The organism is Methylocystis sp., assembly GCF_051061225.1.
Lineage (GTDB): Bacteria > Pseudomonadota > Alphaproteobacteria > Rhizobiales > Beijerinckiaceae > Methylocystis.
On sequence record NZ_JBPFEB010000129.1, the window covers coordinates 1 to 57514 of the forward strand.

At 65.8% G+C, this 57514-nt stretch carries 47 protein-coding genes and 1 pseudogene (1 of these 48 cut by a window edge); 18 read left to right on the forward strand and 30 right to left on the reverse strand.

Annotated features, from left to right (window positions below; translation table 11 throughout):
* Positions 1-92 precede the first annotated feature (92 nt).
* From ACR652_RS22025 to ACR652_RS22105, 17 genes and pseudogenes are all read right to left on the reverse strand, one after another.
* Positions 93-1604 carry an NADH-quinone oxidoreductase subunit M gene (locus ACR652_RS22025; RefSeq protein ID WP_434508619.1) on the reverse strand — a complete coding sequence of 504 codons (1512 nt, stop codon included), beginning with the start codon at positions 1602-1604 and terminating at the stop codon, positions 93-95.
* Positions 1604-3676, reverse strand: a complete 2073-nt coding sequence (nuoL, locus tag ACR652_RS22030; protein WP_434508620.1) for an NADH-quinone oxidoreductase subunit L — start codon at positions 3674-3676, stop codon at positions 1604-1606. The genes ACR652_RS22025 and nuoL overlap by 1 nt, the downstream gene beginning before the upstream one ends.
* A gap of 8 nt (positions 3677-3684) precedes the next feature.
* Positions 3685-3993 carry an NADH-quinone oxidoreductase subunit NuoK gene (nuoK, locus tag ACR652_RS22035; RefSeq protein ID WP_434508866.1) on the reverse strand — a complete coding sequence of 103 codons (309 nt, stop codon included), beginning with the start codon at positions 3991-3993 and terminating at the stop codon, positions 3685-3687.
* A gap of 15 nt (positions 3994-4008) precedes the next feature.
* Positions 4009-4611, reverse strand: a complete 603-nt coding sequence (locus tag ACR652_RS22040) for an NADH-quinone oxidoreductase subunit J (protein WP_434508621.1) — start codon at positions 4609-4611, stop codon at positions 4009-4011.
* 55 nt (positions 4612-4666) lie between these two features.
* The gene (gene nuoI, locus ACR652_RS22045; RefSeq protein ID WP_281801774.1) at positions 4667-5155 is read right to left on the reverse strand and encodes an NADH-quinone oxidoreductase subunit NuoI; all 489 of its coding nucleotides are present in this window, start codon (positions 5153-5155) and stop codon (positions 4667-4669) included.
* Between the two features lie 9 nt (positions 5156-5164).
* The gene (gene nuoH, locus ACR652_RS22050) at positions 5165-6190 is read right to left on the reverse strand and encodes an NADH-quinone oxidoreductase subunit NuoH (protein WP_434508867.1); all 1026 of its coding nucleotides are present in this window, start codon (positions 6188-6190) and stop codon (positions 5165-5167) included.
* A gap of 31 nt (positions 6191-6221) precedes the next feature.
* Positions 6222-8282 carry an NADH-quinone oxidoreductase subunit NuoG gene (gene nuoG, locus ACR652_RS22055; protein WP_434508622.1) on the reverse strand — a complete coding sequence of 687 codons (2061 nt, stop codon included), beginning with the start codon at positions 8280-8282 and terminating at the stop codon, positions 6222-6224.
* Between the two features lie 37 nt (positions 8283-8319).
* Positions 8320-9624, reverse strand: a pseudogene (nuoF, locus tag ACR652_RS22060) (NADH-quinone oxidoreductase subunit NuoF).
* A gap of 9 nt (positions 9625-9633) precedes the next feature.
* Positions 9634-9888: a hypothetical protein gene (locus ACR652_RS22065; protein ID WP_434508623.1), complete on the reverse strand. Its 255-nt coding sequence runs from the start codon at positions 9886-9888 to the stop codon at positions 9634-9636.
* Positions 9889-9899: 11 nt separating this feature from the next.
* Positions 9900-10508, reverse strand: coding sequence for an NADH-quinone oxidoreductase subunit NuoE (nuoE, locus tag ACR652_RS22070; protein ID WP_434508624.1), 609 nt, complete (start codon positions 10506-10508; stop codon positions 9900-9902).
* A 4-nt stretch (positions 10509-10512) separates the two neighbouring features.
* Positions 10513-10935 carry an endonuclease domain-containing protein gene (locus ACR652_RS22075; RefSeq protein ID WP_434508625.1) on the reverse strand — a complete coding sequence of 141 codons (423 nt, stop codon included), beginning with the start codon at positions 10933-10935 and terminating at the stop codon, positions 10513-10515.
* 134 nt (positions 10936-11069) lie between these two features.
* Complete coding sequence (locus tag ACR652_RS22080) at positions 11070-12287, reverse strand: NADH-quinone oxidoreductase subunit D (RefSeq protein ID WP_434508626.1); 1218 nt, start codon at positions 12285-12287, stop codon at positions 11070-11072.
* A gap of 11 nt (positions 12288-12298) precedes the next feature.
* Positions 12299-12901 (reverse strand): NADH-quinone oxidoreductase subunit C, encoded by a 603-nt coding sequence (locus ACR652_RS22085; RefSeq protein ID WP_434508627.1) that lies wholly within the window; start codon positions 12899-12901, stop codon positions 12299-12301.
* Between the two features lie 69 nt (positions 12902-12970).
* Positions 12971-13555, reverse strand: coding sequence for a NuoB/complex I 20 kDa subunit family protein (locus ACR652_RS22090; RefSeq protein WP_434508628.1), 585 nt, complete (start codon positions 13553-13555; stop codon positions 12971-12973).
* Entirely contained in the window at positions 13546-13911 is a 366-nt protein-coding gene (locus ACR652_RS22095) for an NADH-quinone oxidoreductase subunit A (RefSeq protein WP_434508629.1), read from the reverse strand. The genes ACR652_RS22090 and ACR652_RS22095 overlap by 10 nt, the downstream gene beginning before the upstream one ends.
* A gap of 157 nt (positions 13912-14068) precedes the next feature.
* Entirely contained in the window at positions 14069-14935 is an 867-nt protein-coding gene (locus ACR652_RS22100) for an ATP12 family chaperone protein (protein ID WP_434508630.1), read from the reverse strand.
* 159 nt (positions 14936-15094) lie between these two features.
* Entirely contained in the window at positions 15095-16153 is a 1059-nt protein-coding gene (locus tag ACR652_RS22105; RefSeq protein WP_434508631.1) for a pseudouridine synthase, read from the reverse strand.
* Between the two features lie 172 nt (positions 16154-16325).
* Here ACR652_RS22105 and ACR652_RS22110 point away from each other — a divergent pair, with 172 nt between their 5' ends.
* Complete coding sequence (locus tag ACR652_RS22110; RefSeq protein ID WP_434508632.1) at positions 16326-18101, forward strand: sodium:solute symporter; 1776 nt, start codon at positions 16326-16328, stop codon at positions 18099-18101.
* 10 nt (positions 18102-18111) lie between these two features.
* On the opposite strand, the gene ACR652_RS22115 is transcribed toward ACR652_RS22110, so the two are convergent.
* On the reverse strand, positions 18112-18924 hold the full coding sequence (locus ACR652_RS22115; protein ID WP_434508633.1) for a sterol desaturase family protein: 813 nt from the start codon (positions 18922-18924) through the stop codon (positions 18112-18114).
* Positions 18925-19145: 221 nt separating this feature from the next.
* On the opposite strand from ACR652_RS22115, the gene ACR652_RS22120 reads away from it, so the two are divergent.
* The 6 genes from ACR652_RS22120 (at position 19146) to ACR652_RS22145 (ending at position 24778) form a co-directional block, all read left to right on the forward strand.
* The gene (locus ACR652_RS22120) at positions 19146-19652 is read left to right on the forward strand and encodes an SRPBCC family protein (RefSeq protein WP_434508634.1); all 507 of its coding nucleotides are present in this window, start codon (positions 19146-19148) and stop codon (positions 19650-19652) included.
* Positions 19653-19678: 26 nt separating this feature from the next.
* Complete coding sequence (locus tag ACR652_RS22125) at positions 19679-20131, forward strand: PAS domain-containing protein (RefSeq protein WP_434508635.1); 453 nt, start codon at positions 19679-19681, stop codon at positions 20129-20131.
* Between the two features lie 229 nt (positions 20132-20360).
* Positions 20361-20630 carry a 30S ribosomal protein S15 gene (gene rpsO, locus ACR652_RS22130; protein WP_434508636.1) on the forward strand — a complete coding sequence of 90 codons (270 nt, stop codon included), beginning with the start codon at positions 20361-20363 and terminating at the stop codon, positions 20628-20630.
* Between the two features lie 192 nt (positions 20631-20822).
* On the forward strand, positions 20823-22979 hold the full coding sequence (gene pnp, locus ACR652_RS22135; protein ID WP_434508637.1) for a polyribonucleotide nucleotidyltransferase: 2157 nt from the start codon (positions 20823-20825) through the stop codon (positions 22977-22979).
* Positions 22980-23057: 78 nt separating this feature from the next.
* Positions 23058-23618 (forward strand): hypothetical protein, encoded by a 561-nt coding sequence (locus ACR652_RS22140; protein ID WP_434508638.1) that lies wholly within the window; start codon positions 23058-23060, stop codon positions 23616-23618.
* Positions 23619-23710: 92 nt separating this feature from the next.
* Entirely contained in the window at positions 23711-24778 is a 1068-nt protein-coding gene (locus ACR652_RS22145) for an AI-2E family transporter (protein ID WP_434508639.1), read from the forward strand.
* Here the strand turns inward: ACR652_RS22145 and addA are convergent.
* The 8 genes from addA to ACR652_RS22185 all read right to left on the reverse strand — a co-directional run bounded on the left by addA (position 24771) and on the right by ACR652_RS22185 (position 41809).
* On the reverse strand, positions 24771-28208 hold the full coding sequence (gene addA, locus ACR652_RS22150) for a double-strand break repair helicase AddA (protein WP_434508640.1): 3438 nt from the start codon (positions 28206-28208) through the stop codon (positions 24771-24773). The genes ACR652_RS22145 and addA overlap by 8 nt on opposite strands.
* Positions 28205-31318, reverse strand: coding sequence for a double-strand break repair protein AddB (addB, locus tag ACR652_RS22155; RefSeq protein ID WP_434508641.1), 3114 nt, complete (start codon positions 31316-31318; stop codon positions 28205-28207). The genes addA and addB overlap by 4 nt, the downstream gene beginning before the upstream one ends.
* Positions 31315-32007: a nucleotidyltransferase family protein gene (locus ACR652_RS22160; RefSeq protein ID WP_434508868.1), complete on the reverse strand. Its 693-nt coding sequence runs from the start codon at positions 32005-32007 to the stop codon at positions 31315-31317. The genes addB and ACR652_RS22160 overlap by 4 nt, the downstream gene beginning before the upstream one ends.
* A 28-nt stretch (positions 32008-32035) precedes the next feature.
* Complete coding sequence (tsaE, locus tag ACR652_RS22165; protein WP_434508642.1) at positions 32036-33571, reverse strand: tRNA (adenosine(37)-N6)-threonylcarbamoyltransferase complex ATPase subunit type 1 TsaE; 1536 nt, start codon at positions 33569-33571, stop codon at positions 32036-32038.
* Positions 33568-36015: an ATP-binding protein gene (locus ACR652_RS22170; protein ID WP_434508643.1), complete on the reverse strand. Its 2448-nt coding sequence runs from the start codon at positions 36013-36015 to the stop codon at positions 33568-33570. The genes tsaE and ACR652_RS22170 overlap by 4 nt, the downstream gene beginning before the upstream one ends.
* A gap of 432 nt (positions 36016-36447) precedes the next feature.
* Positions 36448-37854, reverse strand: coding sequence for an adenosylhomocysteinase (gene ahcY / locus ACR652_RS22175; protein WP_434508644.1), 1407 nt, complete (start codon positions 37852-37854; stop codon positions 36448-36450).
* A gap of 151 nt (positions 37855-38005) precedes the next feature.
* The gene (locus ACR652_RS22180; protein ID WP_434508645.1) at positions 38006-39910 is read right to left on the reverse strand and encodes a methyl-accepting chemotaxis protein; all 1905 of its coding nucleotides are present in this window, start codon (positions 39908-39910) and stop codon (positions 38006-38008) included.
* 252 nt (positions 39911-40162) lie between these two features.
* On the reverse strand, positions 40163-41809 hold the full coding sequence (locus tag ACR652_RS22185) for a SulP family inorganic anion transporter (RefSeq protein WP_434508646.1): 1647 nt from the start codon (positions 41807-41809) through the stop codon (positions 40163-40165).
* Between the two features lie 236 nt (positions 41810-42045).
* Here ACR652_RS22185 and ACR652_RS22190 point away from each other — a divergent pair, with 236 nt between their 5' ends.
* Both ACR652_RS22190 and ACR652_RS22195 read left to right on the forward strand, forming a co-directional pair.
* On the forward strand, positions 42046-42540 hold the full coding sequence (locus ACR652_RS22190; protein WP_434508647.1) for a TerB family tellurite resistance protein: 495 nt from the start codon (positions 42046-42048) through the stop codon (positions 42538-42540).
* A gap of 11 nt (positions 42541-42551) precedes the next feature.
* Positions 42552-43355 (forward strand): SDR family NAD(P)-dependent oxidoreductase, encoded by an 804-nt coding sequence (locus ACR652_RS22195; RefSeq protein ID WP_434508648.1) that lies wholly within the window; start codon positions 42552-42554, stop codon positions 43353-43355.
* Between the two features lie 106 nt (positions 43356-43461).
* Here ACR652_RS22195 and rpmF read toward each other — a convergent pair whose 3' ends face one another.
* The 3 genes from rpmF to mgtE all read right to left on the reverse strand — a co-directional run bounded on the left by rpmF (position 43462) and on the right by mgtE (position 46248).
* Positions 43462-43650: a large ribosomal subunit protein bL32 gene (gene rpmF, locus ACR652_RS22200; protein WP_434508649.1), complete on the reverse strand. Its 189-nt coding sequence runs from the start codon at positions 43648-43650 to the stop codon at positions 43462-43464.
* A gap of 102 nt (positions 43651-43752) precedes the next feature.
* A complete protein-coding gene (locus ACR652_RS22205) occupies positions 43753-44787 on the reverse strand; it encodes a glycoside hydrolase family 25 protein (RefSeq protein ID WP_434508650.1) in 1035 nt (344 codons plus the stop codon).
* A gap of 51 nt (positions 44788-44838) precedes the next feature.
* Complete coding sequence (gene mgtE / locus ACR652_RS22210; protein WP_434508651.1) at positions 44839-46248, reverse strand: magnesium transporter; 1410 nt, start codon at positions 46246-46248, stop codon at positions 44839-44841.
* Positions 46249-46318: 70 nt separating this feature from the next.
* Here mgtE and ACR652_RS22215 point away from each other — a divergent pair, with 70 nt between their 5' ends.
* Entirely contained in the window at positions 46319-47212 is an 894-nt protein-coding gene (locus ACR652_RS22215) for a polysaccharide deacetylase family protein (protein WP_434508652.1), read from the forward strand.
* A 66-nt stretch (positions 47213-47278) separates the two neighbouring features.
* Here the strand turns inward: ACR652_RS22215 and ACR652_RS22220 are convergent, their stop codons facing one another.
* Positions 47279-48163: a hypothetical protein gene (locus tag ACR652_RS22220; protein WP_434508653.1), complete on the reverse strand. Its 885-nt coding sequence runs from the start codon at positions 48161-48163 to the stop codon at positions 47279-47281.
* Between the two features lie 749 nt (positions 48164-48912).
* On the opposite strand from ACR652_RS22220, the gene ACR652_RS22225 reads away from it, so the two are divergent.
* From ACR652_RS22225 to coxB, 8 genes are all read left to right on the forward strand, one after another.
* On the forward strand, positions 48913-49566 hold the full coding sequence (locus tag ACR652_RS22225; protein ID WP_434508654.1) for a cytochrome c3 family protein: 654 nt from the start codon (positions 48913-48915) through the stop codon (positions 49564-49566).
* The gene (locus ACR652_RS22230; RefSeq protein ID WP_434508655.1) at positions 49554-52406 is read left to right on the forward strand and encodes a 4Fe-4S dicluster domain-containing protein; all 2853 of its coding nucleotides are present in this window, start codon (positions 49554-49556) and stop codon (positions 52404-52406) included. Before ACR652_RS22225 ends, ACR652_RS22230 begins: the two co-directional genes overlap by 13 nt.
* Positions 52403-53791 (forward strand): NrfD/PsrC family molybdoenzyme membrane anchor subunit, encoded by a 1389-nt coding sequence (nrfD, locus tag ACR652_RS22235; RefSeq protein WP_434508656.1) that lies wholly within the window; start codon positions 52403-52405, stop codon positions 53789-53791. The genes ACR652_RS22230 and nrfD overlap by 4 nt, the downstream gene beginning before the upstream one ends.
* Positions 53781-54341 (forward strand): DUF3341 domain-containing protein, encoded by a 561-nt coding sequence (locus ACR652_RS22240; protein ID WP_434508657.1) that lies wholly within the window; start codon positions 53781-53783, stop codon positions 54339-54341. Before nrfD ends, ACR652_RS22240 begins: the two co-directional genes overlap by 11 nt.
* On the forward strand, positions 54292-54765 hold the full coding sequence (locus ACR652_RS22245) for a c-type cytochrome (protein WP_434508658.1): 474 nt from the start codon (positions 54292-54294) through the stop codon (positions 54763-54765). The genes ACR652_RS22240 and ACR652_RS22245 overlap by 50 nt, the downstream gene beginning before the upstream one ends.
* Positions 54762-55811 carry a hypothetical protein gene (locus ACR652_RS22250; RefSeq protein WP_434508659.1) on the forward strand — a complete coding sequence of 350 codons (1050 nt, stop codon included), beginning with the start codon at positions 54762-54764 and terminating at the stop codon, positions 55809-55811. The genes ACR652_RS22245 and ACR652_RS22250 overlap by 4 nt, the downstream gene beginning before the upstream one ends.
* A 402-nt stretch (positions 55812-56213) precedes the next feature.
* Entirely contained in the window at positions 56214-56993 is a 780-nt protein-coding gene (locus ACR652_RS22255; RefSeq protein WP_434508660.1) for an SCO family protein, read from the forward strand.
* Positions 56990-57514, forward strand: partial view of a cytochrome c oxidase subunit II gene (gene coxB / locus ACR652_RS22260; protein WP_434508661.1) — the 5' portion only. 432 nt of this gene lie beyond the right edge of the window; the window shows 525 of its 957 coding nt (coding positions 1-525); the start codon lies at positions 56990-56992; its stop codon lies beyond the right edge, outside the window. Before ACR652_RS22255 ends, coxB begins: the two co-directional genes overlap by 4 nt.

Below are 57514 nucleotides of genomic sequence, written 5' to 3' on the forward strand. Positions count from 1 at the left end.
TGAGGATCAGCGCCAGAACGCCGAGGACGAGGATGGTTTCCGGCAGGAAGTGATGCGCGAGGGCGGTTGAGAACGACATCGTCAGCGACCGATCATTGAACGGCCTGGGCGACGACTTTCGCCGCACTGGCCAGGGCCGTGTGAGATTGCAGGAGATTGGCGACGGAAGCCGCGGACGCCTCGATGATCGGCCCCGGCCGCACGCCGTAATAGATGGTGAGCGCGATGAGCGGCGCGAAGATCAGCAGCTCGCGCGGCGAGAGATCGGTGATCGTCTGCAGCGCCGGCTTGTCGAGCGGTCCGAAGACGACGCGCCGATAGAGATAGAGCGCATAGGCCGCCGACAGGACGACGCCCGAGGTCGCGAACAGCGCCACCCAGCTATTGGCGACGAAGGCGCCGGCGAGCGTCAGGAACTCGCCGACGAAGCCGGAAGTTCCCGGCAGGCCGACATTCGCCATGGTGAAGATCATGAAGGTGACCGCGTAGAGCGGCATGCGATTGACGAGGCCGCCATAGGCCGCGATCTCGCGCGTATGCATGCGATCGTAGATCACGCCGACGCAGAGGAAGAGCGCGCCGGAGACAAAGCCGTGCGAGATCATCAGGAACATCGCGCCCTGCACGCCCTGCGGCGTCAGCGTGAACAGGCCCATGGTGACAAAGCCCATATGCGCGACCGAGGAATAGGCGATGAGCTTCTTTATGTCCTCCTGCACCAGCGCGACGAGCGAGGTGTAGATGACGGCGATGACGGAGAGCGCATAGATGAGCGGCGCGAAATAGGTCGAGGCGTCCGGGAACATGGGCAGCGAGAAACGGATGAATCCGTAGCCGCCCATCTTCAGCAGGATCGCGGCCAGGATCACCGAACCCGCCGTCGGCGCCTCGACGTGAGCGTCCGGCAGCCAGGTGTGGACCGGCCACATGGGCATCTTCACCGCGAAGGAGGCGAAGAAGGCGAGCCACAGCCAGGTCTGCATCGACGACGGGAACTGCGTCTCGAGCAGAGTGACGATGTCCGTCGTGCCGGTCTTGCCATAGATCGCGAGAATGGCGATCAGCATCAACAACGAGCCGGCGAGCGTGTAGAGGAAGAATTTGAAGCTCGCATAGACGCGCCGCTTGCCGCCCCAAATGCCGATGATGAGGAACATCGGAATGAGGCCGCCCTCGAAGAAGAGATAGAAGAGCACGAGATCGAGCGCGCAGAACACGCCGATCATCAAGGTCTCGAGCACGAGGAAGGCGACGAGATATTCCTTCAAGCGGAACTTCACCGACTCCCATGAAGCGAGAATGGCGAAGGGCATGAGGAACGTCGTCAGCAACACGAAGGGCATGGAGAAGCCGTCCACGCCCATTTTATAGGTGAGGCCGGAGCCGAACCAGCTCTTCTGCTCGACGAGCTGAAAGGCGGCGCTGGCCGTATCGAAACGTCCCCAGACGACGAGCGACAGCACGAAGACAATGATCGTCGTCAGCAGCGCCGCCCATTTGGCGTTGCGCAGTGTCGCCTCGCTCTCGCCTTTCAGCGTCAAGATGAAGGCCGCGCCGACGAGCGGCAGAAAGGTCAGGCCCGTGAGAATGCCGAAACCGAACATCAGCGCAGACCTCCCGCGACGAACCAGGTGACGAACGCCGCGACGCCGATCAGCATGGCGAAGGCGTAGTTGTAGACGTAGCCCGTCTGCAGCCGCACGGCGATGCGGGCGCCGTCGGCGACGCGCGCGGCCACCCCGTCGGGGCCGAGCCCGTCGATGATGGCGCCGTCGCCGCCCTTCCAGAACAGACGGCCGATCCGAAACGCCGGCTTCACGATGATGGCGTCATAGAGCTCGTCGAAATACCACTTGTTGAGCAGGAACCGGTAGAGGCCCGGCAGCGCCTCGGCCAGCTTCTGCGCGGTTCCCGGCTTGAGCATGTAGACGTAAAACGAGACCAGGAAGCCGAGCACCATCATCGTGGACGGCGCGAAGCCGACCCAGGCCGGAATCTCGTGGCGCGCATGCAGAATGTGGTTGTGCTCGCCGGTGAACAGCGCGCCCTTCCAGAATTCGTCATAGGCATGGCCCGCGAAATAGGGCTCGAAGACATAGCCCGCGCCAATCGCGCCAAGTGCGAGGACGGCGAGCGGGACGAGCATGACCAGCGGCGACTCATGCGGCGTGTGATCGCCGTGGCCGTGGCCGTGATCGGCGTGGCCGTGGTCGTCGTGATGATGCGCATGGTCGTCGCCGTGCGCATGCGCCAATTGGGCGGCCGTCGGCTCGTCCTCGGCGTGGCCTTCCGTGACCTCATGGCCGTGGCGGCTGCCGAAGAACGTCATGAACACGAGGCGCCAGGAGTAGAAGGAGGTGAGCCCCGCCGCGACGACCGTCGAAACGAAGCCGATCAGCGCCGCCGTCTGATGCTGGCCCGCCGCATAGGCGGCCTCGATGATGCCGTCCTTCGAGAAGAAGCCGGCGAAGCCGATTTCCGTATGCGGAATGCCGAAGCCCGTGAGCGCCAGCGTGCCGATGGTCATCATGGCGAAGGTGAAGGGAATGTCCTTCCTCAGCCCGCCCATGTTGCGCATGTCCTGCTCGTGATGCATCGCATGGATGACCGAGCCGGCGCCAAGGAACAGCAGCGCCTTGAAGAAGGCGTGCGTGAACAGGTGGAACACGCCGAGCGAATAGGCGCCGACGCCCTCCGCCACGAACATGTAGCCGAGCTGCGAACAGGTCGAATAGGCGATGACGCGCTTGATGTCGTTCTGCACGAGACCGACCGTCGCGGCGAAGAAGGCCGTCACCGCCCCGATGATCGTCACGAAGGCCGCCGCATGGGGGGCGTGTTCGAAGACCGGCGACAGGCGCGCGACCATGAAGACGCCCGCGGTCACCATGGTGGCGGCGTGAATAAGGGCGGAGACGGGCGTCGGGCCTTCCATCGCGTCCGGAAGCCAGGTGTGCAGGAAGAACTGCGCCGACTTGCCCATGGCGCCGATGAACAGCAGGAAGGCGGCGATCTCCAGCGCGTCGACGTCCATGCCGAAGACATGGATCGGCTTGCCCTCGAGGCCCGGAACGGCGGCGAAGACCTCGTTGAAGGTCAGGGACTGCGTGAGCTGAAAGACGAGGAAGATGCCGAGCGCAAAGCCGAAGTCACCGACGCGGTTGACCACGAAGGCCTTGATCGCGGCCGCGCAGGCGGAGGGCTTCTCGTACCAGAAGCCGATCAGCAGATAGGAGGCGAGACCCACGCCCTCCCAGCCGAAGAACATCTGCACCAGATTGTCGGCCGTCACCAGCATGAGCATGGCGAAGGTGAAGAGCGACAGATAGGCGAAGAAGCGCGGACGCGACGGGTCCTCGTGCATGTAGCCGATGGAGTAGAGATGCACGAGGCTCGACACCGTCGTGACCACCACCAGCATGACCGCCGTCAGCGTGTCGACGCGCAGCGCCCAGTCGACCTTCAGCGCTCCGACCGTCATCCAGTTGCCGAGCACCGGCGCGAAGCCGTGGCTATGGCCCAGCGCGACGTCGAAGAAGGTGATCCAGGACATCACGGCCGAGGCCAACAGGAGCCCGGTCGTGATCAGTTCGGAAGGCCGCGGCCCGATCTTGCGCCCGAAGGCGCCGGCGATCAGGAACCCCAGCAGCGGGAGAAAGACGATTGCTTGGATCATCGCGGGGATCAGCCCTTCAACGAATTGATGTCTTCGACCGCGATGGTGCCGCGGTTGCGATAGAAGGCGACGAGGATGGCGAGGCCGATGGCGGCCTCCGCCGCCGCCACGGTGAGCACGAAGAGCGCGAACACCTGTCCGACCAGATCGCCGAGCTCATGGGAAAAAGCGACGAAGTTCAGATTCACCGACAGCAGGATGAGCTCGACCGACATCAGAATGACGATGATGTTCTTGCGGTTGAGAATGATGCCCGCGACGCCGATCGTGAACAGGATCGCGGCGACGACGAGGTAATGGGTGAGGCCGATGGTCATCATGTGGCTTCCTCGTTAGACGCCGGTCCGGAACGGGACCTTCTTGATCTCGATCACATTGTCACGGGTGCGCGCGTTCTGCTCGTCGATCTTCTGGCGCTTGACGTTGGGCTTGTGATGCAGCGTCAGCACGATGGCGCCGATCATGGCGGTGAGCAGCACCAGCGCCGACGCCTGGAAGAAGATCACATATTTCGTGTAGAGCACCTGGCCGAGCGCCGCGGTGTTGGAAACCGTCGCCGGGATCGGCGTCTCGAGCAGGCTCTTCGAGGCTTCCGACGGCTGCCAGCCGACCGCGACCATGCCGAGTTCCGCCAGAACCACCACGCCAACCGCCGCGCCGACCGGCACATATTTGGCGAAGCCCTGCTTGAGTTCGGCAAAATCGACGTCGAGCATCATCACGACGAAGAGGAACAGCACCGCGACCGCGCCGACATAGACGACGATCAGGATCATCGCCAGGAATTCCGCGCCCGAGAGCAGGAAGAGACCCGCGCCGTTGCAGAAGGCGAGGATGAGAAACAGCACCGAATGCACCGGGTTGCGGGCGAAGATCACCACGCAGGCCGATGCGATCATGATCGTCGCGAAGATGTAGAAAAATACAGCCGCCACGGCCTCATCCTCTCATGAAGAGCGCGCGGCCTTCGCCGCCGCTCGCGTTCAGTCTTTACCGGTAGGGCGAATCCAGCGCGATGTTGCGCGCGATTTCGCGTTCCCAGCGGGCGCCGTTCTCGAGCAGGCGCTCCTTGGTGTAGTAGAGCTCCTCGCGCGTTTCCGTCGCGAATTCCTGGTTCGGCCCCTCGACGATGGCGTCCACCGGGCAGGCCTCCTGGCAGAAGCCGCAATAGATGCACTTCACCATGTCGATGTCGTAGCGCGTCGTGCGGCGCGTGCCGTCGTTGCGGCGCGGGCCGGCTTCGATGGTGATGGCCTGAGCGGGGCAGATCGCCTCGCAGAGCTTGCAGGCGATGCAGCGCTCTTCGCCATTGGGGTAGCGGCGCAGCGCATGTTCGCCACGGAAGCGCGGCGACTGCGGGTTGCGCTCATGCGGATAGTTCAGAGTCGCCTTCGGCTTGAAGAAGTAGCGCATCGACAGCAGGAAGGCGCCGACGAACTCCGACAGGAAAAGCGACTTTGCGGCTTGGTCTAGTCTCATGACGGGCCCTTAGCTCGCGACTGCTCCGCCGCCGAATTGCAGGACGGCGGCGACGATGACGACCATGACGAGCGAAATCGGCAGGAAGACTTTCCAGCCCAGCCGCATCAGCTGATCGTACCGGTAACGCGGCACGAACGCCTTCACCATGGCGAAGAAGAAGAAGAAGAAGCTGACCTTGAGGATGAACCAGATCACCCCCGGCACCCAGGTGAAGGGCGCGATCTTCGCGGGCGGCAGCCAGCCGCCGAAGAACAGGATGGTCAGCAGCGCGCACATGGTCACGATCGCCACATATTCGGCGAGCATGAACAGCACGTAGGGCGTCGCCGAATATTCGATCATGAAGCCCGCGACGAGCTCGGACTCCGCCTCGACGAGGTCGAAGGGAGGACGGTTCGTCTCGGCCAGCGCCGAAACGAAGAAGATGACGAACATCGGGAACAGGCGCAGCCAGTACCAGCCGGCCATGCCATATTGCGTATCCTGCGCGCGCACGATCTCGGTGAGGTTCAGCGAACCGGCGCAGAGCAGTACGGTGATGATCACGAAGCCGATGGAGACTTCGTAGGACACCATCTGCGCGGCGGAGCGCAGCGCCGACAGGAACGGATATTTCGAATTCGACGCCCAGCCGCCCATGATCACGCCATAGACGCCAAGCGACGACAGCGCAAAAATGTAGAGAATGCCGACATTGATGTCGCCCACGACCCAGCCGCCGTCGGACACCGGCACCACCGCCCATGCGGCGATGGAGAGCGTCGCCATGATGAAGGGCGCGAACAGGAAGACGCCCTTGTTCGCCGTGTCCGGGATCACCGGCTCCTTGAGCGCGAATTTGATGAAGTCCGCGAAGCTCTGCAGCAGGCCCCAGGGACCCACGACGTTCGGGCCGCGGCGCAGTTGCACCGCCGCCCAGATCTTGCGGTCCGCCAGAATGACATAGGCCACATAGATCAGCAGCACCACCGCGATCAGCACGCTCTTGATGAGAGCGAGCAGAACGGGGCTTTCCGCGAGATAGGCGGTAATAGCGTTCCAGCCTTCAGACACGTCGTCGCTCCTATTCCGCCGCCTGCTTCAGCCGGCCCTGCGCGAGGGCCGAACATTCCGCCATGACCGCCGAGGCGCGCGCGATCGGATTGGTGAGATAGAAATCGGAAATCGCAGGGACGAAGGCGTCCTTCATCGCGACCGCCGGATGGCTGGCGAGCTTGCCGACGTCGCTCGCGGAGCCGACCTCGATCTGGTCGATGCGGCCGAAATGCGGATGCGCGGCGACCAGCTTGCGACGCAGCTCGGCCAGCGAGTCGAAGGGCAGCGCCTGACCGACGACCGCCGACAGCGCGCGCAGGATCGCCCAGTCCTCCCGGGCCTCGCCCGGCGGGAAGACGACGCGCGAGGCGAGCTGCACGCGACCTTCCGTGTTCACGTAAAGGCCGGACTTCTCGGTATAGGCGGCCCCCGGCAGGATCACGTCCGCGCGATGCGCGCCGCGATCGCCATGCGTGCCGATATAGACGACGAAGGCGCCCGGCGCGATGTCGATTTCGTCGGCTCCGAGGTTGAAGACGAGGTCCATCGCGCCAGCCTTGGCCATCGCCTGCGCGTCCACACCGCCGGCCGCCGGCGTGAAGCCGAGGTCGAGCGCGCCGACACGGGCGGCCGCCGTGTGCAGAACGGAGAAACCGTTCCAGCCGTCGCTGACGCCGCCAAGCTTTTGCGCGGCCTGCGCGGCGAGCGCGAGGACGGCGTCGCCGTCCGGACGCGCCAGCGCGCCCTGCCCCACGATCACCAGCAGTCTGCCGACCGGCCTGCCCTCCTGGATGAAGCGCAGCAGCGACTCCGGGCCGGCTCCGAGATAGTCGTAGTCATAGGTCAGCTCGGCCTTTTCGCCGACCAGCGAAATCTTGAAGTCGCCCTTCAGCCAGCGCTTGCGGATGCGCGCGTTGAGAACGGGCGACTCCTTGCGCGGGTTGGAGCCGACGATCAGCAGCGCGTCGGCCTGCTCGACGCCGGCCACCGTCGCATTGAAGAGATAAGAGGCGCGGCCGAAGGCGGGATCGAGTTTCACGCCGTCCTGACGGCAGTCGAGATTGGGCGAGCCGAGCTGCTGCATCAGCAGCTTGAGGGCGAAGATTTCCTCCACCGCGGCGAGATCGCCGACCAGCGCGCCGGTGCGCGCGGGCGCCGTCGCCTTGCGCTTGGCGGCGATGGCCTCGAACGCCGCCTGCCATGTGGCCGGACGCAGCCGGCCGTTCTCACGGACATACGGCCGGTCGAGACGCTGCGTCTTCAGGCCGTCGACGACCTGGCGCGTCTTGTCGGAAATCCACTCCTCGTTCACGAGGTCGTTGACGCGCGGCAGGATGCGGATGACTTCGCGGCCGCGCGAGTCGACGCGAATGTTCGAGCCCAGCGCATCCGTGACGTCGACCGTGTCGGTCTTCTGATATTCCCAAGGACGCGCGCGGAAATTCTGCGGCTTGGGCAGCAGCGCGCCGACCGGACAGAGATCCGCCACGCAGCCCTGCAACTCGCTCACCATCGCGGTTTGCAGATAGGTCGTGATCTCCATGTCCTCGCCTCGGCCAATGGCGCCCATGTCGCTGGTGCCGGCGATTTCAGCCGTGAAGCGAACGCAGCGCGTGCAGTGAATGCAGCGCGTCATTTCGGTCTTCACCAGCGGGCCGATGTATTTGTTCTCGACCGCGTGCTTGTCTTCCGTATAGCGCGACTTGCCCGCGCCATAGGCCAGCGCCTGGTCCTGCAGATCGCATTCGCCGCCCTGATCGCAGATCGGGCAGTCGAGCGGATGATTGATAAGCTGGAACTCCAGCACGCCCTCGCGCGCCTTCTTCACCATGGGAGATTTGGTGAAAACCTCCGGAGGCGCGCCGTTCGGGCCCGGACGCAGGTCCTTGACCGACATCGCGCAGGAGGCCTGCGGCTTCGGCGGGCCGCCCTTCACCTCGACGAGGCACATGCGGCAATTGCCGGCGATGGACAGGCGCTCATGGTAGCAGAAGCGCGGCACTTCCGCGCCCGCCTCCTCGCACGCCTGGAGAAGCGTGAACTCTCCCGGAACGTCCACTTCGACGCCGTCGACGAGAATCTTTGTCACTTCGCTCTCTCCGAAGTCGCAATGCGCTTGTTCATGATCACTCCGCCGCCTCGCGCACGGGTTCGGGGTGCGGATTGGCCGTGTATTGATCGATGCGCTGCTCGATCACGTCACGGAAATGGGTGATGAGCCCCTGGATCGGCCAGGCCGCCGCGTCGCCCAGCGCGCAGATGGTGTGGCCCTCGATCTGCTTCGACACCTCGAAGAGCATGTCGATCTCTTTCTTCTGCGCGCGGCCTTCGACCATGCGCTGCACGACGCGATACATCCAGCCCGTGCCTTCGCGGCAGGGCGTGCACTGGCCGCAGCTCTCGTGCTTGTAGAAATACGCGAGGCGGGCGATGGCGCGAATGATGTCGGTGGACTTGTCCATCACGATCACCGCCGCCGTGCCGAGGCCCGAGCCCAGCTTGACGAGGCTGTCGAAGTCCATCGGGCAGTCGATGATCTCATGCGACGGAACGCGGCGCTCCTACGAGCCGCCCGGAATAACGGCAAGCAGATTGTCCCAGCCGCCGCGGACGCCGCCACAATGGCGGTCGATGAGCTCGCGGAACGGAATCGACATGGCCTCTTCGACATTGCACGGCCGGTTGACGTGGCCGGAGATCGAAAACAGCTTGGTGCCCGTGTTGTTGGGCTTGCCGATGCCGGCGAACCAGCCCGCGCCGCGGCGCAGGATGGTCGGAACGACGGCGATCGATTCGACGTTGTTGACCGTGGTCGGACAGCCGTAGAGGCCGACATTCGCGGGGAACGGCGGCTTCAGGCGCGGCATGCCCTTCTTGCCCTCGAGGCTCTCGATCAGCGCCGTCTCTTCACCGCAGATATAGGCGCCCGCGCCGTGGTGCACGTAGAGGTCGAAGGGATAGCCATGCACATTGTTCTTGCCGATGAGATTGGCCTCATAGGCCTCGTCCACCGCCTTCTGCAGCGCGACACGCTCCGCAATAAACTCGCCCCGCACGTAGATGTAGCACGCATGCGCGCCCATGGCGAAGCTCGCGACCATCGCGCCCTCGACCAGCGTATGCGGGTCGTTGCGCATGATCTCGCGGTCCTTGCAGGTGCCGGGCTCGGACTCGTCGGCGTTGATGACGAGGTAATGCGGCCGCTTGGGGTCGACGTCCTTCGGCATAAAGGACCATTTCAGGCCGGTCGAAAAGCCCGCGCCGCCACGTCCGCGCAGGCCGGAGGCCTTCACTTCCTCGATGATCTTGTCGCGACCCTTGGCCAGCAGCGCCTTGGTGTTGTCCCACTGACCGCGCGCACGGGCGCCGGCCAGCGAGCGGTCGCCGATGCCGTAGAGGTTTGTAAAAATGCGATCTGCGTCGGAGAGCATGATCCGTCCTTACGCGTTCGGCGTATCGATGATTTCAAGGCGTCGCTCGATGCGGGACATACGTCCTTCCATCGCGCCAGAGGCCTCGTAAAGATTGGCGAGATCCATATGAAACGCGCCCATGCGATTGTCGATCGCCGAAATGGCCGAACGCAACGCCCTGACCTCGCCACGCGCTTCACGCATGGAGTCCTCGATGTTGCCGAGACGCGCCTGCATCGCCTTCAGCACCTCGTAGATCAGTTCGTTCGTGACTTCGGCCATGGCGAACTCCGTTACTTCTGACCGTAGAGCGAGGTCAGGCTGGTCAGGCCGCCCTCGGGCTCCGACGACACGCGGCCCTTCTGCGAACCGGTCTTCACCGGCCGGCCGGCGGCGAGATCGTCGAGCAGCTTCTCGAAATTCTCGGCCGTGAGGTCTTCGTAATAATCGTCGTTGATCTGCACCATTGGCGCGTTGCAACAGGCGCCGAGGCACTCGACTTCGAGCCAGGAGAACAGGCCGTCGGCCGTCACCTTGCGCTGCGGACCGACGCGGCGCTCCAGCACCTTGATGAGATCGTCGGAGCCGCACAGCATGCAGGGCGTCGTGCCGCAGAGCTGGATGTAATGCTTACCGACCGGCTCCAGATTGAACATGGTGTAGAAGGTCGCGACCTCGAGGACGCGAATCTTCGGCATGCCCAGGGTTTCGGCAACCTTTTCGATCGCGGCCTGCGGGAGCCAGTAATCGTTCTGCTTCTGCGCCTGCCACAGGGCGGGCACCACCGCGGAGGCCTGACGGCCGTCCGGATATTTGGCGATCTGCTTTTCGAGCCACGCCTTGTTCTCGGGCGTGAACTCGAAGCTCTCGGGCTGATTTTCGGCGAGACGACGGACGGACATGATCTTATTCCACGGGCTCACGCCCTCCCCCTGCAAGGGGGAGGGTCGGGGTGGGGGTCGAAGCCGCGACAAAAGGCTGAACGGCGAGCCAGATCGTCTCTACGACGCCGTCGATATTGGTCACAACCTCGTTATTCCAGAAACGCAGAACACGCAGCCCCTTGTCTGCGAGAAAAGCGGTACGGCGCGCATCCGATGCAATTCCGGCGACGAACCCGTGCTGATCGCCGTCGAGCTCGACAGCGAGACTCGCGGGCGCGCAATAAAAGTCGACGAAATAGGGGCCGATGGGGTGCTGGCGCCGGAACGACACGCCCAATTGCGCATTCGTCAGACGAGCCCACAACATCTTCTCGACGCCGGTCATGTCCCGGCGCAGCTCGCGGGCGCGCTCGGTCTTGGCTCGGGTCCGGTCAAAACGGGCCATGTCGATCTCCCCATGCAAAGTCGACGCGGACAGAACCCCCTCCCCGACCCTCCCCCTTGCAGGGGGAGGGAGAGTCGCGGCGCCCGCCTGACTCCCTCCCCTTGAAAAGGGGAGGGTTTGAGTGGGGATCAAACTCACCGATCGACCTCCCCGAAGACGATATCGAGCGAGCCAAGAATCGCCGAGACGTCGGCGAGCATGTGGCCCTTGCACATGAAATCCATGGACGACAGATGCGCGAAGCCCGGCGCGCGGATCTTGCAGCGATACGGCTTGTCGCCGCCGTCCGACACAAGATAGACGCCGAATTCGCCCTTGGGCGCCTCGACGGCCGCATAGACCTCGCCGGCCGGCACATGGAAGCCCTCGGTGAAGAGCTTGAAGTGCTGGATCAACGCTTCCATCGAGCGCTTCATCTCGCCGCGCGAGGGCTGCGTGATCTTGTGATTGGGCGTCAGCACCGGGCCGCGGCCGTCGGCGCGCAGCAGCTTCTCGACGCACTGCTTCATGATGTAGGTCGACTGGCGCATCTCTTCCATGCGGATGACCGCGCGGTCGTAGCAGTCGCCGTGCTTGCCCACGGGGATGTCGAACTCCATCTCCTCGTAGCACTCGTAGGGCTTCGCCTTGCGCAGGTCCCAGGCCGCGCCGGAGCCGCGCACCATCACGCCGGAGAAGCCCCACTTCCAGGCGTCCTCGAGCGAAATCACGCCGATGTCGACGTTGCGCTGCTTGAAGATGCGGTTGCCGATGAACAGTTCGTCCAGGTCCTCGACGACTTTCAGGAACGGATCGCAGAAGGCGCCGATGTCCTCGACGAGCTGGTCCGGCAGGTCGCGCGCAACGCCGCCCGGACGGAAGTAATTGGCGTGCATGCGCGCGCCACAGGCGCGCTCGTAGAACACCATCAGCTTCTCGCGCTCCTCATACCCCCAAAGAGGGGGCGTGAGCGCGCCAACGTCCATCGCCTGCGAGGTGACGTTCAGCAGATGAGAGAGCAGACGGCCGATCTCGGCGTAGAGCACGCGGATGAGCTGGGCGCGGCGCGGAACCTCTATGCCGAGGAGGCGCTCGATCGCCAGACAGAAAGCGTGCTCCTGATTCATCGGCGCGCAGTAATCGAGCCGATCGAAATAAGGCACGTTCTGCAGATAGGTGCGCGCCTCCATCAGCTTCTCGGTGCCGCGATGCAGGAAGCCGACATGCGGATCGCAGCGCTCGACGACTTCTCCGTCCAGCTCCAGGATCAGGCGCAGCACGCCGTGCGCCGCCGGATGCTGCGGGCCAAAGTTGATGTTGAAGTTGCGCAGGCCCTGGGACTCGGGCTTGGGGGCGGTTGCTTGATCGTTCATCTGCGACGCGCTCACTTGCTCGCCTTCTCATCGCCCGGAAGGTCGTATTGCACGCCCTCCCACGGCGAGAGGAAATCGAAATTGCGGTATTCCTGCTGAAGCCGCACGGGCTCATAGACGACGCGCTTGCGCTCGTCGTCATAGCGGACCTCGACGAAGCCGGTCATGGGGAAGTCCTTGCGCAACGGATGACCATCGAAACCATAGTCGGTCATGATGCGGCGCAGGTCCGGGTGGCCCGAGAAGATCACGCCGAAGAGATCGTAGGTCTCGCGCTCGTACCAGTCAGCGCCCGGAAACAGCGGAACGAGCGAGGCGACGGGGGTGTCTTCCGCCGCCGGCGTCTTGATGCGGATGCGGCGGTTGTGCCGGGGCGACTGAAGATGCGCCACCACCTCGAAACGCTCGTCGCGCTCGGGATAGTCCGCCGCCGTCACATCGACGAAGTTGACGAAGAGGCAATCCGGATCGTCGCGCAGAAAGGTTGCGACGTCGATCCAGCGGTCGCGCGCCACGGTAAGCGTCAGCTCGCCATAGGCGACCTTCACCGCCGTCACCGCGCCGGGAAGAGCGCCGCCGATCCGCGCGCCGAGTGTTTCCAGTTCAGCCGACATACGTCACTTTCCTTTGATGCCGCGCGTCGCCGCGCCTCCTCGCCCCGAGCGCGGGGAAGAGGGAAGACCCTAGCGTTCGATCGTGCCCGTGCGGCGAATCTTCTTTTGCAGCAGCAGCATGCCGTAGACCAGCGCCTCCGCCGACGGCGGGCAGCCCGGCACGTAGACGTCTACCGGAATGATGCGGTCGCAGCCGCGCACCACCGAATAGGAATAGTGGTAATAGCCGCCGCCATTGGCGCAGGAGCCCATGGAGATGACGTAGCGGGGCTCCGGCATCTGGTCGTAGACCTTGCGCAGCGCCGGCGCCATCTTGTTGGTCAGCGTGCCGGCGATGATGATGCAGTCCGACTGACGCGGCGAGGCGCGCGGCGCGAAGCCGAAGCGCTCGAGATCGTAGCGCGGCATGGCCGCCTGAATCATTTCCACCGCGCAGCACGCGAGGCCGAAGGTCATCCACATGAGCGAGCCGGTGCGCGCCCAGTTGATGACGTCGTCGGTCGCCGTGACGAAGAAGCCCTTGTCGGCCAGCTCTTCGTTGATCTGGAGGAAGAACGGATCGTCCGAGCCCACCGGCTTGCCGGTGCGCGGGTCGATGAGGCCCTTGGGCCGCGGCGCGACGAGCGCGCCCCCCTGGTTCGTGATCAATCCCATTCCAGCGCTCCCTTGCGCCACTCATAGACAAAGCCGACGGTCAGCACGCCGAGGAACACCATCATCGACCAGAAACCGAAGGCCCCGGCGTCCTTGAAGGCGACCGCCCAGGGGAAGAGAAAGGCCACTTCGAGATCGAACACGATGAAAAGCAGCGACACCAGATAGAAGCGCACGTCGAATTTCATGCGCGAATCGTTGAACGGGTTGAAGCCGCATTCATAGGCGGAGAGCTTCTCCGGGTCCGGCGCCTTGAAGGCGAGCAGGAAGGGCGCGACGAGCAGCGCGCCAGCGATGATCGCGGAGAGCGCGATGAAGATCACCAGCGGCAGATATTGTTCGAGCAGCATCGGCATGGGTCGTGTCCGGTTCGGTCCGACGTTTCGGCTGGGCGAAGGCCGCATTCTCGGGAGCTTCAAACTTGGAAAAGCTCCAGGCCGCGGGTTCCGTAACAAAGCCCCTTGTGCAAAGCAAGAGACAACGACGGCCGCGCCGGCCGAATGGGCGATTTGGTCACATCTTCGGCGCAACGGAGGAAGCCGCCCCGAGGCCGCCGTCTCCCGGCGCTTCGCCGCTCTTGGCGCAATCCGAGACGAAGGCCGCCGCCGCCATTTCCTTGAATCGCGCCGCGCGACGCTCCAGCGCCTCGGCGTCCTCGCCCCAGGTCCGCATCTGGAAGTCCTCGTCGATATGGGCGGCGGCCCAGGCTTCCGCAAGGTCAATTGCTTTCAATGACTTGGCGAGCGCGAGAATCAGCGAGCCGGTGAGCGTGGTCATCACGTGAAGCGCGGCGAGCCGCAGCGGCGCCCCTGGCCCCTCGCCGACATAGGCGCGGACCGCCGCCGCCAGCGCCGCGAGCGATTCTTCGGGTTGCGCGGCGAACATCACCCCTTCGGCGAGGCCGAGCCTTGCGCCAAGCTTGTCGCGGGCGAAGGCGAGCAGCGGGTCCCAGGCGGCGCGCTGCGCGGCGACAAGGCTCTCGGGCTCGGCCGCGCGGTAGCACAGCATGTCGGAGCCGCCGTATTTCACCAGCTCCGCCTCGACCGCGGGCATCTGGTGCGCGACGCCGTCGAGCGCTGAATTCACGAGCTTTGTCAGCGGCATGGTCGACGGGTCGATCGTCTCGCCCTGCCCCGCCCATTCACCCGCGAGCGCTTCGGCGAGCGGGCGCCAGGGCACGACGACCCGGCGCCTCGCCGGCGTATTGACCGGGCGCCCGTCGAGCAGGATCGAGAAGCCCCCGTCCGCCTCGCCGACGGTCGCCTCCTTGTAGAAGCGCTTCGGGAGCGGCCGGGCCGGGTCACGGGCGGCTTTGACGGGATCGCGCTCGCCGGATTCGACAAAGAAGTCCGTCTCGAAGCTGGATCGGTCTTTGGGCATGGGGTTTCCTTTGGACGACGCTGAGAGGCCCCCACCCCAACCCTCCCCCGCTTCGCGGGAGAGGGGGCAGGCTCGGGCCTTTATCTGGAACGCGGATCGCGAGCGTCCCCTCTCCCGCGAAGCGGGGGAGGGACAGGGAGGGGGCGGCGCCCGCCCCCGTCACGCATCCGGCGCATCCTCGATCGGATCATACTGCTTCACGTCGAAGCCGAAGAGCTCCCAGCTCCTTTTCATATGCTCCGGCAGCGGCGCCGTCACATCCAGGGTCCCCCCTTTGGGATGCGGCAAGACGAGCCGCCGGGCGAGAAGGTGCAGCTTGCGCTCCAACCCATCCGGCATGGCCCGCAGCGGATCGCGACGGCGCACGTCGTCCTCCGGGCGATGGCCATATTTCGGGTCGCCGAAGATCGGGTGCCCGATCGCCTCGGCATGGGCGCGCAACTGATGGGTGCGGCCGGTCAGCGGCTTCATCGAGAGCCAGGCGCAACGGGGCGCCACCTTGTCGACGATGGCGTAATAGGTCAGCGAGTGCTGGGCGTCGGCGTCGCCGTGCTTCGCGATTCGCATTTTTTCGAGATCGCGGCCGGCGCCCCGGCTCTTTTCCATCCCCGGCCCCTTGGCCAGATAGAGCGACACGCGGCCCTGGGCGGGCTTGGGCACGCCCTCGACCAGCGCCCAGTAAATCTTTTTGGCCTGACGCGAGCGGAAAATCTCCCCCAGATCCGCCGCCATGCGCCGGCTTTTGGCGACCAGCAGCACGCCCGAGGTGTCGCGGTCGAGACGGTGGACCAGCACGGGCCGAGACTCGCCCCTCGCAAGCGATTCGAGCATGCCGTCGACGTGGCGCGTCTGGCCGGAGCCGCCCTGCGTCGCGAGACCGAAGGGTTTGTTGAGGACCATCAGGTCCTTGTCCTCGAAGAGCGTCATCGCCCGGATCGCTTCGGCGTCCTCGGGGCTGGCGCGTTTCACGGCCGGGCTCGCGAGCGGCTCGATCTTCAGCGGCGGCACGCGCACCGTCTGGCCTTCTTCGAGCCGCGTCGAGGTGTCGACGCGCTTGCCGTCGACCCGGACCTCGCCCTTGCGGCAAATCTTGGCCAGATGAGACAGGGCCAGCGTCGGATAGCGCCGCTTAAACCAGCGGTCGACGCGCATCCCCGATTCGTCCTCGGTGACGGTGGTCGTGGTGACGCCCACGCCTTTGGTCTCGGGCGCGCTCATGCGGCCTCTCGCGTTACGGGGAAGAAAAACGGCATGCCCGCCTTATGGCTCAAAGCCGGGCTCATTGTCGATGGCGCAGATGATGCGGCCGTTCATGCGAAGGCGGCGGCGCGCCCTTCCCCGGCTCCGCCGTCTCCGGTAATCTCGCCGCAACCACCCCGCGAGAGCCCCCATGCGAGAGCGTTCCGGCGAAATTGCCCTGTTTGACCGCGCGGTTCTGGATTCGCGCATCGCCTTCGTCACGGCGAGCTTCCTGCTGGCCTATGGCTTCGCGGCGCTGCTCGATCGCGTCGGCGCGCCGGAGCGGTTCGTCGGCGCGGCGCCGCCCTGGTTCACCATCGTCGCGCTGGCAGCGCTGGGCTTCCTGCTCCATTCCATGCGGGTCTCGTTCTATTACGCCGGCGGCCGCGCCATTCCCTCGGCTTACGCGGGATTCGCCAATGCGGCCGTGGCCATCGCTTTGCTGCTGCCCTTCGCGACCCGCATCGCCGGGCATTCCTGGGGGATCGGCGTCATTTGCGGGGCCTTTCTCGGCATCGCCGGCGCGGCCCTGTTTCTGGGTCCGCTGCTGCGGCGTACCGGCGTCTTCTCGATCTCCGGATTTCTCGCCGCGCGCTTTCCGGGCGCGGCGCCGCGGTTCGGGCTCATCGCCGCCGCGGCGGTCGCCTCGGGCCTGCTCGCCGTCGCCGGCAGCCAGATGGCGGTCGACGCGCTCGTCGAATTGACCGGCTCGGGCCGGGTGTTCTCCGCCTTTGTGGTCGCGGCGGCCGGGCTCGTCATCGCAGGCCCGGGCGGGCTGGGCGGCGCCGTCTGGGCCGCCGCCGCCGGCGCCGGCGTCGCCCTGCTCGGCTTCGGCTGGCCGGTCGCGGCGCTCTGGGCGCAGGGCCGCCTGCCCGTCGGGCTCTTCGGCGGCCCCGGCTGGCCGGAGGCCGAGCAGCTCTTCACGGCGTGGCGGCTCATGCCCGCGCCGATGGGCGTGTTCGTCGAAATCGGCGCCACCCTCGCCATGGCGCTGGGCGTTTCGGCGCTGGCGCCCGTGCTGGCGCCGTCGGTGACGACCGAGAGCCCCACGGCGGCCAGATCCTCGGGCGTCCTGACGCTCCTCTGGACCCTGCTCTTCGCGCTGCTGATCGCGGCGGCCATCGCCGCCTCCGCGCTGAGCCTCGCTGTGGCCGTCTCCGGCCAGAGCGCGGAACGCTTGCCGCCGCCGATCTACGCGGCGAGCAGCCGGGGGCTCGTCGCCATCTGCGACGCCAAAGCGTCGAACCCCTCCCAGGCCCAGCGCGCATGCGCGGCGCAGAATATTGCGCCCGGCACGCCCGTCTCGGCCGCCAATATTCGCCCCGTCGACGGGGATTATCTGCTTGGCGCGCTGCCCGCCGCGACTGACCTCGGCGCTGCGGCGGCGGGGCTGATGGCCTCGGCGCTGGTCGCCTTCGGGCTGCTTCTGGCCGCCATCGGCCTGCAAACCTGCAGCGCGGCGCTGGGCCATGACGCGCTCTACCGCCTGCGCGGCGAAATCGACCTCACCAGCCGCCGGCTCGCCATCACGCGGCTGGCGCTCGTCGGGGTCGCGACCTGCGCCTATATCGCCAGCGTGACCCAGATCGTCACGCCCGGCGGGCTGATTTCGCTGGCCATCGCCGTCTCGGCGGCCTGCGTCGCTCCCTCGGTCGCCCTCGCCTTCTGGAGCCGGGCGGGCGACCGGGAAGCGCTGGCCGCGCTGGCCGGGGGCGCCGTGGCGCTGGCGGCGGCGCTGTTCATTGCGGGTCCCGCGCGCAAGATCGAAGCCTATGCTCTCGCGGGTCTCGCCGGGGCGACCCTGGCCATCGCCGCCGGCGTGGTGTCCGCCCTCGCCGCGAACCGCGAGAACCCGGCCGCGCAGGCCTTCGTGCGACGGGTGCTCTACGGCGACGGCGAGATCATCGCGCCGGACAAGGGCGCCTGAGCGCGCCGGCTCACCTGTCGCGCCTCTTTCTCGGCACCAGATGAATGACCTGCGCCAGCCGCTCCTCGGTGACGAAGGCGAGGCTGAAGAGCTGCACGAGATTCTCGGCCTGTATCAGCTCAAGACCCACGGATTTCGGGGTCAATTCCTTGCGCGTGCCGAAGATCATGTCCCAGACCGCCAGAACGACGCCGAAATTGCTGTCGTGCTGGCTGCGCCGCGTCGAATGATGGGCGCGGTGCAGGGACGGGGTGATGATCAGCCACGACAGCAGCTTCTCACCCGGGAAGGTGATGTTGGCGTGGTGGAACAGCACGAACAACATCCGCACGACCTCGCAGACGATCACGACATGCGCCTCGACGCCGATCGTGACGGTGCACAGGCACTTCACGATGACTTCGAGGAATTGGTCGAAGACATGGAAGCGCAGTCCCGTGCTGACTTGGAACGTCCTGTCGCTGTGGTGGACCTTGTGAAAGCGCCACAGGGGCTCGAAGCGATGGCCGGCAAAGTGCCAGGCGTAAACCGCGAAATCGAAGAGGATGAAGCTCAGCGCCCATTTCGCCGGTCCGTCGGGCGCATTGGCGAGCAGGCCGTGGCGGGAGTAAGCGCCGGCCACCATGATCAGGCTCGACGCCGACACGGCGCTCATGATGAGATTGTTGATCAGGAACGCCGACGTGTTGGTGGAGAACGCCGCCTTCAGCCTGTCGCGGCTGAAGGCGCGCAGAGGATGCAGCTTCTCCATCACGATCAGGGCCAGGAACAGGCCGACGACGGCAACGAGAAGAAGGGTCGCTATGGCAGGCGGAGCGTTCATCTGAACCTCTCCGTTGTGTCTCCGCGTCCGGGGGACGCAACAAGGTGTGTTTCACATTGAAAGCTGGTGTGAACAACGCTCCCAGCAACCCTTGACAGGGGGATTTTTCCATATCTGGCGCCCATTTCGAGGCTGACGCACAGCTTCTTGTTCCGCACCTTCGCAGCCATACGTAACACCTGACGATCCACCCACCGATCGCACGTGGGGAGGTTTTGAACATGTTCGGGTTGAGAATGAACGCCGCTCCCTCCGCCGCCGCGGCGGGGATGGCGTCTGCTGTCGTGCCGCAGCCTGTCGACGCTGTGTTCGACTTCGTGGCGCGGGACTTCTTCGCCAATTACCAGCGCTGGTCGACGCAGGTCGTGGAGCTGGAGCCGAAGGGGCCGACTCCGGTCCGGCCGGGCGTGAAAGCGAAGCAGGTGACGCTGGAGCGCGGCATGCGCAGCGAAACCACCTTCGCCGTGGCGGAGGTGGAGCCGCCGCGCCGCCTTGTGCTCGAGGGCGTTTCCGAGCGTTTCCGGTCGACCTATGAGTTCGAACGGCGCTCCGACTCGGAGACGGAGGTCACGTTCCGCATGGAAATGCGGGAGCTGGACCTGTCCATGCGGCCCTTCGCCAAGCTGATCGGCACGGCGTTGCAGGAAGGCGCGGAACAGACCGTCGAGAACATCCGGTCGCTGCTCGCCGAGGGCGCCCCCTGTACCGAACGAGCGCGTGCGTGTTGACGGAACAAGGTTGAAGGGAGGGCAGAATGTTCGTCGTGCAGAAAGACAACGGGATCATCCCGACCATTTTGACGCAGATCCTCGACAGTTGCGTCAACGGCGTCACGCTGGCCGATCCCGACCTCCCCGACGCGCCGATCGTCTACGCCAACAAGGCCTTCGAGCGGATGACCGGCTATGCGCAGGAAGAGATCGTCGGCCACAACTGCCGCTTCCTCCAGGGGGACGACCGGGAGCAGCCGGGCCGCCAGCTCCTGCGCGAGGCGCTCGCGCGCCACGAGCCTGTCGAGGTCACCTTGCGCAATTACCGGAAAAACGGCGACATGTTCGTCAACCGGCTGAATCTTCGGCCCCTGCGCTGCTCCAGCGGCAAGCTCATGTATTATCTCGGCGTTCAATATGACGTGACGGAGATGGTCCGGGCCGAGGAGGAAATCGGCAAGCTCGGGGATCGGCTGCGTCTGTTCGAGAAGGCGTGACGCCTTTCAGGCGGCGCGAGGCCATCATCGCCGGCGCGGCCAGCGCCCGGCCGGGGCCTTCGCCGCTCGCGCCAGCAGAGACCCGCCCCCTATCCTTTCCGGCCGATTCTGTTATAAGGGCGCGGATCGCCCGGCCCTGCCGGGCGGCGCCGCTTTGGGGCGACCTCGCTGGACGACATCCCGGCCAAGGCCGTCCGTGGCGGACCACTCCAGACACGAGGAACGACGGATGTCGATCACGGCCGAGCGCAAGCAGGCGCTCATCAAGGAATACTCCACCAAAACCGACGATACCGGCTCGCCCGAGGTTCAGGTTGCGATTCTCACGGAGCGCATCGTCAATCTCACCGAGCACTTCAAGACGCATGTGAAGGACAATCACTCGCGTCGCGGCCTGCTGAAGCTCGTCTCCCAGCGCCGCCAGCTTCTCGATTACGTGAAGAAGCGGGACGAAGCCCGCTACCGGAGCCTCATCGAGCGGCTCGGCATTCGCCGCTAACCAAGCCTTGCGAAGGCGGCGCGCCGATGTGCCGCTTTCGCCTTTTCGGGCGCGCCGCGCCCGCCCGCGCGAACCACGTCATGGCAGGATCGCCGGACGCTGTGCGAACGAAGACAAAAGACAAGCGCGTCCACAGCCTCTCGCCGTCTTGCTCATGACGAACCGCCGGGTTCATCACGAGAAAGACCAAGCATGTTCAAAATCCACCGCGAAGAACTCGACTGGGCCGGGCGCAAGCTCGTCCTCGAGACCGGCAAGATCGCCCGCCAGGCTGATGGCGCGGTCGTCGCCACCTGGGGCGAGACCACGGTTCTCGCCACTGTCGTCTCCGCCAAGGCGCCGAAGCCCGGACAGGACTTCTTCCCGCTCACCGTCAATTATCAGGAAAAGGCCTTCGCGGCCGGCCGCATTCCGGGCGGCTACTTCAAGCGCGAGGGACGTCCCTCCGAGCGCGAGACGCTGGTCTCCCGCCTGATCGACCGCCCGATCCGCCCGCTGTTCCCGGACGGCTATCGCTGCGACACGCAGCTGATCATCACCGTTCTCTCGCACGACCTCGAAAATGATCCCGACGTTCTGGCGATGGTGGCGGCCTCGGCCGCGCTGACCCTCTCCGGCGTGCCCTTCATGGGCCCGATCGGCGGCGCGCGCGTCGGCTACATCAACGGGCAGCTCAAGCTCAATCCGACAATCGAGGAGATGAAGCTTTCGGACCTCGATCTTATCGTGGCCGGCACGCAGGACGCCGTGCTGATGGTGGAATCGGAGGCGAAGGAGCTCTCCGAGGAGACCATGCTCGAAGCCGTCATGACCGGTCATCGCGGCTTCCAGCCGGTGATCGACGCGATCATCCGGCTGGCTGAGCGCGCCGCCAAGGACCCGCGCGAACTGGTTCTCGCGGATCGCTCCGAGCTCGAGACGCGCGTCGCCCAGATCGCCGAGGCCGAGCTGCGCCAGGCTTACAAGATCACCGTCAAGCAGGATCGCTACGCGGCCGTCGACGGCGTAAAGGCGAAAGTGCTCGCGGAACTCTTCCCCGAAGGCGACGAGCAGCCTTTCACCAAGGAGCAGGTCGGCGAGGTCTTCAAGGAGCTTCAGGCCAAGGTCGTCCGCTGGAACATCCTCGACACGGGCGTTCGCATCGACGGCCGCGACGTGAAGACCGTGCGTCCAATCGTCTCTGAAGTCGGCGTCCTGCCGCGCGCCCATGGCTCGGCGCTGTTCACGCGCGGCGAGACGCAGGCGCTGGTCGTCGCGACGCTCGGCACGGCGGAAGACGAGCAGTTCGTCGACTCGCTCGAGGGCACCTACAAGGAGCGCTTCCTGCTCCATTATAACTTCCCGCCCTACTCCGTCGGCGAGACGGGCCGCATGGGCTCGCCCGGCCGCCGCGAAATCGGCCACGGCAAGCTCGCCTGGCGCGCCATTCGTCCGATGCTGCCGGCGGTGGCGGAGTTCCCCTACACGCTGCGCGTCGTCTCGGAGATCACCGAGTCGAACGGCTCGTCCTCCATGGCGACCGTTTGCGGCACCTCGCTCGCGCTGATGGACGCCGGCGTGCCGCTCAAGGCGCCGACGGCGGGCATCGCCATGGGCCTCATTCTCGAAGGCGAGCGCTTCGCGGTGCTCTCCGACATTCTCGGAGACGAGGATCACCTCGGCGACATGGACTTCAAGGTGGCGGGCACGTCCAACGGCGTGACCTCGCTGCAGATGGACATCAAGATCGCCGGCATCACCGAGGAAATCATGCGCGTCGCTCTCGCCCAGGCGAAGGACGGGCGCATTCACATTCTCGGCGAGATGGCCAAGGCGATCACCACCTCCCGCGCGGAGCTGGGCGAATTCGCGCCGCGCATCGAGACCATGAAGATCGCCACCGACAAGATCCGCGACGTGATCGGCTCGGGCGGCAAGGTCATTCGCGAGATCGTGGAAAAGACCGGCGCCAAGATCAACATCGAGGACGACGGCACGGTGAAGGTCGCCTCCGCCGACGCCAACTCCATCAAGGCGGCGATCAACTGGATCAAGTCGATCGCCTCCGATCCGGAAGTCGGCATGATCTACGAGGGCACGGTGGTGAAGACCGCCGACTTCGGCGCCTTCGTCAACTTCTTCGGCGCCAAGGACGGCCTCGTCCACATCTCGCAGCTCTCAAAGCAGCGCGTTGCGAAGACGACCGACGTGGTGAAGGAAGGCGATCGCGTCAAGGTGAAGCTGCTGGGCTTCGACGATCGCGGCAAGGTCCGCCTCTCGATGCGCGCGGTCGATCAGGTGACCGGCGAAGACCTCGAAGCCAAGGAAAAGGCCGAGCGCGAAGCCGCCAATGCGGCGGACGCGGAATAGCCAAGTCCGCGCCTTCGCGTGTAGAACAGGAGCCGCCCGACGCTGTCGGGCGGCTTTTTCCTTTGGGGGGATCGCAACATGTTCAGAACAGCCCTCGTCACCGCCATGCTCGTCGCCGCAGCGGCCGCGCAGGCGGAGCCCGACTACTCGCGCATCCTCGACGCCGAAACCTTCTCCTTCGAAAATGGCGAGACCGACCGCGCCGTGCTCGTGGCCAATGGCGACTCGAGCTCGGACCTCTACATCTATCTCGATCTCCAGAGCGCGAGCGATGGAAAGGCCCCGAAGCCGGCGCTGGTGAAAAAGGACGCCGCCTGGGACGGCGGCATATGGGGCTCGCGCCCGTCGCTCGAAACGAGCGCCAAGGGCTCCTTGCTGATCAAGTCGGAGAATAGCGGCGCCGGGCGCGACCGCTGGAGTCAGACCCTCACCGTGGTCTATCGGAACAGGCAGTTCATCGTGGCCGGCCTCACGCGCGAAGCCTATGACACGCTCGCCCCCGAGTCCGGCCATAGCTGCGACCTGAATTTCCTGTCCGGCAAGGGCAAGAAGGACGGCAAGGCGATCGACGTGAAGACGCCCGCGATGAAGCTCGCTGACTGGTCCGACGGCGATCTGCCGAAGGAGTGCAATTTCTGAAAATCCCACTCTCCGCGACGCGCAAGAGAGAGAAAGACCATTTGCCCGCGTAGCCGCCGCCTTATCTAAGTCGGGCGAAGCACGGGGCGAGGATGACCGAACCGCAAAAGACCGAAGGCGTCGGCGAGGCTTTCACCCCCGGCGAGCCGATCGACATTTTCCTGCTGGCGCGACTCGGCTTCACTTTCATCTTCGTCGTCATCACGGCGCTCGTCGCCGAACCCTATCTTGCGAGCCTGACATGGGCGCTGGTGCTGGCGGTCGTCTTCATCCGCCCGCACCGCTGGTTCGAGACGTTTCTCGGCCCCAACTCGGCGGCGGCGATATCCGTCGCGGTCGTGGCGTTGATCATCGTCGCGCCTCTGCTGTTCATAGGCCAGCGGCTCATCCAGGAGGCGCTCGCTGGCGTCGATTACGTCCAGAGGGCGATCGGCGACGGCAAGTGGACGACGTTTCTGGACGCGCACCCCTGGCTGAGCTGGCTCGGCGCGCAAATCGACGTGCCGACGATCGCCGCGCGCGGCGGCGAATTCGTCACCAATGTCGGCGCCTCGCTCCTGAAGCAGTCGACAGGCCAGATCATCACCATGGTTCTGGCCTTCTATATGCTGTTCTTCTTCCTGCGGGACCGCAACGCCGCGCTTGATGCGCTGGTGCGCGTCTCGCCCTTCTCCAGGATCGAAACCGGCAAAATCATCGTTCGGGTGCGCGACACGATCTACGCCACGATCTACGGCACGCTCGCGGTCGCCGTGCTTCAGGGAACGCTCGGCGGCGTCGCCTTCTGGTGGCTGGGTTTTCCCTCGCCCGCCCTCTGGGCCGTGGTGATGACCGTCATCTCGATCATTCCCGTGCTTGGCTCCTTCGTCATCTGGATCCCGGCGACGATCTATCTCGCTGTCGAGGATCGCTGGGCGGACGCCATCGCGCTGGGCCTGTGGGGCGGGGTCGTCATTTCGACGGCGGACAATGTCATGCGGCCGATGTTCGTCGGCGAAACGCTGCGATTGCACACCGCCCCCGCTTTCGTCGCCATGCTCGGCGGCCTTCAGCTTTTCGGGCCGCCCGGGCTGATCCTCGGACCCATCGCCTTCACCACGACGACGCTGATGCTCGGCTTCTGGCGCCGCCGCGCCGATCCCGACCTTCAGCCTAAATAGCCCGCCCCGCCGCGCGCCCGGCCGCCAGGGCGAAAGCTTCGTCGAGCGCCGCGTCCGACGCCTCGATGACGGAGGCGTCGCGGGTGAAGACGAGGAAGCACCGCAGCCGCTTTCGCGGATAGAGCGGACGCAGCGCGGCGCGATAAAGCGCCAATTGGCGAAGCTGCGCGGCGTCCGGGGCCGGGCGCGGGCGGCCGGTCTTGAAATCCGCGATCAGCACGTCCTCTTCCGTCTCCGCGACGCGATCGATGCGGCCCGAGACCTCGAACCCCACGCCAAGCGCGGCGTAGACATCGACCTCGGCGAGCGAGCGCGGATCAAACAGCGGCGCCAGACGCGGATCCTCGAGCGCGCGCAGGGCGGCCGTCACAATGTCGTCCTGCGCAGCGCCGTCGAGCGCGGCGCCGCGCAATTCGACGAACCGCCGCGCCGCCTCCATGCGGCGCTCCCCGGGACAGGCCGGCAAGTGTTGCAGCAGCGCGTGGGTCAGCCGCCCGATCAGCGCCCGCGCCGCATCGCGCCGGTTTGGCCCGCTGTCGTCGAACGGGGCCAACACATCGGCGCCGGCGAGGGCGCTCGATGGGCGCACGGGCGGCGCGGGCGTCTGTTCGTCCGGCGCGGGCGTCCGGGCAAAAGCCGGAATCGCCGTGGCGTCCGCCGGACGCGTCGCCTGCGCGAGATCGCGCCGAAGCGGCACGCCGCCACAGCTCAGCACGAAGCCGTCCGCATCGTCGCGCTTCTCGCCCGTTCCTTCGAGCGCATCGGCGATCATCCTGTGCCAGCACCCCTCCGGCGGCGGAGTCTTCCCGTGATAGCCGCAGACATAAAGGCGCTCTTCGGCGCGCGTCATCGCGACATAGAGCAGGCGCCGATGCTCGGCCGTCTCCGCCTTGCGGCGATCCTCCCGCGCCTGCGCGAGCACGGCCGGGTCGTTGTCCTTGCCGCGCGACCAGACCAGCGAGGGAGCAGAGTCGTCGCCGAGCACATAGAGTTTCGGATCATGCTTGCCGGCCGGGGCGCCGCAGGTGTCCGGCAAGAAGACGATCTTCGCCTCGAGGCCCTTGGCGGCGTGCGCGGTCATCACGCGCACGGCGGCGCCGGCGGCTTCCATGTCGCGCTTGATCGAGAGATCGAGCTTTTCGACCATCGCCAGAAAGCTCGTCAGCGACGGCGACTCGTCGTGCTCGAACGACAGCGCCAGCCGCAGGAATTCGTCGATCGCGTCATTCGCCTCAGGCCCCAGACGCGCGACGAGCTGGCGCCGTCCGCCGCCCGCGCCGAGCAGCAGATTGTAGAACTCATAAGGCGGCAGTGACCTCGCCTGCCCGCGCCACGCGTCGATCCTTGCTGCGGCGGCGCGATGGCGCGGTTCCTGAGATTGCGCGAGCGCATCGTAGAGAGAGCCCGCCCGCTCCGGCGCCAATGCGATCAGATCGTCGTCATCCAAGCCGACAAGCGGCGATTTCAGCACCGTCGCCAGAGTCAGGTCGTCCTCGATCAGCAGCGAAACGCGGCCGAGCGCGACGAGATCATTGACGGCGATATGGCGTGCGAGATCGAGACGGTCGGCGCCCGCCACCGGCACATCCTCCGCCTTGAGCGCGCGGATGAGGGCTTCGAAAAAGGCGCCGCGCTTGCGCACGACAATGAGGATGTCGCGCGCCTCCACGGGGCGCGGTCCATGCTCGCCTTCGACGGATTCGCCGCTTCCCGGCGCGATCAGCGCCTTGATTTTCGCCGCGATCTTGCGCGCGAGCCGCTCGCCCGGATCGGAGGCCTTCGCATAATCGAGCGGCAGCCGCCAGTCCTCGGGCTCGACCCTGTCGAGCGGCCCCATCGGCTCCCACACTTCCACCAGAGACAGGACATGCGGCTTGGTCGACTCATGCTCGAGCGTGCGGCGCTCGACGTCACAGGTCAGTCCGTCGCCATTGCCGGCGAAATTGAAGACGGCGTCGACCGCCGCGAGCACACCCGGCGCCGAACGGAACGACTGCACGAGTTGCACATATTCGAAGGATTTGCCGGCGCCTTCGAATTTCTTCTGGAAATCGCGCCGCATGGCGTCGAACTTTTCCGGGGCAGCGCCTTGAAAGGAGAAGATCGACTGCTTGTCGTCTCCGACGGCGAAGAAGCTGCGCTTGCCTCCCCTTGCGCTGAGGCCCGCGCAGAATTCGCTGGCGACGGCGGCCAGGATCTCCCATTGCGCCGCGCTCGTATCCTGCGCTTCGTCAAGCAGGATGTGGTCGATCTGCGCGTCGAGCTTGTAGAGAACCCATGACGGCTCCGAACGATTGAGCAATTGCCGCGCGCCTTCGATCAGATCGTCGTAATCCAGCACGTTGCGATAGCGCTTCGCGCGTTCGTATTCCGAGAGGATGGCGTCGCCAAGGCTCGCCAGCGCCAGCGAACGCTCCACGGCGCTCGCCGCCTTTCGCTTTTCGATCAGCCGCATGAGACGGGACCGCTCGGCTTCCAGTTCATCGAGGAGATCGGGAGCCGCCTTTTGCAGGGGCTTTGTGATGATGGCGCCTTTTTCACCCCCGCGCGGCGCGCCGTCCTGGGTGAAGAAGACCGACAGATAACTCTCGATACAATCCCGGTGGGGCGCACGCTCGAGAGCGCGGGCCAGATGGTCGGCGAGCTTGCAATCATTCTTGGAGCCAAGACGCAGCGCCGCCACCAGCTCCGGCCAAGCCGCGCGTCCGTCGATGATCTCCGCTTCAATATCGGCAAGCGTTTCATCCGCCTTCAGGCCCAGCCGCACGCGCAGTCGCTCGGCGTAGCTTTCCTCGTCGAAGGCCGCCGCCAGCGCGCTCCGCTGCTGCAAGAGTTCGTCGCAAAGCCTGCCGAAATCCCTTGCGGTCGTTTCCTGCGCGACGCGGGTCAGCGCGTCATGCAGCGCGCCAGCGTCGCGCATCGCCTGTTCGATCGCATGGGCGCGTGCGAGTTCGAGCAATTCGGCGCGCCCGGCGTCATCGAGCACCTTGAAGCCCGCCGGCACATTGGCTTCAAACGGAAAGATATGCAGCAGCTTTTCACAGAAGGCGTGGATCGTCTGAATCTTGAGGCCGCCCGGCGTCTCCACCGCGCGCGCGAAAAGGCTTCGCGCGAAATCCAGCTCCTTGCCCGTAGGCGATGGAGCGCCAGTATCGGCGATCTGCTTCGCGAGAGCGTCGTCGTCGAGCACCGCCCATGTCGCGAGCCTGTCGAAAATGCGCGTCGACATGTTCGCCGCGGCGGCCTTGGTGAAGGTCAGGCACAGGATCTGCGACGGCCGCACGCCCTGCAACAGGAGCCGCAGGACGCGCTGCGTCAGCACATAGGTCTTGCCGGACCCGGCATGCGCGGAAACCCAGGCGGAGGCGTCGGGATTGGAGGCCTTGCGCTGTTTCAGGACGGTCTGAGTCAGGTAAGGACGATCGCTCACGCCTCGTCTCCGCCGCCACGCGCCCATTCCTTCACGCGCGCCAGATGATCGAAATCGCCCTCATGTTTGACCAGCGCGACATAGGGACGTGAAGGATAAGGCGTCTTCGGGTCGCGATATTGCGACAACATGTTCACAAGCTCGGCGCCGTGCTTCGCGACAACATCCGGAAAGCTGAGCTCCTTCCATTGAAGCGTCTGGGTCTTGCCGCCATTCTTGAGGCCGACATAGGCGGCCCCCGCGGCCGGATGCGCGCCGATTTCGGAAAAGGCGCCGGCCTGCGCCATCGCCGCTTCCAGAGTCAGTTGCGGCGCCCAGCCGACGAAAACCTGCGGTCGCGTCGGCACATCGCCAGTCTTGTAATCATAGAGCCAAGCCTGCCCCGCCGGATCAATCTCGATGCGATCGGCCTTCGCCGTCAGGTGGAAGCGCGAGCCGTCCGCGAGGGAAAGGGTCCACGCGCCCGACGCCTCCATGAAGATGTCGCACGCCTGCTCGCGCCGCTCCTGCTCGAAGGCGAGCGCGTGATCAAGGCCCTCGATCAGCCTCGGCCAGGTGAAACTGCAAAAGGCCGGATCGGCGAAAAAGGCCTGCAATGTCTCACGCGCGACGCCAAGCAGCTTCTCGCGTGCGTCAGTTGGCAGAGCGCCCTTTGGAAAGGCGCGCACGAAGGCTTCCAGAGCCGCGTGAATCGCCGTGCCCTGCTCACGCGCGCCAAGATCGACGCCAAGTGGCGCGAGCGGTTTCAGCTTGAGAATATGCTCCGCGAAGATCGCGTAAGGATCGCGGCGCAACGTCTCGATGCGCGTGACGCTCAACCGGGTGGGCCGCAGAGCGACAGGCGGCGTCGGCGCCGGACGTTGCAGCGCGACCGTTTCCGAGGGAAGCGGCTGATCGAGCGCCGCCGCGATGTCGAGCATGCGCGCGCCGCGCCCGCGACATTTGCCGATTGTTTCTTCGCCCGCGAGCGCCTGAAGGCGGGTGAGAAAACGGGACGGAACCGTCGGCGAGCCGTCGCGCTTCGCGGCGCGGCTGAGCACGACTCTTTCCGCGCCCAGCGCCATCACGAAGTCATGCGCGCTCTGGCCGATGCGCCGCTCGGGGGGCGACAGATTCAGTTGCGCGCGCATGGAGCGGTTGAGAAAGGCGCCCGTCTCCGTCTGCGGAGGCCAGACGCCTTCATCGAGCCCGGCGAGCAGCATGACGTCAGCGTCCATCAGTCGCGCTTCCAGCACGCCGAGGATCTTGAGACGCGGATGCGCGCGACGCGGACCGCGCAATGTCGTCTCGAAGGTGAGTCTGTCGAACAGCGCGGCATAGGCTGAAGCGTTGAAGCCCGGCGGCGCCGGCGCGCGCGACAGTCTGTCGAAGAGATCGAACAGCGCCAGCGCGCCATCATCTTCGTCGGCCTCAGTCCCCGCCGTCGCCGCCTCGAAGGCGGCGCGATGCGCGAGGGCGAACGTCTTGAGGTCGTCCTTGCCCTCACAGGCGCGAAACGGCGCCAAAGCGGCTTCGACGTCAGCGACGAGCGCCTCGATCCTCGCCCACTGGTCCGGGGCGATGCGCCGCGCCGCCGGATGCGCATGCGCGCCCTGGGCGGCCTCGCGCGCCGAGGCGACCGCTTTCGCATAGCTTCCGCCGACAGAGGGAGCCGCGCGCAGCACGCCGGCTTCGACAAGCGGCGCCAGCTCGGCGATCTCTTCCGCCGGACGGCCGAAGCGCGTGAGCGGGTGATTGAGCAAGGCGGAAATCGCGACGGCGTCGAGGCCCCGCGCCCCGATCCCCGCCACGAGCCGCGCCAGCGCGCCGACGCGCGTCGCGGCGAGAGAGGCGCCGCCGGAATCGTCAACCTCGATGTTGAAGCGCCGCAACTCGGCCGCGACCCGCCGCCCGATAGCGCGGTCGGGCGTGACGAGCGCGGCGGTGCGGCCGGGCGTTTCCAGCGCCTCGCGCAGGAAGAGCGCGAGGGTCAGCGCCTCCATCTGCTCGTCGGGCGCCTCCGAAAGCGTGACGCCATCGAGCGCCGCGTCGAAACAGCCGGCGTTGTCCTGTCGAAAGAGGCGCCATGCCGCCGTGGCGCCCGCCGGAGCCATCGCCTGCGAGACGAGCATGCGACGCTCCGCGAGCGGCGATGGGAGCGTCGCAAATTCACACACATCATCGCGCTTCAGTTTCATCTCGCCGAGAAGACGCTTGAGCACCGTCTGCGGATGGGTGTAGGCGGGATCTCCCTCGCCTTCGCCCACATGAGCCCACGCGGTCTCGTCCATATCCTTGTCGAGCCCGGGCAAAACGACCGCGCCGTAATCCAGCGACGCGATGGCGGAGAGGAGTCGCGCCGTCGTCGGCTGCGCGCCTGTCGAACCGATGACGATGACGGGCGGATGATCCGCCGCAGCCAGAAATGCCTCGATCTGCGCTTCGATTAGCCGCTTGCGCCGACCCACGGCGTCGACGCGTCCCTGCTCGTCGAGCACTTTCAGCCAGCCGTCGAGCGCAATGCTCAGGAAGGCTGTGGTGATCGCCCAATATTTGTCGAAAGACTCGTCGTCGACCGCGTCGCGGATGGCGTTTGGATCGACGTCCTCGATCACGAATTCGTCGATCAGCGCCCCGAGTTCGGCGGCGAGCGCATAAGCGCCGGTGGGCGACGACGCGACCAGAAAGGCTTCTTCGTGGTCGAGATCGAAATGGCCTTCGGCGTCCGCCGACAGAATGGCGCCGCCGACGGATTGCGACCACTGGGAAACGAGCTGCGCAAGAAGCAGGCGGCGTTCCAGCGTTTCGATCTGCGGGCGCGCCGCGTACTCGAAATCAGCGTCGAATTCGCCGAAAACGGCGGCCGTCTCCTGCTCTTCAAGGCCGCCGAGCGGCAGAATCCGCGGCAGGAAGGTCGCGCCTGTTCCAATTGCTCTCGCGAATTCCGCCGCCAGTGCGCGTCCCGCGCGACGCGTGGGCACATAGATCGTCGCCCGCGCCATATCCAGCGGCGCGGTTTCGCGAGAAAAAGACGGAATGATCCGGCCGGCGAGCAGCGCCTCGACGAATGTCGCGAGAAAGGGCGCGCCGGGAGCGATGGTAAAGACGCTGCGTTTGACGCCCAAGCTCACCCCCCTGCGGCGGCGATCGCCCTCTCCGCGTCCTCGATGGCGGCGACGGCGCCGACATGCAGCCACAGTCCTTCCGAGACGACGCCGAACAGCCGGCCCTTCTCCGCCGCCTCGAAGAGAAACGGCGCGAGCTTGAAGATCTCACGCGTCTCTTGCGCGAAGAGCTGCGGCTTGATGAGACCAACGCCGGAATAGACATATGGCTTCGGCCCGGCGCGGCGGATGATCCTGCCCTCGGGCGAGAGATCGAAATCGCCGTCCCAATCGACGCCGACGCTGCCCTGCGTCGGCGCGAGCAGCAGAGCCGCATCCATCTGCGCACTATCCCAGACGCCCGCGAGCGCGAGCAGATTGGAGCGCGGCGCGCCGAACCAGAAGGCGTCCGTATTGCAGATGTAGAAGGGATCGTCGCCCAGAAGCGGAAGAACTTTCCGGATGCCGCCGCCCTGATCCAGCAGCGTCTCGCGCTCATCGGAAATCACGATCCGCGGCGCGCGGCGGCGTTCGAGATGCGCCTCGATCTGATCGGCCAGATGGTGGACGTTGACGATCGCCGTCTCTACCCCCGCGCGCTCCAGATCGTCGAGCGCGCGGTCGATCAGCGCGCGCCCAGCGACTCTGACGAGCGGCTTCGGCGTGACGTTGGTGATCGGCCGCATGCGCGTCCCGAGACCCGCCGCGAACACCATCGCCGTCCGCGGCGCCGCGCGCGTGGGATCAGACGTCGAAGAGTCCGGGGAGGTTGGATTCATACCAGGACTTTAACTCAGACAGCGCCGGATGTCTCAGGGACTTTCTCAGATAGCTTTCGACTCGCGGCAGATGCGCCAGATATTGCGGCTTGCCGTCGCGCTGATTGAGACGCGCGAAAATGCCGAGCACCTTGGTCGCGCGCTGCGCGGCGAGAATCATGTAGGCCTTGGCGAAATGGGCCATGTCGAAGGTCTCGTCGCCCTCCCGGCGCAGGCGGGTGTAATGCGCGAGAAGCTTCAGTTCGAGATCGTCGGGCACGGTGACCCGCGCGTCCTGGCCGAGAGAGGCCATGTCATACGCCGGATGGCCGAGAACGCAGTCCTGGAAGTCGATGACGCCCACGCGCTGAACGCCCTCGCGTTCGGCAAGCCAGATCAGATTGGGCGAATGATAATCGCGCAGGGTCCAGGTCGGCGGCGCGCTGGCGATGTCCGCCAGGGCGTTGCGCCAGAGATTGGCGAATATCGCGCGGGCGCCGGAGGCCACCGTGGCCTTGATGTGCCCGACATACCAGTCGAGCATCAGATCCGCTTCGATCAGCAGCGCGTCCATGTCGTAGGGGGGGATCTGATAGGCGCCCGCCTCGTCCACCGGGAGCGAATCCGGCAATTTCCGCGCGTGAAGATGTGCGAGCGCGGCGGCCGCTTCCAGATAGCGCTCCGGAATGGGGCCGTTCTCGTCGACGACGCCCTCACGGCCGAGGTCCTCGACGATCAGCAAGCCCGCATCGAGGTCCGCCCCGTAAATCTCGGGCGCGGAGAGTCCCTGCGCGCGCAGGCCATTGGCCAACGCGACGAACGGCTTCACATTTTCAGCCAGACGCGCGATGGCGCTGTAGGATTTGCCGTAGCGGACGGGCGGGCCATCGGCGCGCTGCGGCGAGATCATCAGGATCGCCTGCGCGCCGTCGGGCTTGGTCAGGGTCTCATAGGCGCGGGTCGATGCGTCGCCCATGAGGAAGCTGCGCGTCGCCTGGCTCCATCCGGTCTTGCGCAGAAGCTCGCGCAGCGCCTTGAAGGACGTGAGCCTCGCGACAAATGCGCCATGGCCCGAAATCGTCAGACGGCGCGCCTCCGGATTTTCCGCCTCGGTGAAGCTGAGGCGAATATCGAGACGGTCCGCCGGCATGGCCTCCGGCGCGCGCTCGGCCCATTCCACGAGAACGATCGCGCCCTCCGTCTCTTCCTCCCAGCCGAGCCCCGCCAGCTCCGCGGCTGTCTCGATGCGGTAGAAGTCGGCGTGGACGATGCGGAGGGCGTCGCTCTCATAGGCCTGCATGAGCGTGAAGGTCGGGCTCGGCGCCTCGACCGTCGGGTCCTTCATCAGCGCGCGGATGAGCGCGCGCGCGAAGGTCGTCTTGCCGGCGCCGAGGTCGCCCGCGAGCGTCACCGTGTCGCCGGGCTGGATGAGCGTGGCGATGTCGCGCGCCAGGGCGAGCGTTTCCGCTTCATCGCCGACGTCGACCCGCCAGACGGTCTTGACCGTCTTTTCCTCGCTCATTGCGCGACTCCTTCACTGGCGGCCGGCTGGCTGCCGTCCTGCGCCTCGGGCGCCGGGAAGGCGCAGGTGACGGTCGTCCCCTCCCCCGGCACGGAATCGATGAGCACCTTGCCGCCGTGCAGCTCCATGAAGGCGCGCACGATCGAAAGACCCAGACCCACGCCGCGATGCCGCGATCCGGACGTGTGCGACTCGAAACGGTCGAAGACCCGCGCCAGCACCTCGGGCGGAATGCCGCGGCCGCGGTCGGTCACCTTGAAGACCACCTCATTCTCCCGCCGCATGGCGGCGATCGTCACCGTTTGGCCCGGACTCGAAAAGCCGATCGCGTTCGACAGAAGATTGAACAGAATCTGCCGCACGCGCTTGGCGTCGCCACGGAAGGTTCCGACATTGTCCAGGGCGACGATCTGCACGTCGATGGAATTCTCCGCGAGCCTGTCCTGCACGCCTTCGATCGCCGCGTGCATCGTCGCCACGACGTCCACATCGGAGACTTCGAGCGCCATCGCGTCCTCGTCAATGGTCGCAAGGTCGAGAATGTCGTCGATGATGGCGAGCAGCGCCGCCGAGGACTTGCTCACGTAACCGAGATATTCGCGCTGGCGCGGATTGAGCATTCCAGTCGTCTCGGCGCCCAGAAGATGCACGAAACCGTTGATGTTGTTGAGCGGCGACCGCAGTTCATAGCTCACATGGTGGATGAAGTCGTTGCGCAGCTTCTCGGCCGCCAGCAGCGCCTTGTTACGGTCGGTCAGCGCGCGCTCCACGTTCACGTCGGCCGTCACGTCGACGAAAGTGAGCAGCGCCGCGCCGTCGAGCAGCGACTGCGCGGTGCAGTCCAGCACCACGCCGTCGCTCCTCTCGATACGGCGCGTGAACCCCTCGCGCATGTCGTTGAAGCTCGTCACAAAGCCCTTCAGCGCGTCCCATGTCGCGGCGTTGTCATGCAGCGTGCGGCATTGCGCCACCAGCGTCTCGAAGCGAGGTTTCTTGTCAAGTTCGTCGGGATCGAGGCGCCACAGCCGGGAGAAGGCCGGATTGCAGAAGCTCAATCTGCCGTCGGCGGCGAAAACCGCGACGCCTTCGCGCAGCGTCTCCAGCGTCTCGCTCTGCGTGCGGTTCAGCGCATTGAAGCGCGTTTCGAGATCATAAGCCTTGGTGGTGTCGTCGTAGAGATAGGTGACCCCGCCCTGCGTATTGGGATGCGCGACCACATCGACGATACGGCCGTCCGGCAGGTGCCAGGTGTGGCGAACCGGCTCGGTGGCTCGATAGGCTTCGAACAGCCTCTCCTTCCACGCGCGGTAGTCCGGCTCCGCCGGCACCCGCTCATCGGCGCGCAGCCGGTCGAGGATCTCGCCGTCGGTCGGCTTCTGATCGAGGAAACGCGGCTCGAGCTGCCACAGCTTGGCGTAGGCGTCATTGTTATAGACGAGGCGACGGCCGCGATCGAAGATGGCGACGGCGGTCGGAAGCTGGTCGAGCGTGCGCACATGCGAGTGCATCTGCTGTTCCAGATCGGCGCGGACCGCCTCGATTTCCTGGCGGTCGATGGCGATGGCCCCCGCGAGCGGCGCGGCGGCCTGCGTCACATCCAGCACATGGCGCGCGCCGGCGAGGACGGCCGGCACGCGCGCCCGCCACATGTCGCCCTTGGCGAACGCCCGCGCGGCGTCGTCGCGCGCCGCCTGATCGAGCAGCTCGACCCCGCGCGTGAGCGCGTCCGCGCGGTCCTTCGCCTCCACGGCGGCGACATAGGCCGTATTGACGAAAACGAGTTTTCCGCTTGCGTCCCGCAGCCAGACCGGCGCCGGCGCCGCATCCAGCAGGGCGTGCAGCCCTTCCAGCGCCCGGCCGCGCTCCGCATGACGCTCGCGCAGGCTCACCAGCTCGAGCCGCTCCCCCGAGACCTCCCGTATGCGCAGCACGGCGCTGCCGCCGACAGCGCGCCCCTCCGCCTCGAAATAGCGGCCGGCAATCCCGGCGAGAGGCATCTTGAATCCTTCGCCATACTTGCGGAGGCGGTCGACCGCGCCTTCGAGCGCCTTGGCGTCCGCGCCCGAGAGCCAGCTTCCGTAAGCGAGGATGCGGCGCGGCGGCGAGCCGGGGTCGATCACCAGACTGGAGGCGCTGACGTCCGCTTCGCTGTTCGGCCCCGCCCAGACCACGAAGGCTTGCGGTTCGCTGGAGACGAAAGCGCGCGCCCGGTCGAATCGGGCGCGGGTCTCCTCCAGCTCGGCCCGGAGCGCGCTCTCGCGTCGGCGCCATCTCTTGCGTTCGCCGAGAAGGGTGAGCCCGACCACAGCCGAAAAAAGCGCGAGCCCGCCGCTGATGGCGAAGCTGATCACGACGGCGTCGATCGACGCGGTCGCGGCGGCGCCGATGGTCTCCGCACGCGCGCAGACCGGCAAAAACATAAAGCCCAGCGCAGCCGCGCCCATGAGGGCCTCGGGAGACAGACGCGCAGAGCGCGGTCCTCGACCGCCAGACAATCCACCGTATCGCAACATTAGCGAGACGTTTCCTTTCGCGCGCAATCCAGCTCGGGCGTCACTGAGAACCGGGCTCCAGAATGTTCAGGGTGCTCATCACAACAACGCCGCAGGCGACCGGCCTGGGGAAGGCCTGTTTCCTGCCCGACCACACGCGCAGCCTCCAAAACGCCCGGGGCCGGGCGGAAGGAACAGCGTCAGCCTGGCCGGAATCCGGCCGCGCCCACGCTGGCTACGCTCTCGATACGAATCGTCCCAATCTAGGACGCGTTTTCTTTAAACGGAATCGTGTTTCTGACCAAGGATCGCACAAAAAACGGCCCCGCTCCAAGGGAGGGGGCCGCAAGTCTGGTGGGAAAACGAGAGCCGTGAAGGCTCAGCTCAGTAGCGGTAGTGCTCTGGCTTGAACGGGCCGTTCGCCGGAAGGTTGAGGTAAGACGCCTGTTCGGCGGTCATTTTCGTCAGTTTGACGCCGATCTTGTCGAGATGCAGCGAGGCGACCTTCTCGTCGAGGTGCTTCGGCAGCGTGTAGACCTCTTTCCCGTACTGGCCCTGCTTCGTGTAGAGCTCGATCTGGGCCAGCGTCTGGTTGGTGAAGGAGGCCGACATCACGAAGGACGGGTGACCCGTGGCGTTGCCGAGGTTCACCAGGCGGCCTTCCGACAGCAGGATGATGCGCTTGCCGTCCTGGAACTCGATCTCGTCGACCTGGGGCTTCACATTGTGCCACTTCAGGTTGCGCAGGCCGGCGACCTGGATCTCCGAGTCGAAATGGCCGATGTTGCAGACGATGGCGCGATCCTTCATGGCGCGCATGTGATCAATGGTGATCACATCGACGTTGCCGGTCGCGGTGCAGAAGATGTCTGCGCGCGGCGCGGCGTCTTCCATGGTCGTCACTTCGTAACCTTCCATCGCCGCCTGCAGGGCGCAGATCGGGTCGATTTCGGTGACGAGCACGCGGCAGCCGGCGTTGCGCAGCGAAGCGGCCGAGCCCTTGCCCACATCGCCGAAGCCGGCGACGCAGGCGACCTTGCCGGCCATCATCACGTCCGTACCGCGGCGGATGCCGTCGACGAGCGACTCGCGGCAACCGTAGAGATTATCGAACTTCGACTTGGTGACCGAGTCGTTGACGTTGATCGCCGGCCAGAGGAGCTTGCCCTCCTTCTGCATGATATAGAGGCGATGCACGCCCGTGGTCGTCTCTTCGGTGACGCCCTTGATCGACTCGGCGTTGCGGCGGTACCAGCCCGGATTGGCCTTCAGGCGCTTCTTGATCGCGGCGAAGAGGACTTCCTCCTCCTCATTGGTCGCCTTGTCCAGGAAAGCGGTGTCGCCGTTCTCGGCGCGCAGGCCCAGATGGATGAGGAGCGTGGCGTCGCCGCCGTCGTCCAGGTTCATGTTCGGGCAGCCGCCGTCGCTCCACTCGAAGATCTTGTGGGTGTAGTCCCAGTAATCCTCGAGGCTCTCGCCCTTGCGGGCGAAGACCGGCGTGCCGGCGGCGGCGATGGCCGCCGCGGCGTGGTCCTGCGTCGAATAAATGTTGCAGGAGGCCCAGCGCACGTCCGCGCCCAGCGCCTTCAGCGTCTCGATCAGCACCGCCGTCTGGATGGTCATGTGCAGAGAACCGGCGATGCGCGCGCCCTTCAGCGGCTGCGACGCGCCATATTCGGCGCGCGTGGCCATCAGGCCCGGCATCTCGGTCTCGGCAATGTTGATTTCCTTGCGGCCCCACTCGGCCAGGGAAATGTCGGTGACGACGTAATCGTTGAAATGGGCGGTCATGCTTGTCCTCAGCTCGGGATGGCCGGCGTCCCGGCGCAGCGCGCCCTATAACAGGCGGCGCGGGAGATGGCAATAAAGATATAAAGATTTGTTTATGTCAATTCCGGAGTCCGGTTCGGGCGGCCGCGCGGCTCGCGCGCGGCCCTCCGCGTCAGAACTCCTGCCAGTCGGCGTCATTGGCCAGCGCCGCGCCGCCGCGCCCGGTGGTTTTCAGAGCGACGACCGGTTTTTCCGGGGCTCGCGTCGGCCGCGCGGCGGCGGGAGCGGGCGGCGCCCCGGCCTTTCCGACGCGGAAGGCGCTGATCATGCCTGCCAGCTCCTTTGTCTCCTGCTGGAGGGCGGCGGAGGCGCGGGTCGTCTCCTCGGCCATCGCGGCGTTGGTCTGGGTGTTGCGGTCGATCTGGGCGACCACCGACTGAATGTCTTCGAGGCTCGACGCCTGTTCGGTCACGCGCGCCGTGATGTTGGAGACGGCCGCTTCGAGATCGACGACATGCGTCACGATCTTCTGAAGCGCCTGTCCGGTCAGTCCGACGAGCTCGACCCCCTGTCCCACCTCCGCGGAGGAGGCGGAGATCAGCGATTTGATTTCTTTCGCCGCCTCGGCCGAGCGCTGCGCGAGAGCGCGCACTTCGGACGCCACGACGGCGAAGCCGCGTCCCGCCTCTCCCGCGCGCGCCGCCTCGACGCCGGCATTGAGCGCCAGAAGATTGGTCTGGAAGGCAATCTCATCCACGACGCCGATGATGTGGCCGATGCTCTGCGACGATTTCTCGATCCGGTTGATGGCGTCCACGGCCTCGCGGACCACCTCGCCGCTCTCTTCCGCCTCCGTGCGCGTGGTCTGGACGATGGCTTTCGCCTCGCCTGCCCCCGCCGCGATCTGCTGCGCGCTGCTGGTGATTTCCTGAAGGGCGGAGCTCGCGCGGTCGACGCCCGCCGCCTGCTGCTCCGCCTGCCGCGCGAGGTCCGCAGCGGAAGCCGCGATGTGAGCGGCGCCCGGCGAAATATTCTCCACGCCCGTTTTCACCGCCGCAATCGCCTTTTCGAAGGTCTCGATCGAGAAGTTGAAGTCGGTTTGCAGCTTGCGATAGCCCTCGGGAAGCTCCTGCCGCAGGCGATGGGTGAGATTTTTGGTGGAGAGTTGCGCAAGGCCCGCGCCGATCGAAGCGGAGACGAGCTCCCGCTCGGTCTGGATGCCGCGCTCCTCGGCGCGCCGGCGTTCCTCGAACTGGCGCTTCTCCTCCTCCTCGCGCCGCGCGCGGATTTCGTCATGCTCCAGGAGGCCGGCGCGGAACATGTTGACCGCGCGCGCAAGCTCGCCGATTTCATCCTCCTCGTCCCGATACGGAACAGGCTCGCCGAAATCGCCTGAGCCGAGTTTCTTGAGATAGGCGGACAGGATGACGAGGCGATCCGAAGACCGGCCGCGCAGATAGCGGATGGCGGCCCAGACGAGGGCGAAGACCAGGGCCGCCGAACCGAACATCAGCACCCGGAAGAGGACGGCTTCCCGCGCGGCCGACGTTTCCGCCGCAGCCGAGAAGGCGTTGGCCTTGACGACCAGCTCATCCACGATGGCGCGATGTGCCTGATATTCGACGGCCAGCGCGCTCATGGCGCGCGACAGCGCCTCGGCGTCGCCCGAACGCGCGGCCGGAGCCAGTTGCGAGTCGACGGCGCTCCAGAATCTCTGAACCTCGGCGTCCGAGCGGGCCACAACCTCCTTCAGGTCTTCCGGAAGAATTTCGGATTTCGCCCAGAACTCGCGCCGAGCCTGATAATCGCTGCGAAGCTGGTTGATCCGGTCGAGATGCGTGGCGGCGGCGGAGGGCTCCCGCAGCGCCAGATGCGCTTCGAGATAGGCCTCGATGACATAGGCCGGCGGCGGGAGAATATCCGCCACGAGATCCTTCCCGGTGATGATCCTGTCATAAGCGGCGCTGCCGATCTTCAGGCGCTCCAGCGCAATGACGCTCGCCAGCGCCGACGCCAGCAAACCGGCAAGGATGAGATAACCGCCTAAGGCAAAGGCTTTTGAAATCGAGAGACGCATGCTGGGACTCTTCCGGTGGGCGTCGACGGCTTCGATGTCGCGCGGCGATCCCGCTGACATGCGGGCGCTGATCGCGCATCGGCCGTACCGGCCGGAGAGCAGACGGGGCCGGGCGAATGGTCGGTTCGCGCCTCGCGGCGGCCAGCCGGCGCCCGTCTTGACCAAGCTATAACGTCACCACTTAAAGTCAGGTAAAAAGCCGGCGAAGGGACCAAGGAGGCGCCGGACGGCGCCCCGGACCCCTCTCCGCCCTCACGCCGCCGTTCGCTTCCTCGGCGCGAGAGGATGCGCCGACGTCGGCGCGTGGTTGTCGAGACCGTAAAGCTCGGCCTCGCCGCCCGAGCGCTCATAGTCCTCGCAATAATGATGCAGGAACTCCATCACCGTATGATCGATGGTCGAGGTGTCGGACAGGTCGAAGACGACCGTCTTGCCGCGCGGCAGCAGGGCCAAATCCTTCCTGAGCGACAACACGTTGGCGAAGAAGGCGGCGCCGCCGAGCCGGACATGGAAAACCTCCGGCTCTGTCTCCTCGATCTCGAGACGCAGACGCAGCACCTCGCTCCAGTTGACGCTGCGATAGAGATGGAAGGCGAGCTCCGCGACGACGCCGATGGCGACGCCGATGATCAGATCTGTCGCCAGAACGCCGACGATGGTGATGATGAAGACGCCGAGCTGGTCCCAGCCGATCGCCAGCGTCTTCTTGAAGACGCTCGGCGACGCCAGGCGAAATCCCGTGAACACGAGCAGCGAGGCGAGCGAGGCGAGCGGAATCTCGTGGATCAGCTTGGGAAAGACCGACACGAAGACGAGCAGGAACAGGCCATGGAAGAAGTTGGCCCAGCCGGTGCGCGCGCCGCTGTTGCAATTGGCCGAGCTGCGGACAATCTCCGCGATCATCGGCAGGCCGCCAATGAAGCCGCAGATGATATTGCCGACGCCGACGGCCGCGAGATCGCGATTGAGGTCCGACGAGCGCTTGCAGGAATCGAGTTTGTCGACCGCGGCCGCGCTGAGCAGCGTCTCCAGGCTGCCGACGAGACAGATGGCGAAGACCTGCTGCCAGAAGACGAGCGACAGGATCGGCCTGAAATCGGGGAAAGCGAATCCCCCGAGGAAGTTGTTCGGGATGGAGACGAGGAATTTCGGCCCGATCGTGAACTCGTGATGCGGCAGGAAGGCGGTGTCGGGCAGGAACAGGAAGATGTGCTCGTCGTCGAGATCGAAATACTGCCCCAGCGCCATGCCGACGATCACCACGATGAGCGGCGCCGGGATCATCTTCAGATAGCGGTTGGTGACGAGCGTCCAGCCAATGAGGATCAGAAGCCCGACACCGCCGATGGCCGCGACTTCCGGATTCATGTCGCGCAGGCTGGCCGGGATGGCGGCGATCGTCTGGAAGAGCGTGTCCGCCTCCGGCTTCACGCCCAGCATGACGTGCAACTGCTTGGCCATGATGATGATGCCGATCGCCGCCAGCATCCCGTGGACGGCCGAGGCCGGGAAGAAAGCCGACAGCTTGCCCGCCCGCATGACGCCCATCAGCGTCTGAAGCACGCTGGCGCAGACGATCGCCGCCAGCGTGTAGCGGTAGCCCGCCATGGCGTCGCCCTCGCCCAGCTCCTGGACGGAGGCGAGCACGACCACGATGAGACCCGCGGCCGGGCCGTTGATGGTGACGAAGGAGCCGTTGATCCGGGACACCAGAAGGCCGCCGACGATCGCGGTGATCACGCCCGCCTGCGGCGGGAAGCCCGAGGCCATGGCGATGCCGAGACAGAGCGGCAGGGCGATGAGGAAGACCAGAAAGCCCGCGACGAGATCCTGCCGCCAGTTCTGCATCAGCCCGGCAAAACCAGTCAGCGGCAGCTCAGCCTTGACGAAATTGCTCATGTTGGTTGCGTAACCTCTCCTGGCGCGGCGTCACTCGATTGTCATATTCCGGCGGCCAGGCTTCCGGACGCCCAAAGGATCGTCAATCAGCCTGTTTTTTAGGCAGCTACCCTGCCGGAGCACTCTCCTGTCCGCGCGCCGGCCGCTGCGACTCATCGGGGTGCGCCCGGCTACCCTTTGGCGCGGCGCTGCTCTATAGCAAGGCGGACGCCAATTCCCCGGGCAGGGCGAAACTCATGTTCGACGCGCTTAAATCCTTCATCGCGGAGCTCACCGGCGAAGCCGCGGCGCCCAAACCCTATGAGGCCGCCGACTATCAGCTCGCCGCGGCTGCGCTTCTCGTCCACATCGCCTCGATCGACGGGGACTTCGACGAGGACGAGCGCAAACGCATCCAGCAACTCGTCGAGGAGCGTTTCGGCCTGCCGGCCGAAGAGGCCCGGGCGCTCATCGCCGACGCATGGGAAAGCGAGCGCGAGGCGGTCGATCTCTACCGCTTCACCAGCGTCCTCAAGCGCCGCCTCGACGACGAAGGCCGGCGGCAGGTGGTCGGCATGTTGTGGGACATGGCCCACGCCGACGGCTCCGTGCATGAATTCGAGGAAAATGTAGTCTGGCGCGTGGCGGAGCTGCTCGGCGTGTCAACGCGCGAGCGCGTGGAGCTGCGCCGCGAGGTGCGCGAAGCCCTCGGGTCCGCGCCGCAGGAAAGCTGGTATCGTCCCAAGGAGTGAGTGGCGCCCACATGACTGAACCGAACAACGCCCGTCCCGCGGCCGTCATCACTGGCGCGTCGGACGGAATTGGCGCGGAACTGGCCCGCGTCTTCGCCGAAAAGGGCCATGAGGTGGCGATCGTCGCGCGCCGCGGCGACCGGCTCGAAGCCCTCGCCGACGCCATCGCGGCCAAGGGCGCAAACCGCCCGACGGTCGTGGAGCTCGACCTTCTCTCCGACGGCGCCGTGGAGATGCTCGCGGCGCGGCTGGCGGAGGCGGGGCTCTCCGTCCAATATCTCGTCAACAACGCGGGCTTCGGCCTGATGGGGCGCATCGCGGACCTCGACGAGGCCGAGCAGCTCGCCATGATCGACCTGAATATCCGCGCCCTCACGGCGCTGACGCTGCGTTTTCTCCCCTCCGTGACCGCCACCCGGGGCGGCGTCCTCAACGTCGCCTCCGTGGCCTCTTTCATGCCGGGGCCGGGATTTGCGGTCTATTACGCGACCAAGGCCTTCGTCCGCTCGTTCAGCGAGGCGATTTCGCACGAGCTGGCGCCCGCCGGCGTCAAGGTCTCCTGCCTGTGCCCCGGCCCGGTGATCACGGGTTTTCAGGCGCGCGCGGGCATGAGCTTCGACGGCATCATGGGCGCCATGAAACCGGCGCTGGTGCCGGCCGAGGACGTCGCCCGCCAGGGATATGAGGGGCTGATGGCGGGCCGGCGAATCGTGATTCCCGGCGCCGTGAACAAGGCCATGGTCTGGAGCGCGCGGCTCTCGCCACGCGCCCTGCTCCTGCCGCTTCTCGGCGCGGCGCAGGTGAAGCGGTCCTAAAAGGAAAAGCTCCTCCTCAGGGGTTTTGAGGGGCCTTTCCACACCGTTCAACGCACAAAAAAAGCGGGCCCGAAGCCCGCTTTTTCCATGCCAGCGCGCGACGCGCTTATTCCTCGGCCGACTTGACCTTGAGCACCTGACGGCCGCGATACATGCCGGTCTTCAGGTCGATGTGGTGCGGACGACGCAGCTCGCCCGAGTCCTTGTCCTCGACATAGGTCGGAGCCTTGAGGGCGTCGGCGGAACGACGGAAGCCCCGCTTCATGGGGGAGACTTTTCGCTTCGGAACGGCCATTTTCTTCTCTCTTCTGAACGGCGAAGGCCGCGCGGGTGTTCGCCGCGCGGCGGAAACTGGTGCGGGGCGTATACGCGAAAATGCGCCCGCTGGCTACCCCCGCTATCCCTTATTCGGCGGATTGTCGACGGCGGCCGGCGGCGTCGGGGCCTCGCCCTCAGATTCATAGGAGCCCTTCTCGGCCCCTTTCAGCATGGCCGGGTCGTCCTCGATGAGCTTGTTGCCGCTCCGGTCGTCCATGACCGGCTTGTGGGCCGCCGCGAGCGGAGCCGCGTGCAGGCCCGTCTGGGCCGCGAGCCAGCCGCGCCACTGCTCATGGGTGCCGTTGAAGGTGTTCTGGTCCACCGCGCCGACGATTCCCGGCACGCGGCCGTCCGAGCGATATTGCCAGAAGGTCCATTTGCGGTCCCCGTAGCGGACTTTCGGGTGATATTTCGTGGAGCGCACCCAGATCGGATAGTCCGACAGGGCGTCCGGCTGAAGGATCGCCTGATAGAAGTCGACCGAGGAATAGATGATCGGCTTCTTGCCGTAGTGGCGCTCCATCGCCTCCAGCATGATCCGCATGTCGCGGAGCGCTTCTTCGCGATAGAGGGTGCGCTTGCAGCTTCTCGACTCCGGCGTCGGCTCGACGTCCAGAACCGGCGGCAGGGCGTCGGGCTCATTGGGCACGACCGAGGCGAAATTGGCGATCTCCTCGTGCGGCGGCCGGCACCAATAGACAAAGTGATAGGCGCCGCGCGGCACGCCGGCGGCCTTGGCCGCCGCCCAATTATACTGGAACTTCGAATCGGCCTTGTCGCCGCCTTCCGTCGCCTTGATGAAGGCGAAGGCGACGCCCGACTCCTTCACCTGCTCCCAGTCGATGTCGCCCTGATATTTGGACACGTCGACGCCGTGGATGGCGAATTCGGCGCTTCGCGTCGCCGGAAAGAGATGCAGATCGGACTCGGGCACCGCATAGGCGAGGAAAGTCGGATCTTTCTTGGCGTTGACGAGCGGCGCGCTGGTGGCGAAGCGCGGGCGGCGGGCGTAGCTCGGGTCGTAGGAGCTGCCGCAGGCGGCGAGGGTCACGGCGCTGGCTGCAGCGCAAGCGAGCGCGGTGAGACGCGTTACAGAAAAATTCAACGAGCTCATTTCGTCAAATTACCCCTGAGCCGGTAACGAAGCGTTAATGCGCCCGCCGACTCAGCCCAAGTGGAACCAGATACTGGCGATTGTAAGGAAGGCCCCGTAACCCACGACATCGGTGATGGTCGTCACGAAGGGACCGGAGGAAACGGCAGGGTCGAATTTGAAGCGGTCGACGACCAGCGGCACGATGATGCCACCGAAGGCGCCCGCCACCAGATTCGTGAACATCGCCAGTCCCATAACTGGCAGGAGCCCGACATTCTGGAACCAGTTCGCGGCGACGAGTCCGGTCACGATCCCGAAGGCGGCGCCGTTCACGCCGCCGATCGCCAGCTCGCGGAAAATAATTTTCAGGGCGTTCGAGCTGTTCAGTTCACGCGTCGCCAGCGCGCGAACCGCCACGGTCATGGTCTGGGTGGCGGAATTTCCGCCCTGCCCCGCGATGATCGGACCGAGCACCGCAAGCGCGACCATTTGCTCGAGCTGGGTCTGAAAGCTCTTGAGCACGGTCGAGGTGATGAAAGCCGTCAGCAGGTTGATGAACAGCCAGGCGAAGCGGCTGCGCGCGATCCACCAGAAATCGTCCGTCAGCTCTTCTTCCGGGTTCACGCCGCCGAGAGCCTTGATCTCCTCGGAGGCCTGTTCCTGCATGACGTCGACGATGTCGTCGATGGTGAGCACGCCGACAAGGCGCTCGGATTCGTCGACCACCGGGATCGACACGAGGTTGTAGCGCTCGAACAGACGCGCGGCCTCGGCGCCGTCCTCCGTCGCCTTCACCCGGCGCCGGTCGGCCTGCATGATCTCGTCGAGACGCGCGCCCGGCCGCGCCCGCACCAGCGCGTCGAGGAAAACCGTTCCCAACAGATGGTAGCCGGGGTCGACGACAAACACCTCGAAGAAACTGTCGGGCAGTTCCTCGCCATCGGTCTCACGGAAGAAATCCAGCACGCGGCCCGCGGTCCAGAAGGGCGGCACCGCGATCAGCGTCGTCTGCATGAGACGCCCGGCCGAATCCTCCGGATAATCGAGCGAGCGCCGCAGGACGATCCGCTCCTGCGCGGGCAGCGCGTCGAGAACTTCGGCCTGTTCCTCGGGCTCCAGAGTCTCGAGGATGGCGACGGCGTCGTCGCTTTCCAGATCGCGCACGCCCTCGACGAGCGTTTCGACCGGCAGCTCCTCGAGAATGTCCTCGCGGGTGGCTTCACCCACCTCCATAAGCGCGGTAAAGTCGAAATCCGCGCCCATCAGTTCGACGAGGCGCGGACGCGCCTCGTGACTCAGGCGTTCGAGCAGCGCGCCGACATCGGCCTCGTGAAGGCCTCCGACCAGTTCATGGACCCGATCGGCGTCGCCGAGCGCAATGGCGGCTTCGACCTCGAACACGAAATCGGCGTCCATTCCGCCGCCGTCTTCGCGGAAACCTTCGGCGCCAGCCGCCGTTTCTTCAGGGTCGAGTGGCATGCCGATTCCCGCTACAAGGCTCAAGGCTCTCTAACCCGCGCGCGCGCGGATGCAAACCGGCAAAACCAGCATGATCAAAATTTCCCGCGTCGCCCTTCTCGGACTGCTCCCGCTCGGCCTCGCCCTGCCCGCCGGCGCCCGCGAATGCGGGCCGGACGCGCTCAATGTCTCCCGCACGATCGAGATCGGCCCGAAGGGCGCCGCCGTTGGTCTGCAAAGCTACCCGCGCACTCTCGACCTGCAGGACCACGAAGTGATCCTGACCTTCGACGACGGCCCGGCGCCGCCGACCGCGAAGGTGCTCGACGCCCTCGACAGGGAATGCGCCCGCGCGACGTTCTTCGTCATCGGCCGCAACGCGGAGGAGACGCCCGCGCTGGTGAAGCGCGCGGCCGCCGAGGGTCACACCATCGGCAACCACTCCTACAGCCACCCGGCCGTGACGCTTCGGCTGCTCGACGAGGGCGACGCCAAGGCGGACGTCGAGAAAGGGATCAAGGCGGTCGAAAAGGCCGCGGGCGGCAAGGTCGCGCCTTTCTTCCGCTTTCCCGGCTTCGCGGACACTCCCGAACTCGTGCGCTGGCTCGAAGGGCGCGGCTACACGATTTTCGGGTCGGATCTGTGGGCCTCCGACTGGTCGCCCATGTCGCCCAAGGGCGAGCTGGATCTGGTCATGAGCCGGCTCGAGAAAGCCGGCAAGGGAATCGTGCTGTTCCACGACTCCAAGGCCCAGACGGCGCAAATGCTGCCCGAGTTCCTCAAGGAGCTGAAGGCGCGCGGCTACAGGCTCGTGCATATCGTCCCGGGCGCGGGAGAGACCCCCATCGCCGCCGCCGGCCCCGAGTGGACCTCCACCACCGAGCCGATCATCGCCAAGACGCTGGCCGGCAAGAAAAAGCTGCCGCCTCATGCGCCAGAGGCCGAGGCCGGGACGCAACCCCATGTCCATCCCGGCGAGCAATAAAAAGAGACGCCCGCGTCCGTCTCCGGGCGCGGGCGAGATTGCTGTTGTGATCGCAGGCTGGGAACGTCAGCCGTTCTGGCAGGCGTAGAAACCGCGCCCGCCCCAGCAGGAGCCGCTCTTGTAGACTTTGCCGATCGTTCGGCCGCCGAGCGTCGCCGTCCAGACGCGCCCATGCGCATGTGCGATTTCAAGCGGCTTGCCAGGCAACTGGAAAATCAGGCCGTCATCGGTGCGCTGAACCCTGCAGGTCCCGCTGATCGTCACGCGTCCGGAAAGCTTCACATAGCAATGCGCCATGCGGCTGCGGTCGCTCTCGGGCGCATCGGCCCGTGGCTCCTCGGCGGTCCTTTGCGCGGGCGGCGGGGCCAGTTCCCGCGCGGCGGGCGCCGGCGCGGCCACGGCGGCGGGCTCTGGCTCCGGGCTGGCCTCGGCCATGGCCATTTCCCTGGCGGGCTCCGTGACAGGCGCGCCGAGCCGAGCGCGCATCTCCGCCGGAGGCGGCGCCAGCGGGGCCGGGGCGGCGGCGATCGGCGCAAGCGACGCTGCCGTCGCCTGCGCAGGCGCGGAAATCGGCGCATGCGCCGGGTCCGCTTGAATTTCCGAAGTCTTTTCGACGTTCTGCATCGCCGGCGCAGGCTTTTCCGGCCGGGTCTGCGGCTGTGGCTGTGGCTGTGGCGCGGGGACCGCAACCGCGACCTTCGCCGCCGCGCCCCTCTTGTCGGTCACGGGCGGAACCAGCGTCCACAACATCGCCGCGGCGCCGCCAACCAGAGTGAACGCCAGCAGGAGATGGATGAAGCCTTCCGCGCGATCATAGGAAAAGCCCCACAGCGGCGCGTCATCGGCGCGGCGGCGAGGCGGGGCCTTCCGGCCCGGGAGTTTCGCTCCGCCCCGAAACGCCTCGGGCTCATAGTCGCTTCTGCGACCGTGGTTATCGAGAAAAACGCTCATACTGATTACTCCGGGCACGAGGTCGATGACGGAGGCCGCGCTCCCGGCGCAGCGCCCGCGCGCCCCGCGCCGCCGGGGCTCGCATCGACCGATTACCGGGACCACGTCCCGGACAAAGAGCCCCCAGCTCGCTGGCGCGGAGCCGCACAAGCCCCTCCTTGTGCGCCAGATTGACACACATACTAAGTTGCAAATTGTGGCTGTTATTTGCTCAGACGGTGGAATGGCCCCTCAGGCACAGCCTGCCCCTCATCCCTCTCACCGTTTACGGGGAGAGGGCTGGGTGAGGGGCAGGCCATGCCGAGGCGTTCCGTCCGGCCCTTACAATGAGACTCGGAATGAGCGCCGGCCCTCGTTCGCGGCCTCCCGCTCGGCCTCTTGCTGGATGGAGGTCCTGAGCGCTTCGGCCAGAGCCAGCCTCAACAGGAGCAGGACGATCTGCTCGGACAGGGGCTCCCGCGTGACCGCCTCGAAGGAAAGCCGCAGGGCCTTCCCGACTTCCCGCTGAACGAGAAGCGGTGTTTGTTCGTTTTGTTTAGTGAAAGCGCTTCCCCACATCTGCCCGCCCTCCTCACAAGACAACTTTGGCGGCCGTAAGTAGTTCCCACTAAGTGCTCGCCGAAATGTCGCAGAAGCGGCAAAAAACTCCCCCCGTTCAGCCCCGCGCCCGGGAGCGCGCTACATAGGCCTGAACGAAGAAACCCGTTCAGTCAGCCTGCTTGTCGATATATTGCGAGGGAGAGCCTGACGTGGGGGCTGCGTTTCAGCCAGCGGCAAATCTCTGGGCGGCCATCGCGCTGGCTCTTGGCGGCGGCGTGATCGCCGCCGCGATCGTGTTCGGCTGGCTCTGGCAGACAAGCGACTTCGCGCGCGGCGTGCGCAGCGCACAGGCGCAACCGGTTCCCTTCAGCCACCAGCATCACGTTTCCGGGCTGGGAATCGATTGCCGCTATTGCCACGACACGGTCGAGCGGGCCGCCACGGCGGGCATGCCCCCGACCTACACCTGCATGACCTGCCACTCGCAGATCTGGACCAATGCGCGCATTCTGGAGCCGGTGCGGCAAAGTCTCGCGCAGAACAAGCCGATTGTCTGGCGCCGCGTGACCGATCTTCCCGACTACGCCTATTTCAATCACAGCATCCATATTGCAAAGGGCGTCGGCTGCTTCAGTTGCCACGGGGACGTGGCGGCCATGCCGCTCACCTGGAAGGCCAGGACGCTCACCATGGGGTTCTGCCTCGATTGCCACCGCGATCCCGGACCCAATCTACGCCCCAGGGACAAGATCTTCGACACGACGGCGCGCCCACGGCCGGACCCCGCCTCAGCGCGGACCTTGCTTGCATTTTATCATATCGGATCGCGTGACCTGACGGACTGCTCGATATGTCACAGATAGGCAGACAATGGCGAAGCCTGGACGAGCGCGCGGGAACCACGCCTCCCGACACCGATGAATTTGCAGATTTGTGGGAAACGCCGGCGCCCGATCGTCGCAGCGCGATGAAGCTGATGGCGGCGGCCTGGGCGCTCGCCGGCGCGGGCGCCTGTTCGGACGCGGACGAGACCCTCATTCCCGCCGTTCGGGCTCCGCCCGACGTCATTCAGGGCGCGCCACAACTGTACAGCACGGCGTTCGTGCATGAGGGCTACGCCGCTGGCGTTCTCGTCAAACATTGGATGGGCCGCCCGATCAAGGTCGAAGGCAATCCGCGCCACCCTGCAAGTCTCGGCGCCGCAGACGCCATGGCGCAGGCGCAACTTCTCGATTTCTACAATCCTGACCGCTCATGGGCGGTCACGCACAAGGGGCAGCCGTCGACCATCCCGGCGCTCGAACGCGCGCTCGCCGAGCAGCGTGAAAGTCTCGCGGCGAGCAGCGGCGAGGGCTTCGTCATACTGACCGGCGCCGTCGCATCGACGACGCTCTCCGCCCAACTCGAGTCGCTGCGACAAAAATATCCCGCCGCGCGGTGGCTTCACTGGGAGCCGATCTCGCGCGCCGGGGCGGAGCGCGGCGCGGTCCTCGCCTATGGGCGCCCGCTGGCCGCGACCTTCAACCTCCAGAACGCGGACGTCATCCTCGCGATTGACAGCGATCTGCTCAGCGCCGCTCCGGGCGCCTTGCTCTACGCCCGCGACTTCGCGGCCCGCCGCAATCCGACCCGCGCCTCGGCGATGAACCGTCTCTACGCCATCGAGCCCGGCTGGAGTCTCACCGGCGCCGCAGCCGATCATCGCATCATCGCCGGACCAGACGCCCTGCGCAGCGCCGTTCTCGCGCTCGCCGCCGCGATCTTCAACCGCCCCGGACCCGAGGAGCCGCCCTGGCTCGCAGCGGCCGTTGCCGATCTGAAGGCTCATCACGGACGCGCCCTGATCCACGTCGGCCCCGAGCAACCGCCAGAAACGCATGCGCTCGCTTTCGCGATGAACGAGGCGTTGGGCGCGCGGGGCCAGACGCTCAACCTGATCGAACCGGTCCTTCACCCGTCCGCCGACGAGGCGTTCACGCTCGCCGCACTTGTCGACGAGATGAACTCGGGAAAAATCTCCGCGCTCGTCATCATCGACAGCAATCCCGTGTTCACGGCGGGCGCCGTCGATTTCGCGGAAGCGCTCAAGCGCGTCCCCTTCACATTAACTCTGACGACGACGCCAACGGAAACAAGCGACGCAACCCTCTGGGCCGTGCCGATGACGCATGCGTGGGAAAGCTGGAGCGATGGGCGCGCCTTCGACGGAACGGCGACCATTCTCCAACCGCAGGCCCTGCCGCTCTATGGCGGCTTCGACCCGCATCGTCTGCTGTCGCTTTTCCTGCAAGCAACCGCGGGCGACTCGAAAGATCTTGTGCAGCAAAGCTGGAAGCCTCGCTTCCCAACCGCCTTCGACTCATCATGGCGGGACGCGCTGGCGCAAGGCGCCATTCCAGATACGGCGAGCCGGAAGGTCGAGAGCCCGATCCGCACGGACGCCGCATCGTTGACGCCGCCGGACCGCGCCGAAGCGGCGCTGAATCTTCTGTTGCGTCCCGACCCTTACATCTGGGACGGCCGTTTCGCGGAAAACGCATGGCTTCAGGAATTGCCGCGCCCCATTTCAAAAATGACCTGGGACAACCCGCTGCTTGTTCCAACGCAATATGCGCAAACGATGCAGCTGAGCGACGGCGATCTCGTGGACATCTCCGCCGGAGGGCGCTCCGTGACGGCGCCGGTGTTGATCGCGCCGGGACAGGCGCAGGATTGCGTGATCGCGTCGCTTGGGTTCGGACGACGCCGGGCTGGATACGCCGGCCTTGCCGCGGGCGTCGACTTCTTTCCGCTTTCCGGCGCGCAAAGCGTTCCGACAATCCGGAAGCTCGGCCAGCGCGTCGGCCTTGCGCGGACCGAACGACACCACGCGATGCGCGATGACCACGGAACCTATGCGCGGCGCGACACGCTTGCTGATTTTCTCGCAGGCAAGACGTCGCCCGCCCTGGAAGAAGGGCCGTTTCTCTACCGCTGGAAGCCGGAAGGTCCGGCCGCCTGGGGCATGAGCATCGATCTCAACGCCTGCATTGGCTGCGGCGCGTGCATCGTCGCCTGCCAGGCCGAGAACAATGTGCCGGTCGTGGGCAAGGAGCAGGTCTTGCGCGAGCGCGAGATGCACTGGCTCCGGATCGATCGCTATTTTGACGGGCCGGCGGAAGACCCGAGGATCAGCTTTCAGCCGGTTCTCTGCATGCATTGTGAACAGGCTCCCTGCGAGCCCGTCTGCCCCGTCGGCGCGACCATGCACGATGCGGAAGGCCTCAATGTGATGGTCTACAATCGCTGCATCGGCACACGTTTCTGCTCGAACAATTGCCCTTACAAGGTGCGTCGCTTCAATTACTTCGCCTTCGCGGAAGCTGAACGGCGCCCGCCCGAGGCGCGCAATCCCGACGTGACCGTGCGCGCGCGCGGAGTCATGGAGAAATGCACTTTCTGTATCCAGCGGATCGCGCAGGCGCGGATCGAGGCGGACAAGACCGACCAACCCGTCGCGGAGATTCAGACCGCCTGCCAGGCGACGTGTCCAACCGGCGCGTTCAGTTTCGGAAATCTCGCGAGCGCCGACAGCGACGTCGTCCGGCGCAAGCGCAGCCCGCTCGCCTACGCCCTGCTCGCTGATCAGAACACGGTCCCGCGCGTGACGTATGAACAGCGGATCACGAATGAAAATCCAGCGATCACGGAGGCGCCAGAATGACGCCCCCCGACGCCCGCGCGGCCAATCGCCCCAACATGGACGATCCTCTGTTCGATCCCGCGCAGACGCCGGGCTCGATGACCGGGCAGGTGTGCGCCGTCGTGCTGGACCGGCCGTTCGGCCTGTGGTGGCGCGTCTCCCTCACGGTCGCGCTGCTGCTGCTTCTGGCGCTAATCATCGCGATTGTCTGGCTCTTCATCGCCGGAATTGGCGTCTGGGGCGTCGACTGGCCTGTCATGTGGGGCTTCGCGATCATCAATTACGTCTGGTGGATCGCCATCGCATCGGGCGGCACGTTCATATCGGCGCTCTTCTATCTCGCGGGCGTCGAGTGGCGCAACGCGCTCAACCGTCTTGCCGAAACCATGACGGTCCTCGCAGTCGCCTGCGCCGGGGTCTTTCCGATTCTGCATCTCGGACGCCCCTGGCTGTTCTACTGGCTCTTCCCCTACCCCAACACGATGACGCTGTGGCCGCAGTTCCGCAGTCCCCTGCTGTGGGATTTCTTCGCGATCCTCGCTTACGTGATCTCTTCGGTTCTGTTCTGGTATTTCGGCCTCATCCCGGACTTCGCGACGCTGCGCGACCGCGCCGAGGCGAGGCGAAGCCGCCTCTTTTATGGCGTGCTCGCGGCGGGGTTTCGCGGCGGCGGCGCGCAGTGGCGCCACTACCGGGCCGGCTATGGTCTTCTCGCGGCCATCATGGCGCCGCTCGTCATTTCCGTGCACAGCATTGTCGGGCTGGATTTCGCGGGCGCGGCCACGGTCGGATGGCACTCCACACAGTTTCCTCCCTTTTTCGTTTTCGGCGCGCTGCTCTCCGGCTTCGCTATGGTGCTGCTCCTCGCCGCGCCGTTGCGCCGGCTGCTGGGGTTCGAGGATTTCATCACTGGCCGGCACTTCGACGTGCTATGCAAGCTCCTGCTCGTCAGCAGCCTCTGTGTCGGCTATTCCTATATCATGGAAGCCTTCATGACGTTCTACGGCGGAGAAGCCGCAGACCGTCTGTCCTTCATCGACAAGATCAGCGGCCGGCAGGCGCCGATCTATTGGGCGACCATCCTCCTGAATGTCGCTTTGCCACAGCTCTTCTGGAGCCGGCGCGCACGCCTGAACGAAGCGGTGATCGGAATCGTCTCGATCGGCGTCATCATCGGCATGTGGTGCGAAAGATATCAGATCGTCGTCATGAGTTTGCGCCGGCCCCGCTTGCCATCCGCCTGGGGCGAATTCGCGCCGACGCTCTGGGACAATCTGACGCTGTTTGGCACGGTCGGCCTGTTCCTCGCCGGACTGCTCATCGCTCTTCGACTCGTTCCGATGATTTCCATGTTCGAGATGCGCGAGGTCATGACGCAACGTGGAGGCCAGGAAGATGGACTCTGAGTCGCCTCGGCTTCTCGCTTCGTTCGCGGCGCCCGCCTCTTTCGAGGCCGCGCTCGCGGCGCTGAAGGACACACGCATCAGCGTCGCCGAGACATATACGCCAATGCCAGCCGAGTCGCGCGAGGCGGCCTCTCCGGGCGCGCTGGTTGCGCTCCTGGCCGGCCTTGCGGGGGGAGCAGGCGCCTTCGCCATGCAAGCCTACGCGAACATATGGGCCTATCCCCTCGACATCGGCGGGCGGCCCAAATTCTCATTGCCGTCCTTCGTGCCGATCGCCTTCGAAATCGGCGTCCTGTTCGCCGTCATCGGCATCATTGTCAGCGTCTTCATCTTCGGGCGGCTGCTGCGCTTCCATGCGCCCATAGACGATTGCCGTCTGATGCGCCGGTCGCTCTCCGATCGCTGGATCATCTCCATCGAGGCCATGGATGCAAGAGAGATACGAGAGGCCGCCGTTCTCTGCCAGTCGCTCGGCGCCGAGGAGATCGAGGAGGTCCCGCATGCTGCGTCCTATCCTTCTCCTGTCGACGCTGCTGCTGCTCGGCTGTAGCGACATGTCCAACCAGCCCAAGCAAAAGACCTATCGGCCGCTGGTCGGGCCTGCGCAGGGCCCTTCGGACATCGTGGCGTTCGAAGCGCGCGAGACCACGCCGCCGCAAGTGACCCTCGAATTGCTCACGCGCGGCCGCGAACGCTACGACATCTATTGCGCGCCCTGCCATGCGCCAATCGGGGACGGCAGAGGCATGATTGTTCAGCGCGGGTTTCCGCCGCCGCCCTCCTATCACACAGATCGCTTGCGCGGCGCGCCGCCGCAGCATTTCTACGACGTTATCACCAACGGCCTGGGCGCGATGTATTCCTATGCCGAGCGGGTGGCGCCCGCAGACCGCTGGGCGATCGCCGCCTATATCCGCGCGCTGCAACGCAGTCAGAGCGCAAGCGGCGCGCGCCTCCGGGAGAGCGCACGATGACGGGGCGAGCCGCCGCAGCCCTCTTTCTCGCTGTTTGCGCCTTTGCGGCGGCCGCCCTGCTCTGGCGCATGGAGCCACAGACGCTGGCCTATGGCTGGCTTGCGTCTGTCCTGACATGGATCAGCGCGCCGCTTGGCTGTCTCGGGCTCCTTCTCATCCACGCGATGACGGGAGGGCGTTGGGGAGACGCCATCAAGCCGGAACTTCGCGCCGGCGCCGCCACGCTTCTCCTGCTTCCCGCTTTCGCCCTGCCTCTGATCCCGTTCGCAAGACGGCTCTATCCCTGGCTGCGCGAAGGCGGGGGGACCTTGCCCAATGCTTTTTATCTCAACGGGAGCGCCGCGCTCGCACGTGCGCTGATCTACCTTCTTGTCTGGTTTGGCCTCGAATGGATCGTCGCGCGGCGCCTCCGTCGTCCCGATCCCCAGCTTGCGGCGATCGCCCCGGCTGGCCTCATCCTTCTCGCCTTGACCATAAGCTTCATGTCGATCGATCTCGTCATGTCGCTTGATCCGCGCTTTCCATCCAGCGTCTTCGGCCTTCTCCGAATGGCCGATATGGCCCTTTTCGCGCTGTCGCTCTGCGTCTTCATCGCCTCGACGAAGACCGACATCCAAAGCGACGACCTGCATCAGCTCGGCCGGCTCCTGCTCGCCGCCGTCATTCTCTGGGCCTATCTTGCCTTCATGGAACTGCTGATCGTCTGGCAGTCCAATCTCCCCGCCGAAGCGTCGTGGTATGGGCCGCGCCTGACCGGCGGCTGGGGCGTTCTGGGCGCCGCCGTCACAGTCTTCCGCTTTGCCCTGCCGTTCTTCGTTTTGCTCTCGCCTCGGGCGCAATCGTCGCCCCGTGCGATGCGTGATGTGGCGGCGACGCTGATCCTGGCGGGTTGCGCCTCCAATCTCTGGCTGGTTGGACCCCAATCTGCGGCGCCGGCGTTGATGATCGTTCTCTCTTTCCTCGTCACGCTCGGCGGCATGGCCGCGGCAAGCTTTGCGCTGATGTCGGCGTGGCGGGCGCCGGCTCTGCGGATGGATCGCCCATGACGGAACAGAGGCTCAAACCCGCGAAGCGCGAGCCTGCTGACGTCTCGCTGCGCTTTGTCTGGATTGGCGCGGGTTCTGTCGTCGCCGCGATCTCGCTCCTTGCGGCCCTCGTACTGTGGATGTTCCCGCACTCGCGGGCGGACCAGCGGCTCCGCCTCCCATTGCCTGATTACCCGCGGCCGGTCCTGCAACAAAATCCTGTCGGTGATCTCGCCGCCTATATGAAAGAGCAGCAGGCCCGTCTCAACAGCTTTGGATGGATCGATCAGGCGGCAGGCGTTGCGCATATCCCGATCGAGCAGGCCATGCGCGAGATCGCGGAAGAAAAGATTGCAGACTGGCCGGGCCAACCGTCGAAGACGGCCGGGCCATCCGGGAAACCCCTCGCGCAGGAGAGCGATCATGCCGAGCTTGGCAAAACTCCCAGCCCTCCTGCTCCTGCTGTTGGCGCCGATCACAAGCCAAGACGCGGCCGCGCAATCGGCGCAGTTGAGGCAGAGACAGGGCGCCCTCATGCCCCTCGACGCGGCGCTTCGCGACGAAGCGGGCCAGACCGTCACGCTCGGCGCCCTCACTGAACGCGCGCCCGCCCTTTTGTTGTTCGGCTATTTTCATTGCCGCAAATTATGCACACCCTTGCGAAACGACGTGATCGCCGCGCTCGAGGCGTCCGGGCTCCGTCCAGGACAGGATTATAGCCTGCTGGTCGTGAGCCTTGATCCCGAGGAGGCGCCCATCGACGCCGCGAACGCCAAGGCGGAGAGCCGCGCGCGCTTTCCCGCAAGCCGCGCGGGCGCCTCCTGGCGCTTTCTCACTGGCTCCAGGGATGAGATCTCGCGCATCGCCGACGCGGCCGGCGTAGAGTCTGTCGCCGACCCGCGCAGCGACAGCTTCACGCATCCGGTCAGCGTGATCGTGTTGACGCGCCATGGCGAAATTTCAAACTATCTGCCTGGCTTCGGGCTGGAGGCGGCCGCCCTCCGGCTGGCGCTGACGAAGGCCGGCGCCGGGGAGATTGCGAAGCCCGCCTCTCTGGTCGCGCTTCTGTGTCTCGATCTCGACCCCGCGACCGGCCGATATTCCCTCGCCGTCCTCAAGCTGCTGCGGCTCCTTGCGGGGGGCTTCGCGCTTCTTGGCGCCGGCGTTTGCGGCCGCGCGCTGTTCCGCGAGCGCCGGACATGAGCCTCGGCCTCCCCGCCGCGACGACAGACGCCGTCGAAGTCGATCAATTGATTCTGGCGCTCGTTCTCGCCTCCGCGGCGGTCCTCGCGCTGGTCTATGGCCTGATCCTTATTTACATGTTCCGCTATCACGCCGGCAGCCAGACGCCGCGCGGGCAGCCGTCCCTGAAGTCATGGCGGTTCGAAATCGCATGGACTTTGGCGACTCTTCTCGTCTTTTTCGGCCTCTTCGTCTGGGGCGCCGATCTCTATGTGCGTCTGTTTCAGGCCCCCGCCGACGCCCTGCAGATCTACATTGTCGGAAAGCAATGGATGTGGAAGGTCGAGCATCCGGGCGGGCAAAGGGAACTGAACGCCCTGCATGTGCCGGTTGGACGACCCATTCAGCTCGTGATGACCTCGCAGGACGTCATTCACGATTTCTCCGTTCCAGCCTTTCGTATCAAGCGGGATGTCTTGCCCGGCCGCTACGAGACCATATGGTTCCAGGCGCGCGCGCCCGGCGCCTATCATCTTTTTTGC

What these genes read in the sequence shown, in the direction of transcription:
- ACR652_RS22205 (WP_434508650.1), bottom strand. Translation starts at nt 44,787, where the DNA reads ATGAGCTCGTTGAATTTTTCTGTAACGCGTCTCACCGCGCTCGCTTGC.
- ACR652_RS22100 (WP_434508630.1), bottom strand. Translation starts at nt 14,935, where the DNA reads ATGCCCAAAGACCGATCCAGCTTCGAGACGGACTTCTTTGTCGAATCC.
- nuoI (WP_281801774.1), bottom strand. Translation starts at nt 5,155, where the DNA reads ATGAGACTAGACCAAGCCGCAAAGTCGCTTTTCCTGTCGGAGTTCGTC.
- ACR652_RS22255 (WP_434508660.1), top strand. Translation starts at nt 56,214, where the DNA reads ATGCCGAGCTTGGCAAAACTCCCAGCCCTCCTGCTCCTGCTGTTGGCG.
- ACR652_RS22125 (WP_434508635.1), top strand. Translation starts at nt 19,679, where the DNA reads ATGTTCGTCGTGCAGAAAGACAACGGGATCATCCCGACCATTTTGACG.
- ACR652_RS22145 (WP_434508639.1), top strand. Translation starts at nt 23,711, where the DNA reads ATGACCGAACCGCAAAAGACCGAAGGCGTCGGCGAGGCTTTCACCCCC.
- ACR652_RS22170 (WP_434508643.1), bottom strand. Translation starts at nt 36,015, where the DNA reads ATGGGCGCGGCTGCGCTGGGCTTTATGTTTTTGCCGGTCTGCGCGCGT.
- ACR652_RS22075 (WP_434508625.1), bottom strand. Translation starts at nt 10,935, where the DNA reads ATGGCCCGTTTTGACCGGACCCGAGCCAAGACCGAGCGCGCCCGCGAG.
- ACR652_RS22250 (WP_434508659.1), top strand. Translation starts at nt 54,762, where the DNA reads ATGACGGGGCGAGCCGCCGCAGCCCTCTTTCTCGCTGTTTGCGCCTTT.
- ACR652_RS22180 (WP_434508645.1), bottom strand. Translation starts at nt 39,910, where the DNA reads ATGCGTCTCTCGATTTCAAAAGCCTTTGCCTTAGGCGGTTATCTCATC.
- ACR652_RS22185 (WP_434508646.1), bottom strand. Translation starts at nt 41,809, where the DNA reads ATGAGCAATTTCGTCAAGGCTGAGCTGCCGCTGACTGGTTTTGCCGGG.
- ACR652_RS22160 (WP_434508868.1), bottom strand. Translation starts at nt 32,007, where the DNA reads ATGGTGTTCGCGGCGGGTCTCGGGACGCGCATGCGGCCGATCACCAAC.
- nuoE (WP_434508624.1), bottom strand. Translation starts at nt 10,508, where the DNA reads ATGTCCGTCCGTCGTCTCGCCGAAAATCAGCCCGAGAGCTTCGAGTTC.
- ACR652_RS22110 (WP_434508632.1), top strand. Translation starts at nt 16,326, where the DNA reads ATGCGAGAGCGTTCCGGCGAAATTGCCCTGTTTGACCGCGCGGTTCTG.
- pnp (WP_434508637.1), top strand. Translation starts at nt 20,823, where the DNA reads ATGTTCAAAATCCACCGCGAAGAACTCGACTGGGCCGGGCGCAAGCTC.
- ACR652_RS22245 (WP_434508658.1), top strand. Translation starts at nt 54,292, where the DNA reads ATGCTGCGTCCTATCCTTCTCCTGTCGACGCTGCTGCTGCTCGGCTGT.
- ACR652_RS22195 (WP_434508648.1), top strand. Translation starts at nt 42,552, where the DNA reads ATGACTGAACCGAACAACGCCCGTCCCGCGGCCGTCATCACTGGCGCG.
- ahcY (WP_434508644.1), bottom strand. Translation starts at nt 37,854, where the DNA reads ATGACCGCCCATTTCAACGATTACGTCGTCACCGACATTTCCCTGGCC.
- mgtE (WP_434508651.1), bottom strand. Translation starts at nt 46,248, where the DNA reads ATGCCACTCGACCCTGAAGAAACGGCGGCTGGCGCCGAAGGTTTCCGC.
- ACR652_RS22120 (WP_434508634.1), top strand. Translation starts at nt 19,146, where the DNA reads ATGTTCGGGTTGAGAATGAACGCCGCTCCCTCCGCCGCCGCGGCGGGG.
- ACR652_RS22220 (WP_434508653.1), bottom strand. Translation starts at nt 48,163, where the DNA reads ATGAGCGTTTTTCTCGATAACCACGGTCGCAGAAGCGACTATGAGCCC.
- ACR652_RS22095 (WP_434508629.1), bottom strand. Translation starts at nt 13,911, where the DNA reads ATGCCGATGCTGCTCGAACAATATCTGCCGCTGGTGATCTTCATCGCG.
- ACR652_RS22240 (WP_434508657.1), top strand. Translation starts at nt 53,781, where the DNA reads ATGGACTCTGAGTCGCCTCGGCTTCTCGCTTCGTTCGCGGCGCCCGCC.
- ACR652_RS22080 (WP_434508626.1), bottom strand. Translation starts at nt 12,287, where the DNA reads ATGAACGATCAAGCAACCGCCCCCAAGCCCGAGTCCCAGGGCCTGCGC.
- ACR652_RS22190 (WP_434508647.1), top strand. Translation starts at nt 42,046, where the DNA reads ATGTTCGACGCGCTTAAATCCTTCATCGCGGAGCTCACCGGCGAAGCC.
- ACR652_RS22065 (WP_434508623.1), bottom strand. Translation starts at nt 9,888, where the DNA reads ATGGCCGAAGTCACGAACGAACTGATCTACGAGGTGCTGAAGGCGATG.
- rpsO (WP_434508636.1), top strand. Translation starts at nt 20,361, where the DNA reads ATGTCGATCACGGCCGAGCGCAAGCAGGCGCTCATCAAGGAATACTCC.
- tsaE (WP_434508642.1), bottom strand. Translation starts at nt 33,571, where the DNA reads ATGAGCGAGGAAAAGACGGTCAAGACCGTCTGGCGGGTCGACGTCGGC.
- nrfD (WP_434508656.1), top strand. Translation starts at nt 52,403, where the DNA reads ATGACGCCCCCCGACGCCCGCGCGGCCAATCGCCCCAACATGGACGAT.
- ACR652_RS22085 (WP_434508627.1), bottom strand. Translation starts at nt 12,901, where the DNA reads ATGTCGGCTGAACTGGAAACACTCGGCGCGCGGATCGGCGGCGCTCTT.
- ACR652_RS22215 (WP_434508652.1), top strand. Translation starts at nt 46,319, where the DNA reads ATGATCAAAATTTCCCGCGTCGCCCTTCTCGGACTGCTCCCGCTCGGC.
- ACR652_RS22090 (WP_434508628.1), bottom strand. Translation starts at nt 13,555, where the DNA reads ATGGGATTGATCACGAACCAGGGGGGCGCGCTCGTCGCGCCGCGGCCC.
- ACR652_RS22115 (WP_434508633.1), bottom strand. Translation starts at nt 18,924, where the DNA reads ATGAACGCTCCGCCTGCCATAGCGACCCTTCTTCTCGTTGCCGTCGTC.
- ACR652_RS22105 (WP_434508631.1), bottom strand. Translation starts at nt 16,153, where the DNA reads ATGAGCGCGCCCGAGACCAAAGGCGTGGGCGTCACCACGACCACCGTC.
- ACR652_RS22230 (WP_434508655.1), top strand. Translation starts at nt 49,554, where the DNA reads ATGTCACAGATAGGCAGACAATGGCGAAGCCTGGACGAGCGCGCGGGA.
- ACR652_RS22025 (WP_434508619.1), bottom strand. Translation starts at nt 1,604, where the DNA reads ATGTTCGGTTTCGGCATTCTCACGGGCCTGACCTTTCTGCCGCTCGTC.
- rpmF (WP_434508649.1), bottom strand. Translation starts at nt 43,650, where the DNA reads ATGGCCGTTCCGAAGCGAAAAGTCTCCCCCATGAAGCGGGGCTTCCGT.
- nuoL (WP_434508620.1), bottom strand. Translation starts at nt 3,676, where the DNA reads ATGATCCAAGCAATCGTCTTTCTCCCGCTGCTGGGGTTCCTGATCGCC.
- nuoK (WP_434508866.1), bottom strand. Translation starts at nt 3,993, where the DNA reads ATGACCATCGGCCTCACCCATTACCTCGTCGTCGCCGCGATCCTGTTC.
- ACR652_RS22140 (WP_434508638.1), top strand. Translation starts at nt 23,058, where the DNA reads ATGTTCAGAACAGCCCTCGTCACCGCCATGCTCGTCGCCGCAGCGGCC.